The following is a 50,238-nucleotide window of genomic DNA, read 5'->3' on the forward strand; positions in this document are numbered from 1 at the left end:
CGAGAGCTTGATCGACACAGAAGGTGCCGGGGTGCGCTCGGTGAGCTTGGTGCTGGTCAAGCCGACCTGCCGAATGGCCTTGGCATAGTCGTCGAAGTAGCGCTTGGCGTCGGCCCGCGTGCGCGCCGCTTCGCCCAGCATGTCATAGGAGTAGGTGTAGCCCTTGTCGAACAGCGGACGGGAGCGCTTCAGGGCCTCGTCGATGTCGCGACCGAGCACGAACTGCTTGCCCATGATCTTCATCGCCTCGTACATGGCGCGGCGGATCACCGGCTCGCCCATGCGATTGACGAGACGGTTGATGAAGCCCGAAGGCTTGCCGTCGCGAGGCTTGTCGAGGGTGACCACGTGTCCGGTCATCAGCAGCCCCCAGGTGGAGGCATTGACCAGCCAGGAGTCGCTCTGCCCGACATGGGCTTTCCAGTCGGCAGGGCCGAGCTTGTCTTCGATCAGCGCGTCGGCCGTGGCCGTGTCGGGGATGCGCAGCATGGCTTCGGCCAGGCACATCAGCATCAGCCCTTCATGGGTATCGAGGCTGTATTGCTGAAGCAGCTGATCGATCGTATCGACGGCGGTGTCCATATCGCGGACTTCGCGAACGAGCTCGGCGGTTTTGTCGGCGATGCGCCGGAAATCCTCGGGATTGGCGCTGAGTACGTTGACCAGCTCCTTGACGAAGGTTTCTTCGTCCACCACATAGTGTTCGCTGATACGCGAGAACAGGCTGTCGAGATCCTGCTGCCAGGTAGCAGCAGCGAGCATGGTTTCAGCATTGAGCATAGGAGTCCCCCGGGTGTCGCCCGTTCCAGAACGGCAAAACGCCATGTGCGTGGCGCTCTGCCCGAACATGGGTGTGTCTTCCTTGACTGTAGGGCCGGTTGAGCGGGGCTGCTTGCCAAAACCCGGGAAGGATTTACGAATTTCGCGGCAGAATGCCGCAGCGGCATTGAAGTTTAGACTTAAGTCGTATGTTGTAGTCGGTTTGTGGCGTCGAGGGGAGAAGGGCGCTCCAGAACGGCGCGCCGGAGCTGGCTCGGCGGGCAGCCGAAAGCACTACGAAACGCATGCGACAGCGCACTCTGGTGGGCAAAGCCGGTACTCACCGCAATCTGTGACAGTGGCATACGACTCTCCTCGAGTAGCCGGCGGGCGGCTTCCAGGCGCCGTCGGCGCACGTATTGCCACGGCGACAGGCCGGTTTGCTCACGAAAGCAGCTGCTGAAGTGGGCTTCGCTGAGGCAGGCTTGTCCGGCAAGGTCGGCCACGGAGATCGGTGCCGCCAGATGCCGGTCAATGAAACGGTCGAGCTTGGCAAGGTTCAGGCGACGCTTTGCCGGTGGCGGCGTTTCTCCGCCGAGTCTGGCGTGCAGGCAACCGAGAAAGGTCGCGGCCAGGCGGTCGCTCTGTGCCGCACTCAAGCTGTCCTGGCTACTGCTCTGCTCGAGCAGCAGGAAGTCGAGATAGTGCTGCAGCGGCTTGTCCAGGGCGAAGAAGCGCGGCGCGTCGAACAGGCGCGAGAGCTCATGATGATAGCCAGTGAGCGAAGGGGCATCTGCCGGAAGGTCGAGGATGAGCTGGCGGTTCTTGCCCTGGCCGACATAGTAGTGAACGTGATTGGCGGGAACGATGCAGCCGGAAAGGGCAGAGATGGCGCCACCCAGGCCTTCGATTTCGAACTCCGCCCTGCCTTGCAGGCCAATCACGATCTGATGAAAGTCATGTGAATGGTGCTGAGTGGCGGTATCGAGCGGAATCTGGCGTATGACGCTGGACATGAGGGCCTCCCGCATGTGGCTGTCGTGACAGAGCTTACCATATCGATGTTGTGTCAACGCTACGATTCGTTGCGTTGCCTTTCACGCAGCCGCTGATGGGCGGCAAGGTGGTTGCGTAGTGCCGTCAGCTCTGCGTGGCCCGTCTTGTCGAGCAGGGGCTTGCCCTGGGCCACTTGCCAGGGGCGACCGTGCTCCTGCATCAAATGCTGGGCGCGCCGTCTTACGCCGTCGAGATAGTCGTCGTGGCGGATCGGATAGTTGATCACTACGTTCCACTCGGTCTCCCCGACCTGGTTGGCGAGCGCCTTGTCGAACAGCTCCAGCAGATGTTCCGGCTCGGTGCGGTAGCGGGGCGTACGGGAAAAGAGAAGCACCAGCACCATGCCGCCGATGATGAACAAGCAAACGGCAAAGATGAGCAGGAAGAGAGCCATGTTCGAGCCACGCTGATGAGCTGGGACCGGACCTGCGGCGGTGAGGTGTCGGGTGCGCTGCCAAGGCCGGTGGGGATGGCATCGCTCCCTGCCTTTGACATGCAGAATCAAGCGCTTGCAAGGGGGAGCATACGTAGCCGCCGCGTCAGCCGCCAGCGGATGGGTAAAATTGTACCGCCCTGCATGAAAGCATGGCAAACCGCTCGATCGGGCGTAGTGAGGCTATTCGCCGCTGCCGAGGCATTGCGTGTCGGCAATCTCTTACACGTTCGTTTATCCCAGGTTAATGCTGGGCGGGGCGGCGGGCTGGCAAAGTAACTGCATCGGGCAGGGAAAGCCCGTGCAAGGAAGACCGAGACAGGGAAGGCTCACCTGCCATGGAGGCTCGGGCAGGAAGCTCGGGATAGTCGAAGGGATGCGGAAACACAGCCCGGCCTCACGGCCGGGCTTTTTGATGCACAAGGAAACGTTCCGTTTCTTAAGTCTTCTTGATCATGGCGGAAGCTTGGCTATCGTTAACGGTAATGAGGCAGGAAGCCCGAACAGAAAGGAACAGGGATGGCCAGGCAAGACAGGACGTCAGGTAGGCCAAGGAGTTCTGAATTTATCGAAGAAAGCTGCATGTTGGCTCCCAGTATCGGCAGTACTGGGGGCTCGTTCTTTGTGGCTTGCTTCTTCATTTTTTGGCCCTGCGCTCTTCATTATTTTGGCCCTGCGACAGCTATTGCATGGTGACTGGAGTCATTGAGGTGGATTTTTCGCTCTGCTCCTTGTCATGAATGTGCCCATTGGTTCCCGCCGACAGCCTGCTCATAGGCTGATGGCATCTCGCAGGAATTCGGAATGAGGGGTGTCGGACAGGAGAGAGCCAGATGACACAAGGGGTGCATGACAGGAGGTAATGGTGAGCTGGAAAGGAACCAACGTTTGAAGCCCGGCCCAGCGCCGGGTTTTCTTTGGCCATAGGCTGCCTTCAGCGAAGCGGTCTGCCGATCTTCTGTGCTGATCCGATGCGAGGATGAGCGATAACTGTAACGTTTTGAGTACACTTTCATCCAATGCGAAACGAGATGAAAATTATTCTGCAGAGGCTTAACGTGCGTTAATTTCTTTGCCAGTCAACGATGGCACGGTAGACAGCCGCCACCCAGCGTGGCCAAGCAAGACGAACGCCGATTGGCCGTGCACCGGCTTTCTTGGGCTGGATGGCAGTTTCAATCAGGTAAGAAGTGGACATCCTTAACGCTCGAGACGTGCGGCTCGCGGAGGTTGAGGTTGTCTGACATACAAGAGGTGCTATCAGGAAATAGGCCAAATATCACTTGGGATTCGCGAGCGCAGGAGAAGAAAAATGATCAGGCTAACTGGGAAGGCGGGATCGAAATTTTTTGAAGAAAAGGGCCCTGTTGTTGCAATCGTATCGTTTATGACATTCATGTCATGGATGTTGTTCTGGCCGCATGGAGTGAGTGTGAGTAGCGCCATCGGCCAGGAGCCCGAAATAACCAAATATGAAAAAATCAAGAACTCCTATTCCGTGCAAGTTGCGGATCTGTTGCGAATCGATGAAGACATTTTTTCACGCTCCTTGAGCATTCTCGACACGCAGCGATTTTACTGCCTGCTGGCGGAGCACTTCGGCATGGAAGAAAGCCGCTCGCTGCGCCCTTCGTCTTTGCTGCGTTATGAAGCCTTGTGTGAGGTTTTTGCCGATGCCGCGAGCATGGTCGATACCTATGCCGATCGGCTCAACGGGGGAAGCGGTTTTTACCCGGAGCTACATGAGTTCAAGTTTCACTCTCGAGAAAAAGAGCATGTCATTGGGCCTTTCTTGAGCGCGGAGGAGTGCGTCGAGATTGTAGAGCGTTTGCTACGGCTGGGTGAGCATGCTTCGCGCTGCAGTTCCTATGGGGTTTCAGGCAAGCCGATACTTTATGGTGCGCTGCAGTAAGTGCTGCTGCGCCGACTGGTTTGTCTGCTGTCTGTCTTTCCGAGTCCTGACACGACGAATGGTTACTTACCGAAACGGGAGAAGTATTGCCTGCATCCGAGTGAGCCGATGCCGCCATGCGCTGTCTCAGCATGGAGGGCGGACAGCGGTCACGCCTGCTCTAGGGGGTAGCCGTGCTGGACAGGACTTGCCGGCTGCCGGAGTGTTAGTCTAGTAAGGCAATGTTCGGTCTGGAGAAAGGCATGAAGGCATGGCGTCGATCCTGTATAGGCCTGATGGCTGCGGTGTGGCTGGCGGGTTGTGGCGGCGACGGCAATGGCGCGCCGGCGGAGGAGGAGGCCGAGCTCGAACAGCCGACTGACGTTACCGAGCCGGTGGAGGAGCCGGTCGAGGTGGAGCCGCTTGCTGTCGAAATACACGCTTCGGCCACCCTGCGTAGCGATAGACGTTTGATGGTCGAAGGAGAGACCAATCTGCCTGACGAGACGCGACTGCTGATAATAGTGGAGCGCGAATTGAGTGGCGTACGCTGGCAATCGCGTACCATGGTCGAAGGCGGTGGTTTTGCCACAGGGCCCTTCGGCCCCGGTAGCGGTCTGCCGGATGGCGGCTACCTCATTACCGTCAATCTGGTGGAAGCCAGCGTTCAGCCGCCTGCCGTACGCGAGCGAATCGGCGAGCAAGGCGAACACCTGGAAGGAGAGCTGGTCAGAAGCGCCCGGCATGGGCTGGGGCAGGTGGCCAGCTATTCGCGGCGATATCTGATCGGCAGTGAGCCTCGGCGGACTACCGACCAGGTCGACGTTCTAGAAGTGGAGTAAGGGTAGAGTGGCGCCATTCAGGCGCCTTCCATTCGCCAACGCGCCAGTAGCCGCCCCACGATTTTCTCCGAGGCCTCCAGTGGGGTCGGCAAGGCCCCGGCATCGTTCTCGCTACGGCACACCGGCTGGCCGTTTTCACTGAGTTCCAACTGGCCGATATAGAAGCCGCCGGCACCTTCGATCAGATAGTGTCCCGGTCGGTCGCAGTTCTCCGTGGGGCCGAAGGCAGCAAGATCGCCATTCTCGAGATAATCGAAACGCTCGCCTGGTGCGGGGGTGACGAGGTAGCACTCGCCGTCCCAGCTGACGCCATTCAAGATCTCCCGGGACAACGCAATACGATTCGAGCTGGCAGCCTGCCAGGGTGCCGGGGGCTGGCCGCGAAGGTAAAGCGGGGTCGTCACGAGCTGCGTCTCGCCTTCGAGCAGCTGCCCCAGGGTGCAGCCGAGGGCGTCTGCCAGTGCTACCAGTCGCTCATGACCTATCTGTTTGATCGCACCCGACTCCCAGTATGAGATCGTGACATCCGATACGCCGACCTTCCTGGCAAGCGCAGCTTTGTTGAGATTTGCTTGCAATCTTAATTGCTTGATTCTATTGCCCAGTGAGTCCATTTCATCAACCTGAAGACTGAGGAACCAAAGGAATGTGATTGTCAATGATCTGTGTTAAGTGTGCAAATTTGGCGGTTCAACGCTTTGCACACTATTTCTGATCGTGCCGGGAGCGGTGGCGGCGATGATCCTGCCGCGGGACGGCACGGCGATGCTTGACGGAAGCAAGGCGGCCGGTGCGGCTGCCCCCGTCGTTCCAGGTGCGTATAATGCCGCCATGAGTTTTCCCGACTGGATAAGGACGACATGACCGTACGTACTCGTATTGCGCCGTCACCCACCGGTGACCCCCACGTAGGTACCGCTTACATCGCGCTGTTCAACCTCTGTTTTGCGCGACAGCACGGCGGGCAGTTCATCCTGCGCATCGAGGATACGGACCGAGTGCGCTCCACGCTCGAGTCCGAGCGGATGATCCTCGACTCGCTGCGCTGGCTGGGGCTCGAGTGGGACGAGGGGCCCGACGTGGGCGGGCCGCACGGCCCTTACCGGCAGAGCGAGCGCGGCGATATCTATGCCGAATATGCGCGCCAGTTGATCGAGGCTGGACATGCCTTCAAGTGCTACCGCACCAGCGAAGAGCTGGACGAGCTGAGGGAGGCGCGCAAGGCTTCCGGTATGCACCTGGCGCTCAAGCCTGATGATCTGGCTCTGCCGGATGACGAGGTGGCGCGTCGCGAGCGGGAAGGGTGGCCGTACGTGGTGCGCATGAAGGTGCCGAGCAGCGGGACCTGTGTCATCGATGACATGTTACGTGGCACCATCGAAGTCGATTGGGCGCAGGTCGACGCTCAGGTGCTGTTGAAGTCGGATGGCATGCCCACCTACCACCTGGCCAACGTGGTGGATGACCATCTGATGGGCATCACCCATGTGCTGCGCGGCGAGGAGTGGATCAATTCGGCGCCCAAGCACCAACTGCTATATGAGTACTTCGGTTGGGAAATGCCGGTGCTATGCCACATGCCGCTGCTGCGCAACCCCGACAAGTCGAAGCTTTCCAAGCGCAAGAATCCCACCTCCATCAACTACTACAAGCGTATGGGGTTCCTGCCCCAGGCGGTGATCAACTACTTGGGGCGTATGGGCTGGTCGATGCCGGATGAGAGGGAGAAGTTCTCGCTCGACGAGATGATGGCGCATTTCGACATCCAGCGCGTATCGCTCGGTGGGCCGGTGTTCGACCTGGAAAAGCTCACTTGGCTCAACGGGCTCTACATTCGCGAGGACCTCGACGATAGGGCATTTCTCAAGGCGCTCATGGAATGGGCGTTCAACGAAGAGTACGTCGGTCAGATCCTGCCCCAGGTGCGTACCCGGGTGGAGACGCTCTCGCAGGTGGCGCCGTTGGCCGGCCACTTCTTCAGCGGCGTGCCTGATGTGAGGGAGCAGGACTTCGACGGCATCAAGCTGGAGCGCGAGGAGCTCGTCAGGCTGCTGCAGTTCCTCGTCTGGCGCTTCGAGGCGGTGCCGGCCTGGCACAAGGAGGCGCTGCTCGCCGAGGTCAAGCTGCTGGCCGGTCACTTCGGATTCAAGATGAAGGATTTCCTCGCGCCCGTGTTCATCGCCATCACCGGCTCTGCAGCCAGTACCTCGGTGATGGACGCCATGGCCATCCTCGGCTCCGACGTGACCCGGGCGCGGCTGCGTCATGCCATCGAAGTGCTGGGGGGTGTGTCCAAGAAGCAGGCCAAGCGCTTCGAGAAGGAGTACCGCGATCTCGGCTGAGTCGCACGGGCCTTGACAGGCGGCGGGGTAAATCGGTAATATACGCCCCGTCTTCAAGGCACATGTGGGGCCTTAGCTCAGCTGGGAGAGCGCGACACTGGCAGTGTCGAGGTCAGCGGTTCGATCCCGCTAGGCTCCACCAAATCTCTTGTGCCGATACTTGAACGACATTGCGTCCCATTCGTCTAGTGGTCCAGGACACCGCCCTTTCACGGCGGGAACAGGGGTTCGAACCCCCTATGGGACGCCACTTTCCTCCTTCGGACTCCGCTCCGTATCATTCTGCACTAATACGCATTCGCCTGTTTGAGCCATGCAATCGGTTCTCATTTGGGCGGGCTGGTCTGCGTGAAAAGCCCATTGAAGTAGCCGTTTTTTCAGCTTTTCCCACTTGACTTGTCCACTTGCTCAGTGTGCGGCTTGCGCCCCTGTGCGTAAATCCCCGAATTGGCTCCTGTTGAGTGTGCGACTGCAAAAAACGAATGATTTCAATGGGTTATTGTTGGTCAAAAAATAGCCAATCTAACTGCAAGCCCCTTCTCATGCCGATTTGATGGTGTTTTCTTGAGGTTGTGAACAGGGTTATCCACAGAATGTGTGGAAAACGTGCCGGCCTTGCCGATGGCGGGGCGCGCTCCGTGTAAAGTGATGGCTGTCAAGTAGCGGTTAACCCGTTTCTAGTGCTTTCCGCTTAGGGGCGTCGCGAGTAGGCGACGCCCCTAGGCGTGTAAGCTACGTGAGGCGGATCAGTCGCCGTGCCCGCGCAGGCGGCGTAGCAACGAAGAGGTGTCCCAGCGTCCACCTCCCATGACCTGAACGTCGCCATAGAACTGGTCCACGAGTGCGGTGACCGGCAGGCGAGCCTGCAGGCGACGCGCTTGCTCGAGACAGATCCCCAGGTCCTTGCGCATCCAGTCGACCGCAAAGCCGTGCTCGTACTCGTCGGCGATCATGGTCTTGTGGCGGTTCTCCATCTGCCACGAGCCGGCAGCACCCTTGGATATGACGTCGATCACGCGCTGCTGGTCGAGACCGGCTCGTTCGGCAAAATGCAGCCCCTCGGCAAGCCCCTGTACCAGGCCGGCTATGCAGATCTGGTTGACCATCTTGGTCAGCTGGCCGCTGCCGGCCGGTCCCATCAGGGTCACCGCCCTGGCATAGTGGGCGAGGGTGGTCTCGGCGCGAGCGAAATCCGCTTCTGAACCGCCGCACATGATGGTCAGGGCGCCGTTCTCGGCGCCTTGCTGGCCGCCGGATACCGGCGCGTCGATGAAGCCGATGGCGCGCTCGCGGCAGGCGGCGTCGAGTTCCTGGGCGAGATCGGCAGAGGCAGTGGTGTGGTCGACCAGCAGGCTGCCCGCATGCATGCCGGAGAGCGCTCCCCGTTCGCCCACGGTGACCTGCCTGACGTCGTCGTCATTGCCGACACACACCAGCACGAGATCGGCTCCCTGGGCGGCTTCAGCAGGCGTGGCGTGGTGGCTGCCGCCGAACTGCTCGACCCAGGCCTTGGCCTTGCCCTCGCTGCGGTTGTAGACGCGCACGGTGAGCCCCGCGCGGGCCAGGTGGCCGGCCATGGGGTAGCCCATCACGCCCAGGCCGATGAAAGCGACGGTGGAAATCTGTTCATGCATGTGCTGTTCCCTCTCTTTTGGGTGGCAGCCTGGAGCCCAGCGTGGCACGCGTGGCTGCGTATGAAGCGCGAGACGCAGAAAGCCGCCCGAAGGCGGCTTTCCAGTGCATTGCGGCGCAGGCCGCGTCCTGCCGACTTACTTGGCAGGATAGTCGCGCTGCGGGTGGCCGGTGTAGAGCTGACGCGGGCGGCCGATCTTGTAGTCGTTGGACAGCATCTCGTGCCAGTGGGAGATCCAGCCGATGGTGCGTGACACGGCGAAGATCACCGTGAACATGTTGGTCGGGATGCCCATGGCCTTGAGGATGATGCCGGAGTAGAAGTCGACGTTGGGGTAGAGCTTGCGCTCGACGAAGTACTCGTCCTCGAGGGCGATCTGCTCCAGGCGCTTGGCGATCTTGAGCTGCGGGTCGTCGATGCCGAGTTCGGCCAGCACCTCGTCGCAGGTCTCCTTCATGACCTTGGCGCGCGGATCGAAGTTGCGGTACACGCGGTGACCGAAGCCCATCAGCTTGAACGGGTCGTCCTTGTCCTTGGCCTTGTCGATGAAGCGCTGGATGTTCTCTTCGGAGTCGTCGCCGATCTCGTCGAGCATCTTCAGCACCGCCTCGTTGGCACCGCCGTGAGCCGGGCCCCACAGGGCGGCGATGCCGGCGCTGATACAGGCGAACGGGTTGGCGCCGGTGGAGCCGGCCAGGCGCACCGTGGAGGTGGAGGCGTTCTGCTCGTGGTCGGCATGCAGCATGAAGATGCGGTCCATGGCCTTGGCGTAGACCGGGTTGACCTTGTACTCCTCGCACGGGTTGCTGAACATCATGTAGAGGAAGTTCTCTGCATAGCTCAGATCGTTGCGCGGGTAGTTGAACGGCTGGCCGACGTTGTACTTGTAGGACATCGCCGCAATGGTCGGCATCTTGGCAATCAGGCGGATCGCGCTGATGATGCGGTCTTCCTCGACGGTGATGTCCAGGTGGTCGTGGTAGAAGGCGGCCAGACCGCCGACCACGCCGCACAGGATCGACATCGGGTGGGCGTCGCGGCGGAAGCCCTTGAAGAAATTGTTGATCTGGTCGTGGACCATGGTGTGGTTGCGCACCCGCGACTCGAAGTCGGCGTACTGCTCGTCGGTCGGCAGTTCGCCGAACAGCAGGGCGTAGCACACCTCGACGAAGTTGGACTCCTTGGCCAGCTGATCGATCGGGTAACCGCGATGCAGAAGCACGCCCTTGGCGCCATCGATGTAGGTGATGGCCGACTGGCACGAGGAGGTTGCCATGAAGCCGGGGTCGTAGGTGAACAGGCCTTCGGCGCCCAGACCGCGAACATCGACCACGTCAGGGCCCAGGGTTCCTGAGTAGACGGGCAGCTCGATCGCTTTTTCCAGGCCGTCTACCGTCAGTGTCGCTTTCCTGTCAGCCATTCTGGCCTCCTCTCGAAGTCGATATGGAACGTTAACTCATTATTTCGCAAACCCTGTTGGAGTCCTGGCCCGCGAAAAAGGTCAGCCCACTATAGAAGCGTTCCCGGGATTGTCAATTAGGCCAAAGTGACCGCATAGTTGTGCATGAATATTTTTTTGCGATAGCTTTTGTATAGAAAATGGTGCTTTGCATCACGAGAGTGCCCATGGGCTGCCGGTTACGGCTCGATCAGCCTGTCTCTGCTTGCCACCCCTGGCGTGACGAGCTTGAACCATGGTCGAGTTAGCGCGGTGGGTATTTGTCACTAGGGTTTCATGTCCCTATAATCCACACCGCGCGACTGGCAGGTACTCGTTGTCATGCCCGTCCCGGCAGCGGCGAGCCCCCTACCTCAAACCACCGCCCGCTCGAGCCTGGTCCCATCGGTTGAAGAGCGAGCCAAGAGAGTGTGTATAGAGCCGTGAATAGCAAACGACCCGTCAACCTAGACCTCACCACGATACAGTTCCCACTTCCCGCCTTGACGTCGATCGCCCACCGCATCACCGGCGTAATCCTGTTCGTTGGCCTCATCTTCGCGTTCTGGGCCCTCGACAAGTCGCTGTCGTCTCCGGAAGGCTTCCTCGCCGTGCGTGATACCCTGGCCAACAACATCCTGGCCAAGCTGATCGCCTGGGGGCTGCTGTCGGCCCTGGCCTTTCACTTCGTTGCCGGCATCAAGCACATGCTGATGGATGCCGGATATGGCGTGACCCTCGAGGGGGGCGTGAAGAAGGCACAGGCCACCGTGGTCATCAGTGCCGTCCTGATCATTCTGGCGGGAGTCTGGGTATGGTAACCAACATCACCAATCTGGGTCGCAGCGGCCTGTCCGACTGGCTGATCCAGCGGGTCTCGGCCGTCATTCTGGCGCTCTACACGGTTTTCATCGTCGCGTATCTGCTGTTCAACCCCGGGCTCGATTACGTTACCTGGAGCAACCTGTTTGCCCAGACCTGGATGCGGATCTTCTCCCTGCTGGCCTTCATCTCGCTCGCCGCGCACGCCTGGGTGGGGCTGTGGACCGTGACCACCGATTACCTCAAGTCCACGCCCGTTCGCCTCGGTGCCCAGGTCGTCATCATCCTGGCCGTGTTCGTGTTCCTGGTCTGGGGCATTACCGTTCTGTGGGGAGCCTGATTCATGTCTAACATGCGTACCTTGTCCTTCGACGCCATCATCATCGGCGGTGGCGGCTCCGGCTTGCGCGCCGCGCTCGAGCTGGCCAAGTCCGGCAAGAAGACCGCCGTGCTATCCAAGGTCTTCCCGACCCGTTCGCACACCGTGTCCGCCCAGGGCGGCATCACCTGCGCCATCGCCTCGGCCGACCCCAACGACGACTGGCGCTGGCACATGTACGACACCGTCAAGGGCGGCGACTACATCACCGACCAGGACGCCGCCGAGTACATGTGCTCCGAGGGGCCCAAGGCGGTCTTCGAGCTCGAGCACATGGGCCTGCCGTTCTCGCGTTTCGACAACGGCCGCATCTATCAGCGTCCGTTCGGCGGCCAGTCCAAGAACTTCGGTGAAGGCGGCCAGGCGGCACGTACCTGCGCCGCGGCCGACCGTACCGGCCACGCGCTGCTGCACACCCTCTACCAGAACAACCTGAAGAACAACACCACCTTCCTCAACGAGTGGTTCGCGGTCGATCTGGTCAAGAACGCCAACGGCGACGTGGTGGGCTGCATCGCCATGTGCATCGAGACCGGCGAAGTGGTGCACGTCAAGTCCAAGGCCACCGTCATGGCCACCGGTGGTGCCGGTCGCATCTATGCGTCCACCACCAACGCCCTGATCAATACCGGCGACGGCATCGGCATGGCGCTGCGCGCCGGCTTCCCGATGCAGGACATGGAGATGTGGCAGTTCCACCCCACCGGTATCTACGGTGCCGGCGTGCTGGTCACCGAGGGCTGTCGCGGTGAGGGCGGCTATCTGGTCAACAAGGACGGCGAGCGCTTCATGGAGCGCTATGCTCCCAACGCCAAGGACCTGGCCGGCCGCGACGTGGTGGCACGCTCCATGGTCATGGAGATCCTCGAGGGCCGCGGCTGCGGCGAGAAGGGCGATCACGTCTACCTCAAGCTCGACCACCTGGGTGAAGAGGTGCTCAACAAGCGCCTGCCCGGCATCAGCGAGCTGTCCAAGATCTTCGCTCACGCCGATCCGGTCAAGGCGCCGATCCCGGTGGTGCCGACCTGCCACTACATGATGGGCGGTATACCGACCAACGTGCACGGCCAGGCGATCATGCAGGACGCCGACGGCAACGACCGCATCGTCAACGGTCTGTTCGCCTGTGGCGAAGCGGCCTGCGTGTCGGTGCACGGCGCCAACCGCCTGGGCGGCAACTCGCTGCTCGACCTGGTGGTGTTCGGCCGTGCGGCCGGCATGTTCATCGAGAGCGCGCTCAACGAGGGTATCGACTACCTCGACGCCTCCGAGTCCGACGTCGAGGCGGCCATGAAGCGCATGACCCGCTGGAACGAGTCCACCGGCGGCGAGTCCGTGGCAGCGCTCAAGACCGAGCTGCAAAGCATCATGCAGAACTCCTTCGGCGTGTTCCGTCAGGAAGATCACATGCAGGAAGGGGTCAAGAAACTGGCCGATCTGCGCGGCCGTATCGGCGAGGCGCACCTGGTCGACAAGTCCGGTGCCTTCAACACCGCTCGCGTCGAGGCACTCGAGCTCGACAATCTGATGGAAGTGGCCGAGGCTACCGCCATCGCGGCCCTGGAGCGCAAGGAGAGCCGTGGCGCCCACTCGCGCTACGACTATCCGGACCGCGACGACGCCAACTGGCTGAAGCACTCCATGTACTTCCCGGCCGAGAAGCGGGTCGGCAAGCGTGACGTCAACTTCAAGCCGAAGACCGTCGACACCTTCGAGCCGAAAGTCCGTACATATTAAGGGGAGTCACGAGATGCTTCAGGTATCCATTTACCGCTACAACCCGGAAACCGACTCCGCGCCCTACATGCAGGAGTACCAGCTCGACACCCAGGGCCGCGACCTGATGGTGCTCAACGTGCTGGAGATGCTCAAGGCCGAGGACACCACCCTGGCTTTCCGCCGTAGCTGCCGCGAGGGCGTGTGCGGCTCCGACGGCATGAACATGAACGGCAAGAACGGTCTGGCCTGCATCACCTCGCTGTCCGACGTGGTCAAGGACAACAAGCTGGTGCTGCGCCCGCTGCCGGGTCTGCCGGTGGTGCGCGACCTGGTGGTCGACATGGGGCTGTTCTACAAGCAGTACGAGCGCATCCAGCCGTACCTGCAGAACGACACCCCGGCGCCGGCCATCGAGCGCCTGCAGTCGCCCGAGGATCGCGACAAGCTCGACGGCCTCTACGAGTGCATCCTGTGCGCCTGCTGCTCGACCTCCTGTCCGTCGTTCTGGTGGAACCCGGACAAGTTCGTCGGTCCGGCCGGTCTGCTGCAGTCGTACCGTTTCCTGGCCGATTCGCGCGATACCGCGACCCGTGAACGCCTGTCGGAACTCGAAGATCCGTTCAGCGTGTTCCGCTGCCGCGGCATCATGAACTGTGTCGCGGTATGTCCCAAGGGGCTCAATCCGACGCGGGCCATCGGCAAGATCCGTGACATGCTGCTGGCGAATGCCACTTAAATCGTGGCGCGTAGCTTGCTATCATAGCGGCCGCAGTTCGGCCGCGACCTTGTGTCGCGGTCGGTTCGCACAGTAGCGACAGAGCCGGTGCCACAGGTACCGGCTCTTGAGCATGAATTTCAAGGTTTCCGGCCTCGCGGCTGGATCCGCCGGAAGAGAAGACGCCCCACCGGCAGGGCACCAGCCAAGCCGCCGCGGCTGGCCCGTGACGGCGCCGACAACACCCCATCAGTGTAGGGTGACCGAGAGATGCAACAAGGCATAATGGAGTTGATGTGGAACAGCTCCCACGTGAGCGGCAGCAACGTTCACTATGTGGAAGCGCTCTACGAGCAATACCTCGCCGACCCAGGTTCCGTGCCCGACGAGTGGCGAACCTACTTCGATCAGCTGCCGAGCGTCGATGGCAGCGCCACCCATGACGTCCCTCTCAGTCCGGTACGCGACCAGTTCCAGCAGCTGGCCCGCGCCCGCCGGACCACGGCGGTCGCTGCCGACAGCGGCGAGAACAAGAAGCAGGTCAAGGTGTTGCAGCTGATCAACGCCTATCGCTTCCGGGGACACCAGAAAGCCGATATCGACCCGCTCAAGCTGCGTAGCCAGGCGCCGGTTCCCGACCTCGACCTCTCCTTCCACCAGCTTTCTACGGCCGATCTGGACACCGAGTTCCAGACCGGCTCTTTCTTTCTGGGGATGGACAAGGCACCGCTGCGTGAGATCGTCGAGGCGCTGGAGCAGACCTACTGTCGCTCCATCGGCTGCGAGATCATGCATATCGTCGACACCGAGGAGAAACGCTGGCTGCAGCAGCGCTTCGAGTCGGTGCGCTCGGCGCCCAAGTACAGCGACGACGTGCGCAAGCACCTGCTGGAGCGGCTGACCGCAGCAGAGGGCCTGGAGAACTATCTGGCCTCCAAGTATCCCGGCACCAAGCGCTTCGGCCTCGAGGGCGGCGAGTCGTTCATCCCCATGATGGACGAACTGATCCAGCGGGCCGGCGGCTACGGGGTCAAGGAAGTCGTCATCGGCATGGCTCACCGCGGTCGTCTCAACCTGTTGGTCAACATCCTCGGCAAGAACCCTTCCGAGCTGATCGATGAGTTCGACGGCAAGAAGCTGATCGAGCGTGGCTCGGGTGACGTCAAGTACCACCAGGGCTTCAGCTCCAACGTGATGACGCCGGGCGGCGAGGTGCATCTGGCGCTGGCCTTCAACCCCTCGCACCTGGAGATCGTCTCTCCGGTGGTGGAGGGCTCGGTGCGCGCCCGTCAGGACCGCCGCGACGACTACGAAGGCACCAAGGTCCTGCCGATCAACGTGCATGGCGACGCCGCCTTCGCCGGCCAGGGTGTGGTGATGGAGACGTTCCAGATGTCCCAGACCCGTGCCTACAAGACCGGCGGTACGGTCCACATCGTCATCAACAACCAGGTCGGCTTCACCACCTCGCACCCGCAGGACACTCGCTCCACCGAGTACTGCACCGACATCGCCAAGATGGTTCAGGCGCCGATCTTCCACGTCAACGGCGACGACCCGGATGCGGTGCTGCATGCCACCCAGGTGGCGCTCGACTACCGTCAACAGTTCCGCAAGGACGTGGTCATCGATCTGGTCTGTTACCGCCGTCGCGGCCACAACGAGGCCGACGAGCCCTCCGGCACCCAGCCGCTGATGTACCAGAAGATCAAGGATCATCCCTCCTCGCGCACGCTTTATGCCCAGCGCCTGGTGGAACAGGGCGTGCTCAGCGAGGAAGACGCCCAGGCGATGACCGAGACCTATCGTGAGGACCTGATGGCGGGCAACCACGTGGCCAACGCCCTGGTCCAGGAGCCCAATACCACCCTGTTCGTCGACTGGAAGCCCTATCTCGGTCACGAGTGGAGCGGCTACGCCGACACCAGCGTCGAGATGAAGCGTCTGCAGCGTCTGGCCGCGCGCATGTGCGAGATTCCCGACGGTGTCGAAGTGCAGCGCCAGGTGGCCAAGATCTACGAGGACCGCCGCAAGATGCAGGCCGGTGGTCTGGCGCTGAACTGGGGCTTCGCCGAAACCCTGGCCTACGCCACCCTGCTCGACGAGGGGCATCCGGTGCGTATCACCGGTCAGGACGTGGGTCGCGGCACCTTCTCCCACCGCCATGCGGTAGTGCACAACCAGAAGGACGGCAGTACCTACGTGCCGCTGCAGCATCTGGCCGACGGCCAGCCGCGTTTCACCATCCACGACTCCTTCCTCTCCGAGGAGGCGGTGCTGGCGTTCGAGTACGGCTATGCCACGACGGCACCCAACGACCTGGTGATCTGGGAAGCGCAGTTCGGCGACTTCTTCAACGGTGCACAGGTGGTGGTGGACCAGTTCATCTCCTCCGGTGAGACCAAGTGGGGACGGCTGTGCGGCCTGACCATGCTGCTGCCTCACGGCTACGAGGGGCAGGGGCCGGAACACTCTTCGGCGCGCCTCGAGCGCTTCCTGCAGCTGTGCGCCGAGCACAACATGCAGGTGTGCGTGCCCACCACGCCGGCGCAGATCTTCCACCTGCTGCGTCGTCAGGTGATCCGTCCGCTGCGCAAGCCGCTGGTGGTGATGTCGCCCAAGAGCCTGCTGCGCCACAAGGAGGCGATCTCCAGCCTCGACGACCTGGCCAACGGCCACTTCCATATGGTGCTGCCGGACCAGGGCAACCTCGAGGCCCAGCAGGTGACGCGCGTCATCATGTGTGCCGGCAAGGTCTACTACGACCTGGCGGCCTGGCGCGAAGAGAACGGCCGCGACGACACCGCCATCGTGCGTATCGAGCAGCTCTACCCCTTCCCCAAGGAGGAGCTGTTCGAGGCGCTGAAGGCCTACGTCAACCTCGACACCGTAGTGTGGTGTCAGGAAGAGCCGCTCAATCAGGGCGCCTGGTATCCCAGCCAGCACCACATGCGGACGGTGGCCGACATGCTCAAGAACGGCCTGGGCGGCGAGCTCAAGTTCGCCGGGCGTCCGGCATCGGCAGCACCCGCGGCGGGCTACATGTCCGTGCATACCGAACAGCAGCGCCAGTTGGTGGAAGACGCCTTCAACGTCTGAGCAAATCCACCGGGACGTAGAGAACATATAAGGGAAACGACATGGCTACCGATATCAAAGCGCCCACCTTTCCGGAGTCCGTTGCCGAAGGCAGTGTGGCTGCCTGGCACAAGAAGCCGGGGGATAGCGTCGAGCGCGATGAGCTGATCGTCGAGATCGAAACCGACAAGGTGGTGCTCGAAGTGGTGGCACCGGAAGCCGGCACCCTCTCCGAGGTGCTGGTGGAAGAGGGCGACACCGTGCAGTCCGAGCAGGTGCTGGGCAAGATCGGTGCAGGCAGCACCAAGGGCGCTGAGAAGAAGAGCGAGAAGGCCGACGTCAAGGCCGAACCGAAGAGCGAGGCCAAGGCTGCGCCGGCCGCCGGCGGCAAGTCTCATGAGGTGAAGGCGCCGACCTTCCCCGAGTCGATCCAGGAAGGCACCGTGGCCACCTGGCACAAGAAGGTGGGCGAGGCGGTCAAGCGCGACGATGTGCTGGCCGACATCGAGACCGACAAGGTGGTGCTCGAGGTGGTGGCTCCGGCCGATGGTGCCCTGGCTGAGATCAAGGTGGAAGAGGGCAGTCAGGTCGCCTCCGAGGCGGTGCTGGCCATCTTCACCGAGGGCGCGGGCGGTGCCGATACGACAGCAGACACCACCCCGGCCGCTTCCGCCGATGACGGCTCGGGCGACGAGCGGATCGGCGACAAGATCCTGGCTCCGGCGGCACGCAAGATGGTTGCCGAGCACGACCTCGACGTGAGCAAGATCGAGGGCACCGGCAAGGGCGGCCGCATCCTCAAGGAAGACGTGCAGCGCGCCGTTCAGGCCGGCACGGCCAAGAAGAGCGCCGCGCCTGCCGCCGCGCCGAAGCAGGCCGCCACGGCTGCGCCTGCCTTCGAGGGCGAGCGTCCCGAGAAGCGCGTGCCGATGAGCCGTCTGCGTCAGACCATCGCCAAGCGTCTGGTCCAGGCCCAGCAGACCGCTGCCATGCTCACCACCTACAACGAGGTGGACATGGGCGCGGTGATGGATCTGCGTGCGCAGTACAAGGACACCTTCCAGAAGGCACACGACGTCAAGCTCGGCTTCATGGGCTTCTTCGTCAAGGCGGCTTCCGAGGCGCTCAAGCGCTTCCCGGACGTCAACGCCTCCATCGACGGCACCGACATCGTCTACCACGGCTACCAGGACATCGGCGTGGCGGTCTCCACCGACCGCGGTCTGGTGGTGCCGGTGCTGCGCGACACCGACAGCATGAAGATCGCCGACGTCGAGAAGGGTATCGTCGACTTCGGCAAGCGGGCGCGTGACGGCAAGCTCGGCATCGAGGAGATGCAGGGCGGCACCTTCACCATCACCAACGGCGGCATCTTCGGCTCGCTGATGTCGACCCCGATCCTCAACCCGCCGCAGACCGCCATCCTGGGCATGCACAAGATCCAGGAGCGTCCCATGGCCGTCAACGGCAAGGTCGAGATCCGCCCGATGATGTACCTGGCCCTGTCATACGACCACCGTATGATCGACGGCAAGGATGCGGTGCAGTTCCTGGTGACCATCAAGGAGCTGCTCGAGGATCCGGCGCGCCTGCTGCTGGATGTCTGACGGCGCCGAATCAACGGACTCAAACGCGAACCGATCAACAGGAAGAACCACATGGCCGACAAATTTGATGTGATCGTCATCGGTGCGGGCCCCGGGGGCTACGTGGCCGCCATCCGTGCCGCCCAACTGGGGCTGAAGACCGCCTGCGTCGAGAAATGGGTCAACAAGGAAGGCAAGACCGTCCACGGCGGCACCTGCCTCAACGTGGGTTGCATTCCCTCCAAGGCGCTGCTCGAGACATCCCACAAGTTCGTCGAAGCGCGCGATCACTTCGCCGAGATCGGCATCGACCTGGAGCCGCCCAAGGCCAACGTGGCCAAGATGCTGGAGTTCAAGAACTCCGTCATCGCCAAGAATGTGGGCGGCATCAGCGCCCTGTTCAAGGCCAACGGCGTCACCGCCATCGACGGCACCGGCAAGGTCGTTGCCGCCAAGCAGGTCGAAGTCACCGACCATGACGGCGGCAAGACCACCTACGAAGCCGACAACATCGTCATCGCCGCAGGTTCGGTGCCGGTGGAGATCCCGCCGACGCCGCTGCACGAGGACATCGTCGTCACTTCCACCGGTGCGCTGGAGTTCACCGAGGTTCCCAAGCGCCTGGGCGTGATCGGCGCCGGCGTCATCGGCCTCGAGCTGGGTAGCGTGTGGAGCCGCCTGGGCGCCGAGGTGACCGTACTCGAAGCCATGGATACCTTCCTGCCGATGGTCGATACCGCCATCGCCAAGGAGACCCAGAAGCTGCTCAAGAAGCAGGGCCTGGACATCAAGCTCGGCGCACGCGTTACCGGCTCCGAGGTGAAGGGCAACGAGGTCACGGTCAAGTACAGCGACGGCAACGGTGAGCAGGAGCAGACCTTCGACAAGCTGATCGTCTGCGTCGGTCGCCGCCCCTACACCAAGGGCGTGGTCGACGAGAACGTTGGCGTAGGCCTCGATGAGCGCGGTTTCATTCACGTCGACGACCAGTGCCGCACCAGCGTGCCCGGCATCTACGCCATCGGCGACTGCGTGCGCGGCCCGATGCTGGCCCACAAGGCCTCGGAAGAGGGCGTGATGGTGGCCGACATCATCGCCGGCCACAAGGCGGAGATGAACTACGACGCCATTCCCAGCGTGATCTACACCTCGCCGGAAGTGGCCTGGGTCGGCATGAACGAGCAGGAAGCCAAGGCCAAGGGCATCAAGGTCAAGACCGGGTCCTTCCCGTTCTCGGCCAACGGCCGGGCGCTGGCCAACAACGCGCCGGAAGGCATGGCCAAGGTCATTGCCGATGCCGAGACCGACCGTATCCTGGGCATGCACATCGTCAGCCAGCATGCCGGTGAGCTGATTGCCCAAGGGGTGATTGCCATGGAGTTCGGCTCCAGCGCCGAGGATCTGGCGTTGACCTGCTACGCTCACCCGAGCACCTCCGAGGCGATTCACGAGGCGGCGCTGGCAGTGGACGGCCATGCCATCCACATGGCCAACCGCAAGAAGCGCTAGGCGGTCGGAACGGGCAGTACGCAGTAGACGTAACAACGAGCGCCATCCATAGGGATGGCGCGTCGCGCCCGGCCATGTATCGGGCGCGGACGGGGGTAACCCGGCACCGACCGTCGCAGGCGGTGTTTCGCGGTTGCCGTTCGAGTCACATGCAACCAATGGCATGAATCGATGAACCTTCACGAGTATCAAGGCAAGCAGCTGTTTGCCGATTATGGTCTGCCGGTATCCAAGGGCTTCGCAGTCGATACCCCCGAGGAAGCGGCGGAAGCCTGCAGAAAGATCGGTGGTGACATGTGGGTGGTCAAGGCCCAGGTCCACGCCGGTGGCCGCGGCAAGGCCGGCGGTGTCAAGCTGATCAAGAGCCCGGAAGAGGCCAAGGCCTTCGCCGAGCACTGGCTGGGCAAGAACCTGGTGACCTACCAGACCGACGCCAACGGTCAGCCGGTCGCCAAGATCCTGGTCGAGAACTGCACCGACATCGCCAACGAGCTCTACCTGGGCGCTGTGGTCGATCGCACCACTCGTCGCGTGGTGTTCATGGCTTCCACCGAAGGTGGCGTCGAGATCGAGAAGGTCGCCGAGGAAACCCCCGAGAAGATTCTCAAGGCCGAGATCGATCCGCTGGTCGGTGCGCAGCCGTACCAGGCTCGCGAGCTGGCTTTCGCCCTGGGCCTGAAGGGCGACCAGGTCAAGCAGTTCACCAAGATCTTCCTGGGCCTGTCGCGTCTGTTCCACGAGAAGGATCTGGCACTGCTCGAGATCAACCCGCTGGTGATCACCGAGGAAGGCAACCTGCACTGCCTCGACGCCAAGATCAACCTGGACAGCAACTCCCTGTACCGGCATCCGGACCTGCAGGCGATGCGCGATCCCTCTCAGGAAGACGAGCGTGAGGCCGAGGCGGCTGCCTGGGAACTCAACTACGTGGCCCTGGAAGGCAACATCGGCTGTATGGTCAATGGCGCCGGTCTGGCCATGGGCACCATGGACATCATCAAGCTCCATGGCGGTCAGCCTGCCAACTTCCTCGACGTGGGCGGCGGTGCGACCAAGGAGCGCGTGGCGGAGGCCTTCAAGCTGATCCTCTCCGACGACTCCGTCAAGGCCGTACTGGTCAACATCTTCGGCGGCATCGTGCGCTGCGACATGATTGCCGAGGGCATTATCGGTGCCGTCGAGCAGGTCGGCGTCAACGTACCGGTGGTGGTGCGTCTCGAAGGTAACAACGCCGAGCTGGGTGCCGAGAAGCTGGCCTCCAGCGGTCTGAACATCATCGCTGCCACGAGCCTGACCGATGCGGCTCAGCAGGTTGTCAAGGCAGCGGAGGGCAAGTAATGAGCATCCTGATCGACAAGAACACCAAGGTCATCTGCCAGGGCTTCACCGGCGGGCAGGGGACCTTCCACTCCGAGCAGGCGATTGCCTACGGTACCAAGATGGTCGGCGGCGTCACCCCGGGCAAGGGCGGCCAGGAGCACCTGGGCCTGCCGGTGTTCAACACCGTCAAGGAAGCGGTCGAGAAGACCGGCGCCGAGGCCAGCGTGATCTACGTACCGGCCGCCTTCTGCAAGGACTCGATCCTCGAAGCCGCCAATGCCGGCATCAAGCTGATCGTGTGCATCACCGAAGGCATCCCGACCCTCGACATGCTCGACGTCAAGGTCAAGTGCGATGAGCTGGGCGTGCGCCTGATCGGTCCGAACTGCCCGGGTGTGATCACCCCGGGCGAGTGCAAGATCGGCATCATGCCGGGCCATATCCACAAGCCGGGCAAGGTCGGCATCGTGTCGCGTTCCGGCACCCTGACCTACGAAGCGGTCAAGCAGACCACCGACCACGGCTTCGGCCAGTCCACCTGCGTGGGCATCGGCGGCGACCCGATCCCGGGCTCCAACTTCATCGACATCCTGGCGATGTTCGAGAAGGACCCGAAGACCGAGGCCATCGTCATGATCGGCGAGATCGGCGGTACCGCCGAGGAAGAAGCCGCTGCCTACATCAAGGCCAACGTGACCAAGCCGGTGGTGTCCTACATCGCCGGTGTCACCGCGCCCCCGGGCAAGCGCATGGGCCACGCCGGTGCGATCATCTCCGGTGGCAAGGGTACCGCTGACGAGAAGTTCGCCGCGCTGGAAGATGCCGGCGTGCGTACCGTCCGCTCCCTGGCCCAGATCGGCGACGCGCTGAAGGACGTCACCGGCTGGTAAGCCTGGCTTCATCAGCGGTTGGCCACACGGGGCGCCTCATCGAGGCGCCCCTTTTTTCTTTCATCGTCCGCTAGCCGTCAGGCCAGTGCCTCGTCGAAGCGTGGGGCATCCATACCCAGCAGCTGAAGCTCGAGATCGTCGGCTTCCATGGCCTGCGGCAGTTGCTTGTCGTCGCCCTGGGCCCGGTAGGCGAAGCGCCAGGTCTCGCCCGGCGCCAGCTCACGCGAGTCGCCGACCCGATAGGTCTCGCCCTCACGGCTGAAGTCGCCGTTCCATAGCGTGTCCAGCTCGTCGTCCAGCTCGAAACGGAGATCGGGCAGCGCCAGCGTCTCCTGGGTTACGTTCTCGACGAAGATTTCGGCGCTATGGCCGTCACCCCATTCCTCGAGCGTATTGCCGGTCACGACCAGCTCGGCCGAATCGTCGATCAACGGCGGCAGCAGGCCATCGTCACTCGCCAGCACTTCCCGTTCGTCGGGAACGGGCATCGGCTCGGCGTCGAACAGGCTGCGTGAGGCCACGTGCAGCGTGGTGCCGTCACCGAACACGGCATACTGCATGTCGCTGAGGGTATCGTCGGTGCCCTTGTCGTCGCGGATGCGTACCGTGTCGTCGGCGAAGTCGATGCGGTAAGCGTCGAAGTCGCTCGTATAGCGGGCGGTGTTGGTACCGCCGCCGCCGATCAGGACGTCTGCGCCGTCGTTCCAGTCGTCGCCGGGGCCGCTTTGCAGGATGTCGTTGCCGGCGCCGCCGATCAAGGTATCGTCCCCCAGGCCGCCGTTGAGGTAGACCCCATCGTCGCTGCCACGAATCACGTCGTCGCGGCGGGAACCGACGACATAGTCGAAACGGACCTGGTTGGCGTCCGGGTCGGTGGGGGCGCCGAATGCCTCTCCCTCCTCGTTGACCCAAAGGGTCGGTGACAGGCCGTCGCTTTCCGGGTCGCGCAGCGAGCGTTCGACCCGCACCTGATTGCCGTGGTCGCGTCCACCGTGGAAGTTGACGTCGCGATCGGTACGGGCGATCTCGATGTCGTTGTCGACGGAGGAGCGCCAGGAGGCGAACACCAGGCCATGCCGCATGCCGCTGTCCTCCAGGCCGGTGAAGGAGCCGTCGTAGCTTTCGCGCAGCTCGAAAGCATAGCCGTTGCCACCGCTGCCTTTGTTGAGAGCGCCTTCGGCGGAGATGTCGGCAGCGTCGGCATCCATCGAGCGCGAGACATGAAAGGCGGTGGATGGGCCATTCTTGACCTCGATATCGTGGAGCTGCGAACCGGTGGTGCCATCGAGATATACACCTTTGAAGCCCGTCAGCTCGCTCTCGGTATTCTGGAAGCTTGCAGCGTCGGGAGTGCCGATATCGAAATCGATGCCGAAGCCCGACAGGGCAACGTCATCGACGCTGGCCACTCTTTCCACCTGGGTCTTGCCCGCTTCGAAATCGAAATGTACCCCACGGTCCAGGCTGACTCGTCCCTCTTCCACTGCCGTGACCTTGGCCATGCTGGTGCGCAGCTCCGCATGCTCCTGCTTGCGCCACGCGCTGTCGCCTATTTCATCGAGAAAGGCGCTGTCATTGTCCTGCCACAGGCGCAGGGTATCGCCCACTTCCAGCTCGGCGTCGATGGCGATACTCGTCTCACCCTGCCGTGCGGCGGCATCGAGGGTGCCAAGATCAAGGCTGTCGGCGGTGCCGTCCAGCTTGATGGCATGGCCCTGATCCAGGGCGCTGCGGGTGAAGGTCAGGCGGGTGGCGTCGGAGCCGGCTCCGGTGAGGGTGAGGTCGGCACGGTCGATGGTCAGAGGGCCGTCGAGCCTGTAATCACCCGCCGAGAGTTCGATGGTGGCACCGCTCGGCGCGTCATCGATCAGGGTCTGCAGGGCCGCAGCCGTCGTGGAAGGGCCAGCCGTTAACACGGACATGTCGTCTCTCCTCGTGAACGTTGTATCGAGACTCGGCTTCGAGGCTCGGTTTGCGAGGCTTGCGATGTGACGGGCGGCGAGATGCTAAACGCTGAGCGGCGAGAAAAACAGGCGGTCGCCACGTCGAACGGGTGGAAATCGGACCGCCTTGCCGGCTTTGTAACGCTTAATTTCGCCTAGGAAAATTCATCGAGGCACGATGGTTGAGGCGGATGGCTTTGTTGAACGAAGAGAGGCGCTGACAGGGGCGGGCAACATAACAAGACCCGTCGTTACGAAAACCATCATTCCGTAGTCATCGCTTCGCTGCGGCTCTGTTAGGCTGCCCCGCTTCAAGCCTTCATACCGCCGCTCGCGTGCCACGAGTGCGAGCAGGAGTATCTCTGCGGGAGGGATGCAAGCCATGGCCTCCGAGACCGTCGACGATCTTGCGAGAGCGCTGCGCCAGTGCCGGCCGACTCTGCTGTGGGTGCTCGGCTTCAGCCTTTTCGTCAATGCCCTGATGCTGGTGCCGGCGCTCTACATGCTGCAGGTATACGACCGGGTCATTACCACCGGCAGCCGCGAGACGCTGCTGCTGCTTACCCTGGTCGTTCTATTCCTGATGGCGGTCATGGGCTTTCTCGATGTGGTGCGGTCACGCCTGCTGGTGCGTATTGGCAACCGTCTCGATGCTCGGCTGGGGGAACGCTTGCATCGAGCCGTATTCGACCGGCAACTTGCCGGTGAGGGACGTACCTCGGTGCAACCGCTGGACGACCTGCGCACGCTGCGCCAGTTCGTTTCCGGCAATGCGCTCTTCGCCTTCTTCGATGCCCCCTGGGTCCCGCTCTATCTGGCCCTGCTGTTCCTCTTCGACCCCTGGCTCGGCGCTTTCGCCAGCCTGGCAGGGCTGGTGCTGCTCGGCCTGACACTGACCAATGAAAAACTGACCCGGGGGCTCATGCGGGACGCGGGAGAACGCTATCGCGAGGCGCGCGAGCAGGTCGCGGACAGCCTGAACGGTGCCGAAGTCGCCCGCTCGCTGGGCATGTTGCCGACGCTGCGGCAGCGCTGGCTGGCCAGACATCGAGCCGCCCTCGTCTTGCAGTCTCGCGCGAGCGACCGGGCCAGCGGTCTGACCCAGCTCGCCAGGACCCTGCGCCTGACCTTTCAGTCGCTGATTCTCGGCCTGGGGGCGCTGCTGGTACTCGAAGGGCGTATCACGCCGGGTGTCATGATTGCAGCTTCTATCGTTCTGGCCCGCGCCCTGGCGCCCATCGACGGTATGATCGGCGGCTGGCGGGGGTTGGTGAGCGCCCGCGACGCCTATCGGCGGTTGGCGACGCTGCTTGGGGAGATGCCCGCCGAACGGCAGCGCCTGGCGCTGCCCGCCCCCCGAGGGGAGGTGGCGGTCGAGTCGGCCACGTTGCTGGCGCCGGGGTCTGACCGGGCCGTGCTCGAAGACATCGCCTTTCGCGTCGAGCCCGGCGAACACGTCGGCATCGTCGGGCCGAGCGCTGCCGGCAAGAGCAGCCTGGCCCGTCTGCTGGCCGGCGCCCAGGCGCCGGAGCGGGGGACGATACGCCTCGATGGAGCCAGCTTCGAGCAGTGGGATCGCGCCGCCTTGGGCCCCTTCCTGGGCTACCTGCCCCAGGAGATCGAGCTTTTCGACGGCACGGTCAGCGACAACATCGCCCGCTTCGGCGAGCCGTGCCCTGAGCAGGTGGTCGAGGCAGCGCGCAAGGCTGGCGTGCACGACATGATCCTGCGTCTGCCGGCGGGCTATGAGACCCGGCTCGGTCGTTCCGGCCTCATGCTGTCGCGTGGGCAGCGTCAACGGGTGGCCCTGGCCCGGGCGCTGTATGGCGACCCGGTGCTGGTGGTGCTCGACGAGCCCAATGCCAATCTCGACGATGCCGGTGAGCGGGCGCTGATGGCGACGCTGGAACGCCTCAAGGGGGATGGCGCCACCCTGTTCGTGATCACCCATCGGCGCAGCGTACTGGCAAGCGTCGATACGCTGCTGGTGCTCGACGAGGGCCGCCTGCGTCTGCGTGGAGCCCGAGATGAAGTGCTGGCCCGGCTGGAAGCCGCCGCGAGCAGGCGCGAAGCCTCGGCACGACCGTCGAGTCGACCCTCGCCGCCCCGGCGAACGGCGCGCGAGGCGGGGACATGATCTATCCGCAGGAACCGGCGCCATCTGCCGCGACCACGTCGGCACCGCCCGTCGATCCTCGCCCCTGGCAGCGCATCGGCCTGCTGGTGCTGCTGATTGCCTTCGGCGGCTTCGGCGGCTGGGCGGTGGCAGCCAATCTGGCGGTGGGGGTCGTGGCGTCGGGCAAGGTGGCGGCGGCTTCGTCCACGCGCTCGGTGCAGCACTACGAAGGCGGCATCGTCAGCGAGATCCGGGTGGCCGATGGCGATCGCGTCGAGGCGGGCGAGGTCCTGGTGGTGCTCGACGACACCCGGGCGCGTTCGCAGCTTCAGCTGGCACGTAACCAGTACCTGCTCAACCGAGCCAGTGAAGTGCGGCTGTCGGCCGAGCTGGCCGGGAGCGAGACGCTGACATTTCCTGCCGAGCTGCACGACAGCCAGTCGCGCCGTGTGCGCGAAGCGCTGGCGGTGCAGCAGGGGCTGTTCTTCGCCCGTCGGCAGACCCTCGACGGCACCCTGGCTACCCTCGAACAGCAGGCCCATCAGTATCGTGAGCAGCGCGAGGGCCTGGAAGCGCTGATCGAGGTCAGCCGGCAGCGTATCGCCTCGCTGGACGAAGAGGCGGACGACCTGCGCAGCCTGTTCGAGCGTGGCCACGGCGACCGACAGCGTCTGCGCGAGCTGGAGCGTGACCTCCTCGAGCTGGAAGGGGAGACGGCTCAGCAGGAGTCGAATGCCGCGAGCATCGATGCGCAGATCAGCGAGAACCGTCTGCAGCGGCAGATACTGCGTCAGGAGTTCCAGCAGGAGACCGGCGAGCGGCTGCGGGACGTGCAGGCGCAGATCGCCGAGGCCGAGGAGCGCATCACCGCACTCGCGGACGAGGTGCGGCGTACCGCCGTGCGAGCGCCGGTGGCGGGCAGCGTCGTCGACCTGCGCCTGCACAGCAGCGGTGCGGTGATCGATCCGGGCGATGCGGTACTGGACATCGTGCCGGCAGACGAAGGGTTCGTGGTCGAGGCGCGCATTCCGGTCCACGAGATCGACAGCCTGCATCCCGGGCAGACGGCGCGCATCCGCTTCACTGCCTTCGACCAGCGCGCGAGCCATGCCGTCGAAGGTGAGCTCGTTCATCTCTCCGCCGATAGCCTGGTGGACGAGACCACGGGCAGCGAATACTACCTGGCACGCATCGCCGTTGACGATACGCGGCTGCCCGAGGAGATGCGGCTGGTGGCGGGCATGCCGGCCGAGGTGATGATCCATACCGGCGAGCGCAGCTTTGCCAGCTACCTGCTCGAGCCGTTCAGCGACGTCCTGGCCCGGGCCATGCGCGGCTAGCCGTCCGGCTGCGTTGACGTGAGGTGGCGCGCTATCGGCTACGCTGATGGCGAACCAGTCTGGAGAACGACGATGGACAAGGTACCCGCCGCCTATCAGGCGACCCGAGGATCCGTCCTCGACGTCGACACAACGTTCTATTCGCGGCTGACCGATCCGTCGGCGCGGGAGCGCGTCGACTCGCTGGTGGTGCCGATTCGCGAGGGGCGGGCGTGGCAGGTGCCCGCAGGGCACGTGATGCGCCTCACGACCCTGGAGGGGCCGCAGGTCGGCGACCTCAACCTGTGGAACCGGCACAACCCGAGGGAACGCTTCTGGGCCTCGCGCACCCGCCAGCTGCAACGTGCCCACGTTTCCACTTTCGATCGGCTATGGTCGACGCTGCCCTATCTGCGCCCCATGGCCACGATCATCGACGATAGCCTGGCGGGCTATGGCGTGGACGAGCAGGGCGGACGTATACACGACCTGCTGGGAACCCGCTGCGACCCCTACGTCAATCGCCTGCTCACCGGCGAGGACTTCGATCATCACTGCCACTCCAACCTGGTGCGCGCCGTGCTGCCGCATGGCCTCACCGAGTTCGACGTGCACGACGTGCTCAACGTGTTCCAGTGCACCGGCCTCAACGAGGACGACCAGTATTTCATGAAAGCCTGTCCGGCACGGGAGGGCGACTACCTCGAGCTATTCGCCGAGATCGACCTGCTGTGCGCGCTCTCCTGTTGTCCGGGGGGCGATCTCTCGGTGGAGCTGTGGGGGCCGGATGCCGGCGATCCGCTGTTGACCTGTCACCCCATCGGGGTCGAGGTGTTCTCTCTCGCGCCTGAACTGCTGGCCGGTTGGCAGCCACCGGTGCCCTCGCCATACGCCGGCGGGCATGGCCTCACGGGGCCCAGCGTCGACTGGACGGCAGAGAAGCGGAGGCGTGCTGAACGCTGAGGGCGCTGTGCAGAAAGCTGAAGGCTCTTTTCGCAGCGCGCTGAGGGCTCTTTTTTGCAGTAAAGCTGCAGGCTCAGTCGGCGACGCAGCTGCGATCTCGCCCGCTACGCTTGGCCTGGAGCAGGGCCTGGTCGGCGCGTAGCAGCGTATGATTGAGCAGATCCTCGCCGTCGCGGTATTCGCTCAGCCCGGCGCTGGCGGTAATCGAGAGCCGGCTGTCACCCACCTGGACCGACTGCTCGGCCAGGCGCTGGCGCAAGCGATCGACGATGGTACTGGCCTCGGAGAGACCGGTGTCGGCCAGCAGCAGCAGGAACTCCTCGCCGCCCCAGCGTGCGCACAGGTCATAGTCGCGCAGCTCCTGACGGATGGTCTGGGCGATGGATACCAGCACCTGGTCGCCGGCTTCGTGCCCGTGCCGATCGTTGATGTGCTTGAAGTGATCGATATCGAGCATCACCAGGGTGTAACGCTTGCGCTCGTCCAGTTTGGGCAGCCGTTCGTCGATCAAGCGCCGATTGGGTAGCCCGGTGAGGGGATCGTGGGTCGAGGCCTCACGCAGGGCGCTGTTGCGTTCGTGCATCAATTGCTGGTAGCCATCGGAAATACGCGACAGCTTCTCCTGCCGGCGCAGCGATTTCTGATAACGATGCTGAGCCTTGCGTTCGTCCTCACGCACGTAGCGCTGGTAGCCATCGGCGATCGTCACCAGTCGTTCCAGCCGCTGCTTCTCGGCGCGGTGAAAAGCATGCAGGCGCGCCAGGGCCGGGCGCAGCGGGTTGTCGGCATGCGCAGGATCGTCCAGCAGGGCGTCGACCTGCGCCATCAGCTCGGTTTCCTCGCGTGTCATTCCAGGGCCTGCGCAGGGGCAATGGTAAACGCGAAGGTGCAGTCCTCGCGGAACTCCTCGGCGAGTTCGGCAATGCGCTCATTCCGCGGGTCATAGCGCCAGGTGACGCGCACGTCGCGTCCGTTGCCATGCGCTTCCTCGAGTAGATCGAAGATATCCATCATGGCCTTGACCGAGCTGGTGTTGAGATAGACCAGCGCAAGCTCCAGCGTCAGTGGGCGTGACTCGTCGTGGAGGAAGCGCTTGACCCAGTCGATCACCTGATCGAACAGTTCGAAGGAGTTCTCCGGATAGGAGTCGCCTTGCATGGAGAGTAGGCCAGCCTGCCAGTCGCTGATGATGGTGGGTGTGGACTGGGTGCCGGGAATATTGAGGTCGTTGGTCATTACAAACACTCGGCTGATCAGATCACGGCGGTGAGGCTGAAGAAGCCTCTTCCGTCGGGCAGTGGCTCGAGAGAGGCCCGCATCGGCTCGCTCGACTTGCGTGCAATGTCCAGCAGTCCCAGGCCGGCGCCGGAGCTTTCGTTGCCTCGAGGCATGCGCAGCTGTTTCTTGTAGGCCTGTTTCAGTTCCTGCTTGTCGAGTTTGGCAAGCGACTCGATGGTGCGGAGCAGCGCTTCGCCGTCGCTGTATTCCACCAGGTTGCCGGCGGAAACCAGGTAGTGGCCCTGGGCATCCTTGGCCACCGCCACCGTGGCCGAAGCGGTCTCCTCATCGTAGCCAAGACGCATGGCATAGTGCCGTATGTTCTGGGTCATTTCGATGTAAGCGGCGAAGACGTCCATGGCGTCCGTCGGGGTGGCTTGCTGGGAGTTCAGGTAATTGCGCAGGGCGTTGCCGATCTCTTCGATCAGGCTACGCGAAATCGGGCCATTGAAGCACAGCATGATGCGCTGCTCGAGATAGCTTTTGCGCATGCTCAACAGGTTCATCACACATTCTCCTGTGATGTGGCGCCTGCCATGGCAGGGAGCGGAGTGGTTGGGTCGCTGCCGGGCGGGCGGTCCTGCTCGGTGAAGCGGAAACTCATCAGGGTGATGTCGTCGCGCTGTGGAAGATCGCCCTGGTAGTCGCGCAGCGCCTGCTCGAAGGCCGCCATCTGTTCCGGCAGGGGGCGCTGGGCGTACTGCCTGAGCAGTGCCTCGAAGCGCGAGTTGCCGAAGCCGAAGCCTTCGCTGCCGCCGGCCTGGTCGAAGAACCCGTCGGTGCACAGCGAATAGGTCCAGCCAGGGCTAAGTTCGGCGCTCTGGTTGCGGTATTCGATCCGGCGCTTGTGGCCCAGCGGCCGACGGTCGCCCTGAAGATGCGTCAGTGCCGTGCCGTTGCTGGCGTAGAGGCCGATCTTGGCCCCGGCGAAGGTAACCACGCGCGAATCCAGATCCACCCAGGCCAGACCGATATCCATGTTGGTGGCAACGGATGTCGGCAGCTCGTCGGCACGCAGCACTTCACGGCTCTGGCGATCGGTCTCGTTGAGGATGGCTGCCGGATCCTCGTGCCCGAGCTTGAGGATGGCATGGTCGAGAATGGCCCTGGCCAGCATGGTCATGAGCGAACCGGGAACGCCATGACCGGCGCAGTCCACCACACCGAACAGGTAGCCGCCCCGGCCGGGGCGGAAAAGGTAGAAGTCGCCGCCTACCGTGTCCCGCGGCCGCCACAGTACGCCGTGATGATGCTCGAGATGCAGAGCCAACTGGCGGTCGGGCAGAATGGCGCGCTGGATGAAGCTGGCGTAGTCGATGGAGTCGTTGAGCTTCTTCTGGGTGGCGGCCATCTCGGCATTGGCCAGCTCGAGGGCGCGGGTACGCTCCCGCACTTTTTCTTCCAGCTCACGGGTGTGGCGCTGTACCTGGTTGGCCATGTGCGAAAAGGCCTGGGACAGCTCGCCGATCTCGTCGTGGCGCGAGGTCGGTAATGGCGAGTCGTAGTTGCCGGAGGCAATGGCCTGAGCCGACTGCTTGAAGCGGTTGAGCGGCGCCAGGATCAATTTCTCCGTGGCCAGGGCGATGACCGTGAGCAGAACGCCGAGGATCAATGCGGCGGCAATCAGCAGCGGCCAGAGCCAGCGCTGGTCGAGGATGTTGGCCACGCTCATGTCCAGAGCGGTGATCAGATACCAGTCCAGCTCGGGGATGTAGCCCACCGAGAGCAGGCGTTCGCGTCCTTCGAGGGTGGCCCATAGGGTCTGGACGTCATCGGGAGCGGCATTGGCAGCCAGCATGGCTGCGGCAAGCAGGTTGCGCTGCTCGTCGCTGCCGAGCAGGGCGTGGATGGTACGTTCCTCGGCGACCTCGCCCGCTCCCGAGCCCAGGGCAATGCGTTCGAGGGAAGGGTGTGCCTGCAGCGCGCCCTGGCGGTCGACGATCATGGGGGTCAGGCCCTCGGCCTCGTCGCGGATGAAGGCGTTGAGGAAGTCGCCGAGCTCGAAACCGGTGCCGGCCAGGCCCAGCAAGGTATCGCCCTCGCGCACCTGGACGTTGAGCCAGACCTTGGTCACGTCGAGCTCATGGTCGACGTTGACATTGAGATTGTAAGGTTCCTTGCTCCGAGTGATCTGGAAGTACCAGGCATCGTTGGGCTGGGTGGCGTCCAGACGGTAGCGCGGTGCAGGCGTAGTGCTCACGATGTCCGCAGCGCCGATGTAGTAGTAGTCGCCACTGGCGTCGGCGATCACGAAGTAGGAGCGGTCGGCAAAGTCCTGGCGAAACCCTTCGGCCTCCTCGAAGAAACGCGCCTGTAGCTGCGGGTTACGTTCATCGTTCAGCCACTGGCGCATCGCCAGGTTGTCGGCGAAGCGCTGGGCCAGGGCCAGCTCACGCGATATCGGCGCGTGAATTTTCTGCATATGCAGGAGGGTGTAGTTCTCGGCATAGGCGTTGGCGAAGTGACGACGTACGTCGTCGACCGCCTTCCAGCCCAGCAGGGCGGCGGGGATCAACGCGAGAAGACAGGCGAGCAGCAAGGTCGCGATCGACTTGCCACGCAGCCCCCATCGAGCGGTCATGGTGTTGAGATCCCTGCGGTGACGAGACTGATGAAAGTCAGCCTCAAGGTGCGATGTTTTTCAGCTAAAAATGCCACAAAGCGGGCCGCAAAGCGATAGGTAGGGACCAAAGACGAAGAACGCCCGACCTGTGCGGCCGGGCGTTGTTGGTGGCTCTATGCTCGAGCGACCTACTCAGCGGGACGTGCCACCAGCGAACGGGTCTCCTCGCGCGCTTCGATCAGTGCCACGCGAATCACGTCGCCGAGCTTGTAGCGCTCCTCGCCCTCGACCTGGATGCGCCCTTCTTTCTCGTCGATGGCCACCTTGTCGCGGTCGCTGTGTAGCATCGGGGCGGGCACGAAGGCGGTGGCGCCGTTGGCGGTGAGACGCACGCGCATGCCGCCGCGGGTGATGCCGAAGATCTCCGCCTCGAAGGCCTGTTGCTCCTTGGCCGCAGGGGTCAGGTAGCGCACGTAGAGCCAGTCCTTGACGTCGCGTTCGGCCATGCGGTTGAGTTTGCGACGCTCGGTGAGCTGCTCGGTCAATGCCTGGGTCGCCTCGGCCGGGGCCTGCTCGCCCTTGAGCACGCGCTTGATCAGCCGGTGGTTGACCATGTCGCCGTACTTGCGGATCGGCGAGGTCCAGGTGGCGTAGGCGTTCAGCCCGAGGCCGAAATGCGGGCCGGGACGGGCCGACATGCTGGTGAAGCCCTGGAAGCGGCGCAGGCGGGCATCGAGCCAGGCGTCGTCGCGGCTCTCCAGCGCGCGCTTGAGCTCCTTGTAGCGCGGCAGCTCGGAGAGCGCCTCGAGTTCGATCTCGATCTGCTGGGCGGTGAGGAACTCATGGGCGGCCTGGGTCTTCTCGGGATCGAAGGCGCGATGCACGTTGAAAATGCCGTGACCGACATGCTCGGCGAGATAGTCGGCACAGCAGGCGTTGGCCGCGATCATCGACTCCTCGATCATGCGGTTGGCGATACGCCGCTGCTCGATGCGTACGTCGAGCACGTTGCCGGCGGGGTCCAGGTCGAACACGTAGTCGGGACGATCCTTGAACACCAGCGCATGCTCGGTGCGCCAGGCGCTGCGCGCCTCTGTCATGTCACGCAGGGCCTGCAGCTGACCGGCGATCTCCTCGGCCGGAGCCCATTCGCCCTGGCCTTCGAGCCAGTCGGAGATGCGGTCGTACACCAGCTTGGCCCGGGAGCGCACGCGGGCGGCAAAGAAGCGATAGTCGCCGAGGCTGCCGTCGGCTTCCACTTCCAGCGTGCACGCCAGCACCGGGCGCTCTTCGCCTTCGCGCAGCGAGCAGAGGTCGTCGGCCAGTTGCTCGGGCAGCATGGTGACGTTCTGACCCGGCAGGTAGACGGTGAAGGCGCGAGTGCGTGCCTCCAGGTCGGCGGCATGGCCCTCCTCGACGTAGGCGGTGGGGTCGGCAATGGCCACCGTCAGACGCCAGCCGCCGCCTTCGCGCGGTTCGATGCGCAGCGCATCGTCCATGTCGCGGGTCTTCTCGCTGTCGATGGTGAAGAAGGGCTCGGCGGTGAGATCTTCGCGCTCGAGGCCCTCGTCGCGCAGCGGCCAGTCGTTGCCGGCTTCGGGGCACTCCTGCTCCAGCGCATGACGCGCCAGGGTCACCCGCCATGGCACGGCCGGGTCGTCGGCCTTGGCCACCAGCTCGTCGATCTGGGTGAAGAAGGCGCGATCGTCGGGTTTGAGCGGATGGCGCACCAGGCGCGCCACGACCCAGTCGGCGTCGCCGATGCTGGCCTCGTCGAGGCTGTTCTTGATACGCGCCTTGAGGGCGGTGTTGATCGACGGGTGGTCGGGCACCACGGCCAGGCGGCCATCGCGCTTCTGCACTCGGGCGATGAAACGGCTCAGGCCCGCTTCGAGGAGCGTGTCGGGCTCGACGGAAGTCTTGTCGCCATTCTCGTGAATCACGGCCTGGACGCGGTCGCCATGCAGCACCTGCTTCATGGCAGGCGGCGGCACGAAGTAGGACTGGCCGTCGTCGGTTTCGAGGAAGCCGAAGCCCTTGTCGGTGGCCTTGATGACCCCCTCGGCGCGCGGCGTGGTCTCACGAATCTGTTGCTTGAGCTGGGCGAGCAGCGGGTTGTTCTGCAGCATGATCACGAACGTGTGGCGGGATAGGAGGGCCACTATACGGATTCCAGCAGCCGGCGCCAAACGTTGCCGGGCCGGCCACGGCAAAACAATCGGTTGCCGCAGCGCTGCGAGGGGCAGGGCAGAAGTGCCGCGTGCGCTGGGCAAGCCTTGCCGGCTGCGTTAGGCTGCCTAGCCTGTATCGGGTATTCGAAGGAATGGACCCCATGACACCGCACCTGATCGTCTCCGACCTCGACGGCACCCTGCTCGACGCCAACCACGACCTGCACCCCGAGACCGTCGAGACCCTGCGCCTGCTGGCCGGGCAGGGGCACCATCTGGCCTTCGCCTCGGGGCGCCACTTCCGCGACATGCTGGCTTTTCGCGAGCGGCTGGGCGTGCCGCTCCACGTGATTAGCACCAACGGTGCCTACCTGCATGGGCCGGAAGGCAACCTGCTGGCCTCGCGCCATCTCGAGGCGGAACTGGCCCGTGAGCTGATCGCCCTGGAGCGCCACGACAGCGTGCGCCTCAACCTCTATCTGGAACACGAGTGGCTGATCGACGCCCCCGAGCCGCGCCTGCTGGCCTACCATGCCCACACCGGCTTCGGCTATCGCGTGGTCGAGCCGGCGAGCCTGGACGGCGAAGGGGTGGGCAAGGTGCTCTACATCGGCGAGCCCGAGCGGCTGGCCGGGCTCGAGGCCCAGGTGCGCACAAGCCACGGGGAGCGCCTGCACGTCACCTATTCCACGGTCAATTCGCTGGAGATCATGGCCGGCGGCGTCAACAAGGGCACGGCGCTCGAGGCGCTGCTGGCCACGCTCGACATCGATAGCGAGCACTGCCTGGCCTTCGGCGACAACCTCAACGATACCGAGATGCTCAGTCTCGCCGGCGAAGCCCACGTGATGGCCAATGCCCATCCCGCGCTGTTCGAGCGGGTACCCGTGGCTCGCCGCATCGGTCATCACGCCGAAAGCGCCGTGGCCCGACACCTGCAGGAGCGCTTTTCCCTCTAGGATGGCGTGAGCGTTGCGACGTTGGTCTAGGCCCCCTTGCCGTGCCGCGCGTGCATGCCCATCATCGAATGCCATAACGACAACGATTCACGGCGTTGCCTGCTCCAGGCATCGCCCCTGCCATCGGAAGACGATGACCACAACGCCCGCCACTCTGATCGTGGTCGACGACGACCCCGAAATCCGCGAACTGCTGGTCGACTACCTCGGACGTCACGGCTACCGCGCCCTGGCCGCCGAGGATGCCGAGGCGCTGCACTGCCTGTTGACGAGCGAAACCCCCGACCTGCTGATCGTCGACATCATGCTGCCCGGCGACGACGGCTTCACCATCTGCCGCGACATTCGCCGCGACAGCGACGTGCCGATCATCATGCTCACCGCCAGCGCCGACGAGACCGACCGTATTCTCGGTCTGGAGCTGGGCGCCGACGACTACCTGGGCAAGCCGTTCAACCCGCGCGAACTGCTGGCACGCATCAAGGCGGTGCTGCGGCGCGCCCGCGGCGGTTCGCCGGCCGATCCGTCCCGTGCGCGGCTGGTGGCCTTCGGTGCCTGGCGGCTCGACCGCATGACCCGCGAACTGATTGATGAGCGCGACGAGCGCACGCCGCTTTCGGGGGCCGATTTCCAACTGCTGCAGGTGTTTCTCGAGCGCCCCGAGCAGGTGCTCTCGCGGGAAGCGCTGTATGAGCTGACCCGCGGGCGTCCTGCACCGCCGCTGGATCGCTCCATCGACGTGCATGTCTGTCGGCTGCGTCAGCGCCTGGGCGAGGATGCCCATTATCACCAGATGATCCGTACCGTACGCGGTGCGGGCTACGTCTTCACTGCCCGGGTCGAAGCGCTGACGTGAACGAGGGGGCGCGCCGCCATTGGCAGCGCCGCCTGGCGCGCCTGCTGCCGCGTACCCTGCGCGGACGCTTCGTGCTGATCATGCTGGTCGGCGTGCTCAGTGCCCAGCTGGCCAGCTACGTCGTGTGGACCTCCCAGGTGCGTTCCAGCCAGCTCGAGCAGCTCGACGAGCTGTCGCGCAACGTCGCCTTCAGCGTGGCTTCGACCATGCGTTTCTTCCGTTCGCTGCCCTTCGAGTATCGTCATATCGTGCTCGATCAGCTGCGCAACATGGGCGGCACCCGCTTCTTCGTCAGCGTCAACGAGCGGCGCATCCCGGTCGAGGACATCGGCACAGGGCCGGAAAAACGCCTGGTGGTGGACAACTTCCGCGAGATCCTCACCGCCGAGCTGAACATCGACGACGTGCTGGTGGAGTTCTCCCGCGCCGAGACCCTGCGCGTCTACAACAACGAGGTGCTGCTGCATGACCTGCCGCCGCGCTGGGGCCAGCACAGCCTGCTGATGGAGCCGCTGTCGCCGCCGATCCTGGTGGTGCAGATGGAGCTCGGCCCCGATACCTGGCTCTACGTGGCCACGCTGCTGCCGGTGCCCGACCTGTTCAACGAACATGGCTGGCTGTCGGGCGAGCGGCTGCTGGCGAGCCTGATGGTACTGCTCACGGTGATCGGCCTGGCCCTGCTCGGGATTCGCAGCGTGACCCGACCGCTGGCACGGCTGTCGCGAGCGGCGCGCCAGCTTGGCGACGATCTCGATGCGCCGCCGCTGCGGGAGAGTGGGCCGCGGGAGGTCGCCGCCACGGCGGCGGCGTTCAACCGCATGCAGGAGCGCATTCGCGACCAGGTCGACGAGCGCGAGCGTCTGTTCTCGGCGATCTCCCACGATCTCAAGACTCCCATCACCCGGCTGCGCCTGCGGGCCGAGATGCTCGACGATCCGATACAGCGCGAGCGCTTCTGTGCCTCGCTCGACGAGCTCGATCTGCTGGTCAAGGGGGCGCTGGCCTCGGTGAAGGGCTTCGACCTGCACGAGGAGATGGCGGAGGTAGAGCCTGGCGCACTGCTGGCCGAGCTGGCCGACGAGCTGACGTTGCAGGGCGGAGTGGTGACGCTTCAGGGGCATGCCGCTGCGCTGCCGGCGAAGCCGCTGGCGTTCAAGCGCTGCCTGGCGAATCTGCTGGAGAACGCGGTGTTCTACGGCCGGCGTGCCGAGGTGACGCTGGTCGATTCGCCGCAGCGCCTGACGATCGTCATCCACGATCACGGGCCGGGCATCCCCGAGGCCCAGCACGAGCGGGTATTCGCTCCCTTCGTGCGTCTCGAACCCTCACGCAGTCGCAACACCGGCGGTAGCGGTCTGGGGTTGGGCATCGCCCGGCACATCGCCCGCGCCATGGGCGGCGACATCGCGCTGGCCAACCATCCCGAGGGCGGGCTGGTGGTGACGCTCACGCTGCCGCGTCCGCAGGATGTTACGCCGCTGTAATAGGGCTGCAATGCTTTGCAGGACTAGGTAACCCCGCTCACACCCGCTCTCGGTTAACGTTACTGGCATGCCGGCCATGTCCGGTTTCAACAGCAGTCAATAACAACAGCAGGAGCATGCCGATGACCCTTCTCGCGAATCCCTTCCGCAAGACGGCCCTGGCGCTGGCCACCGCCGCAGCGGCGTCACTGACGTTCAGCGTTCAGGCCGCCGAGGTGGAGGTCCTTCACTGGTGGACTTCGGGCGGCGAGGCCCGTGCGGCCAACGTACTCAAGGAGCTGATGGAAGCCGAGGGCTACGGTTGGGAAGACTTTGCCGTGGCCGGTGGCGGCGGCGAAACGGCCATGACCGTGCTCAAGTCACGGGCCATGTCCGGCAACCCGCCGTCGGCCGCCCAGATCAAGGGACCGGAGATTCAGGAGTGGGGTGAGCTGGGTCTGCTCGGCGAGCTCGACGAGGTGGCCGAGACCGAAGGCTGGGACGAGCTGCTGCCGCCTACGGTGGCCGACGTCATGCGTCACAACGGCAGCTATGTGGCGGTGCCGGTCAACGTGCACCGGGTCAACTGGCTGTGGGCCAACCCCCAAGTGCTCGCCGCCGCCGGCGTGGAGATGCCCACCACTCTCGACGAACTGTTCGCGGCCGGTGAGGCGATCCGCGAGGCGGGCTACATTCCGCTGGCCCACGGCGGCCAGGCCTGGCAGGACGCCACCGTGTTCGAGAGCGTGCTGCTGGCAAGCGGCGGCACCGAGTTCTACCAGCAGGCGCTGGTCGAGCTCGACCCCGAGGCGCTGGGCAGCGAGCGGATGATCGAGGCGCTGGAGACCTTCAAGCGTCTGCGCGAGCTGATGGACGCCGACATGTCGGGTCGCGACTGGAACATCGCCACCTCCATGGTGATCGAGGGCAGCGCCGGCATGCAACTGATGGGCGACTGGGCCAAGGGCGAGTTCACCGCTGCCGGTCTCACCGCCGGCGAGGAGTATCTCTGCGCCGCGGCGCCGGGCACTCAGGACGCCTTCACCTTCAACATCGACAGCCTGGCCATGTTCCGCGTCGAGGGCGAGGAGCGCGAAGCGCAGCAGGCCCTGGCACGGCTGGTGCTGGAACCGACCTTCCAGGAGGCCTTCAATCTGGCCAAGGGCTCGATCCCCGCCCGGCCCGATCTCGACATGAGCGAGTTCGATCAGTGTGCCCAGCAGTCGATGGACGACTTCCAGCGCACCGCCGAGGAGGGCGGCCTGGTACCCAGCATGGCCCACGGCATGGCGGTACGTGCCGACGTCCAGGGCGCCATCTTCGACGTGGTGACCAACTACTTCAACTCGCGTGACATGGCCGCCGAAGAAGCCGCTCGTCGGATGGTCAACGCCGCCCAGGCCGCGCTCTGACCGTAGCCAACCGATAGGGCGAACCTGCAATCCAGGTTCGCCCTGGTGGTACGCCGCTCAAGCCCGAGGTCTCCCGCTATGTCCCTGTCAAGTTCGGCGGCACGCCCGACCGCCGGTTCCACTGCCCGACGCAGCCACTCAGGCCTGCTCCAGGCCTGGCTGCCCAAGCTGGTGTTGGCACCCTCTGCCGCCATCTCGCTGTTCTTCGTCTATGGCTTCATGCTGTGGACCTTCGTTCTCTCGCTGACCAACTCGCGCATGCTGCCCAGCTACGAGTTCGTCGGTTTCGCCCAGTACGCGCGGCTGATGGCCAACGACCGCTGGTGGGTGGCTTCCACCAACCTGGTGGTGTTCGGCGGTCTGTTCGTGGCCATCTGCCTGGCATTGGGCCTCGTGCTCGCCATCCTGCTCGACCAGCGCATTCGGCAGGAGGGCGCGCTGCGTACGATCTATCTCTATCCCATGGCGCTGTCGTTCATCGTCACCGGCGTGGTGTGGAAGTGGCTGCTCAACCCCGGTCTCGGCATCCAGGCCATGGTGCGCAGCTGGGGCTTCGAGAATTTCCGCTTCGACTGGCTGGTCGACCCGGACATGGCCGTCTACACCCTGGTGATCGCCGCGGTGTGGCAGGCTTCCGGCTTCGTCATGGCGCTGTTTCTCGCCGGGCTGCGCGGCATCGACGACAGCATTCTCAAGGCCGCCCAGCTCGATGGCGCCAGCCTGCCGCGCATCTACTGGCGGGTGGTGATTCCCTGCCTGCGTCCGGTGGTGTTCAGCGCGGTGATGATCCTTTCGCACATCGCCATCAAGAGCTTCGACCTGGTGGTGGCGCTCACCGGCGGCGGGCCCGGCTACGCCTCCGATCTGCCGGCCACCTTCATGTACGCCCACGCCTTCACCCGGGCGCAGATCGGTCTGGGCTCGGCCAGCGCCATGCTGATGCTGGGTGGCGTGCTGGCGATCCTGATTCCCTATCTCTACTCGGAGTTGAGGAGCCGCCGTCATGGATAACGTGATTCGCCGCCGTACGCTGGGCGCACGGCTCGGTCGGGCCATGCTCTACGCCGTGCTGCTGCTGGCCGCGCTGTTCTATCTGCTGCCGCTGGCGGTGATGCTGATCACCTCGGTCAAGCCGTTGGCCGAAATCACCCCCGGCACGCTGCTCTCGCTGCCCCGGGAGCCGACCCTGGTGCCCTGGGTCAAGGCCTGGGGCGAGGCCTGTACCGGCATGCGCTGCGAGGGCATCGGGGTCTACTTCTTCAACTCGATTGCCATCGTGGTGCCCGCGGTCTTGATCTCCACCGCCATCGGCGCGCTCAACGGCTACGCCCTGACCAAGTGGCGCTTCAAGGGCTCGGAGCTGCTCTTCGCGCTGATGCTGTTCGGCTGCTTCATCCCGTTTCAGGTGGTGCTGCTGCCCATGGCGCAGACGCTGGGCTGGCTGGGGCTGTCGAGTTCGCGGGCGGGGCTGATCCTGGTCCACGTGATCTTCGGCATCGCCTTCACCACGCTGTTCTTCCGCAATTTCTACGTGGCGGTACCCACCGAGCTGGTATCGGCGGCCAAGCTCGACGGCGCCGGCTTCTTCCGCATCTTCTGGCGCATCCTGCTGCCCGTATCGGCGCCGATCATCGTGGTCTCGGTGATCTGGCAGTTCACTCAGATCTGGAACGATTTCCTGTTCGGCGTGGCCTTCTCGGCCCACAACACCCAGCCGGTCACGGTGGCGCTCAACAATCTGGTCAACACCTCCACCGGGGCACGCGAATACAACGTCGACATGGCGGCGGCAATGATTGCCGCGCTGCCCACGCTGATCGTCTACGTGCTGGCGGGAAAATATTTCGTCCGTGGGCTTACGGCAGGCTCGGTCAAGGGCTGAGACCCTCTGTACCACCGAATAACAAGAGGTTTTCGACATGGCAGCGCTTGAAATCAACAACGTATGCAAGGACTTCGGCAGCGAGCAGGTACTCAAGGACGTCAGTCTGGCAATCGACTCGGGGGAGTTTCTGATCCTGGTGGGGCCCTCGGGCTGCGGCAAGTCGACGCTGATGAACGCCATTGCCGGGCTCGAGCCGGTCACCTCCGGCGAAATCCGCATCGCCGGCGAGAGCGTAACCTGGCAGACCCCGGCGGAGCGCGACATCGCCATGGTGTTCCAGTCCTATGCGCTCTACCCGAGCATGACCGTGCGTCAGAACATCAGCTTCGGCCTGGAGATGCGCAAGGTGCCCAAGGCCGAGCGCGAGGCGGCGGTGGAGCGGGTCGCCGACCTGTTGCAGATCGGGCATCTGCTCGAGCGCAAGCCCTCGCAGCTCTCCGGCGGCCAGCGCCAGCGAGTCGCCATGGGCCGCGCACTGGCGCGCGAGCCCAAGGTCTATCTGTTCGACGAGCCGCTCTCCAACCTGGATGCCAAGCTGCGCGTGGACATGCGCACCGAGATCAAGAAGCTGCACCAGCGCCTGGGCACCACCATCGTTTACGTCACCCACGACCAGATCGAGGCGATGACGTTGGCCGACTGCATCGCAGTGATGCGCGACGGTCGCATCCTCCAGCTCGGCTCGCCCGACGAGGTCTACAACGATCCTGTCGACCTGTTCGTCGCCGGCTTCATGGGCTCGCCGTCGATGAACTTCATCAGCGCCACGCTGGTGGGCGGGAGCGGGGCGTACCGGCTGCGCGTGGAGACGCCGGGAGAAGAGACGCTGGAGCTGCCCTGGCCGCAGGAGCGTGAAACCCCGGCGCTGGGCGAAAAGGTCGGCGAGCGCGTGATCCTGGGGCTGCGCCCCGAGCACTTCACCGAGGACGACGCGCGGCTCGGCGAGTACGCCGAGGGGGTGGCACTCACGCCGCGCATCACGGTGGTGGAACCCACCGGGGCGGACATCCTGCTGCAGCTGAAGCTGGGTGACGGCGAGGCCACGGCCCGGGTCGGGCCCAAGTGTCGGGTGAAGGCGGGCGAGCGGCTCACGCTGCGTATCGACATGGGGCGGGCGGTCATGTTCGACCGCGAGACGGAGAAGCGCCTGGCCTGAGCCGCCTGTTCCGTTAAAGACACAGGTCGCCTGCCCATGCAGGCGACCTGTGTGCATGCCGACGTTACGGCTTCAGCGTACGGTGATCACCGTGCACTCGGCCACATGGCTGACCTTGTGCGACACGCTGCCCACCACCAGCCCGCGCAGGTCGCTCAGGCCGCGACTGCCCATGACGATGGCTTCGACGCCGCGCCGCCGCGCCTCGCTGACGATGGTACGTGCCGGATCGCCCTGGCCGACGACGGTCTCTACCTGGGACACGCCATTGGCACGCGCGGCTTCGGCTGCCTTTTCGACGACCTGCCGGCCGATGTCTTCCCGCTCCGTGCGGGAGGCCTCGATGGCGATGGCACCGATGCCCCAGACCAGCGTCGTCTCGTGGGAGAGCTCCTCGGGGATATGCAGGAGATGTAGTGTGGCGTCGGCCTGATTGGCCAATTGGCAGGCGACGTCGAGCGCTTTCTTGGCGCCCTCGGAGCCATCGACGGGAACCAGGATCGATTTGAACATGGTGGTTTCCTTATGTTGTTGAGCTGTCCATATTCAAGAGCCTAGACCCTTGAGCAGAGAGTGTCATGATCCGGGTCAAGGGAGGGTCGGATCCCGGCATCACTCCTGCTTTTCCAGCCGTCTCAATTGCTGCCACAGCTCGCTGCGCAGATCGGCCATGCGCGGCGCCTCACTCTCGCCGAACACCAGTGGGCGGGTCAGGCGCTGGGTGCGCAGGCCGAGGCGGGCGGTGAGCAGCCCCACGCCCATGCCCTGGCCGGCGCGTGCCGAGAGGCGCCCGGCCAGGTTCAGCGAGAGCAGCTCCACCCCCGCATCGCTGGCCATCTCGGTGGCGCCGGCGAAGGCCATGTTGTAGAGCACGTTGCGCAGCAGGCGCAGGCGGCTGGCATAACCCAGCTCCAGCCCGTAGAGACGGCACAGGCGATCGATCATCGCCAGGTTGCGCCACGCCACCAGAAACATGTCTACCAGCGTCAGTGGGCTGACCGCCACCATCACCGCCGTTTCGCCTGACATGCGCGAGATCAGGCGCCGGGCCTGGCGGTCGCGGGGCGCGAGCAGATGGTGGGCCAGCAGCTGTTGAATTTCCGCGCCGCCGTGATGCGGCTCCCGGGCAGCAAGGAAGGCCTGCCAGTGGGGATGATCGTCGTCGAGCCCGAGCTGCTGCTTGAGCACCTTGGCCAGGCTCAGCGCTTCCGCCGCGTCGGCCTCGGGCAGCCGGGCCAGGCGGCTGCGCAGGGCGTCGTGGCGTTTCAGCCGACGCAGCCGCCATGCCTCACGCAGCAGCGCTCCGGCACCCAGGGCGATGGCACCAAGCCCCAGCAGATGCCAGCCGCCGCTGAGCCAGTCGCCGCCGAGTAGGGCCTCCGGCAGGCGCAAGGCCAGTTCGACGCTGCCCAGCACGATGCCGCCGCCGAGCAGCGTCAGCAGCCCCCAGCGGCGCTTGCGCGGGCGTCCGAGGCTGGCCTCCAGGTCGCGCTCGGCGCGGCTGACGGGAGCCTCTTCTTCCAACGGCCGGGAGGGTAGATGGCTGTCGAAGTCGAGCCGCGGCCGCGGTATCTCCGGGCCCGGCGTGGCCGGCTCGTCGAGCGTGAAACGGCGAGCCGGACGCGGGTCGTCTCCCGGCGGCTCGTGACGACGATCGCTCATTGCAGCTTGTCTCCGATCAACCAGTCCAGGGCGGCATCGAGCCGGATGTGGGGCAGGGCGCCGCCCTCCCGCGGGGCGGGGCGAAAGGCGCGGAAGTCGAACCCTTGGCGAGCCCAGAACCCGGGCTCGGGCAGCTTCGCCGGCACCTCGCCGGGAAACACCAGCACCTCTTCTCCCGCCAGGGTAGTACCGCGCAGCGCCGGGCTGCGCTCGTTCCTGTGGCTCACCTCGTGCGCTTCGGTGGCCCGTATCGCCGCCAATGACAGCGCCTTGACCGGCACGTTGGCGTAGCGCAGGTCCTGCAGCGGTTCGGCCAGCAGGGCCTCGAGCAGGGTGGTCAGGTTGGCATGCTGCTCCGGGGTGACGTGATCGGCCTTGGTGGCGGCGATGGCCAGCCTGTCGATACGCGGCGAGAACAGCCGCGAGAGCAGGCTGCGCTTGCCGTAATCGAAGCTCTGCATCAGCGTGGCGAGTGCCTGGGAGAGATCCTCGAAGCGCTCCGGGCCGGCATTCAGCGCGCCGAGCACGTCCACCAGCACGATCTGACGGTCGAAGCGGCGGAAGTGGTCGCGATAGAAGGGGCGCACGATATGCTGCTGATAGTGGCGAAAACGGGCGGCGAGGGTGGCGTAGACGCTCTCCGGGGGCAGTTTGGCCAGCGCTGAATCGTCGGCATCTGCCAGTGCCGGCAACGGAAAGAACTGCAGCACCGGGGCGCCTTCCAGGTCGCCCGGCAGCAGGAAGCGGCCCGGCTGCAGGTTGGCGAAGCCCGCCTCGCGGGCCGCCTGCAGGCTGTGGGCGTAGAGTGCGGCCACCTCGGCCAGTTCGGCCTCGTTGGCCTCGGCGGCCGGGTCGAGCCCGGCGGCGACGCGCTCCCATTCGGCCAGCAGGGCGCGGCGCTGCTCGCCGGCGCCGGCCAGCATGGCGCGGCTCCAGCTCAGATAGTCGTGACCCAGCAGCGGCAGGTCGAGCAACCACTCACCGGGGTAGTCGAACAGATCGAGATTGAGCTCGGCGGTGTCGGCGCGCAGCAGGCCCCGGCGTGCCGGTCGATAGCGGATCGACAGGCGCAGTTCGCTGATACCGCGGGTGGGCTCGGGCCAGCGCGGCGGCTCGGCATCCAGCGCCGCCATGGCCTGGTCGTAGGGAAAGCGCGGCACGCCCAGGTCGGGTTGACTGACCCGGCGGGCCCCCAGCAGACGCCCCTCACGGGCAGCCGGCATCAGATCGAGCCGTGCCTCGAGACCGGCATGACGCAGCTGATTGACCAGCGAAGTGAGAAAGGCGGTCTTGCCCGAACGCGAAAGCCCGGTGACCGCCAGCCGCAGCTGGCGGTCGCGGCCACGTTCGATCAGGTTGGTCAGCTCCCGGGTGAGCGACTGGCGCATTGGCGAGGAATCCCTTCACAGCAGTGTCAGCCGCTAATGTGAGGGTCTTGGCGGCGTCTGGCAAGGCGTTGCCAGCCGAGCAGCGCGATGGGAACCAGCGACAGCGGCATCAGCAGGGCGTTGAGCAGCGCCCAGCCGAGCTGGTTGACCAGCGGCCCGGCCAGCAGCGCGGTGACGGCCACGGTGGAGAACACCAGGAACTCATTGGCAGCCTGGGTACGGGCCTTCTCCACCGGCCGGTACGTCTCGGTGAGCAGCCCGGTGGCGGGCAGGAAGGTGAAGTTCCAGCCCAGCCCGAGCAGGATCAAGGCGAAGTGGAAGCCCGCCACGCCGGCTTCGACCTGGGCGGCCAGGCCGCTTGCCGCCAGCAGCACGCAGCCGGCGACGATCATGCGCGGTGCGCCGAAGCGTGCGGTCAGATGCCCGGTGAAGGACGAGGGCAGGAACATCGCCAGCACGTGCCACTGGATCGTGGTGGCGACGTGGTCGAAGTGGTGGCCGGCCCCGGCCATGGCCAGCGGCGTGGCGGTCATCGCCAGGTTCATCACGCCGTAACCGATCAGCGCCGAGAGCACCGCCACCACGAACACCGGCTGGCGCAGGATTTCGCCGAGCGGCCGCGGCTGGCCGTCGCCATGGGTTTGCTCGGCCGGTGGCAGCCGGGTCGCCAGAAGCACCAGCAGGGCCACCAGGTAGAGCACACCCAGACCGATGAAGCTGCCGAGGAAAGGCGTGACGGCCGCTTCGCGACTGATGCGGGCCAGCCACGGGCCGAAGAAGGCGGCCAGCACGCCGCCACCCATCACCAGGCCGATGGCCCGGTCGCGCAGGGCCAGCGGTGCGGCTTCCACCGCGGCGAAGCGATACAGCTGACCGAAGCCGATGCCGATGCCGATCAGCCAGGTGCCCAGCATGAACAGCGTAAAGGTCTCGGTTACCAGGGCCTGGGCGGCCACGACCACGCCGGCCAGTCCCAGCAGGTTGCCGAGCAGGAAGCCGCGCTTGCGCCCCAGTCGCGCCATGATCAGCGAGGCGGGAATGGTGGCGCACATCAGCCCCAGCCACTGGGTGGCGACCGGCGCCGTGGACCAGGCCGGGTCGGGGGCGAGGCGTGCGCCGATCAGCGGCGAAACCGCGATCAGCAGAATGTTGCCACTCACCAGCAGGGCCTGGCACAGCGACAGCAGCATGACGTTGAAGGGCATGGTGGCCTCCTGGGGGCGCTCATCCATCGTTCGAGAGTCGAGGTGTGGTGGCTGTCGCTGTCGCAACCAGGCCCTTGGGGCCGAAGCGCTGGTAGTAGAGGCTGGGCGAAATGCCGTAATGGCGCTGGAACAGGCGTCTCAGCTGCTCCGCGCCGCCCAGTCGCCACTGCCGTGCCAGTGGTTCCAGCGGCGGCGACCGCTCGCTGGCCACCAGCGCCAGGCGGGCCTGCTCCAGGCGCAGTCGGGTCAGGTAGGCGCCGGGCGTGGTGGCGAGCTGCTGGCGGAACAGCCGCGACAGGTGGCGCGGCGTGACCCCGATCGACTCGGCCATGCCTTCCAGGCAGTGGGGCGCGCCGGGGTCGGCGTGGAGGCGGTCGAGCAGTTTGCGCAGCGCCCCTTGGGCGCGGTTCTGACTGCGCAACACCTCACTGAACTGCGACTGCCCGCCGGGGCGGCGCAGAAACAGCACCAGCTCGCGGGCGACCTGGCCGGCCAGAGTGCTGCCATGGTCCGCTTCGAGCAACGACAGGGCCAGATCGATGCCGGCGGTGACCCCGGCGCTGGTGAAGCGCCCGGCCGACTCGACGTAGAGGGCATCGGGCACCACGCGAATCTTGGGGTACTCGCTGGCCAGCTCGGTACAGTGCCGCCAGTGGGTGGTGGCCTGGTGGCCGTCCAGCAAGCCGGCATCGGCGAGTAGAAAGGCGCCGGTACAGATCGAGCCCAGCCGGCGAACCTGGCGTGCCTGATCGCGCAAGGCGGCGAGCAGTGCCGGGCGCTGTCGCTGGGTGACGATACCGCGACCGCCGGCCACGAGCAGCGTATCCAGCGGGCCGAGCGAGGCAAGATCGCTCCAGGCCGTGTCGGCCAGCAGCGGCAGGCCGCCGTTGGTTGCCACGCTGCCCGGCGCATCGGCGGCCAGATGCAAGCGATAGAGTTCACGGCCGCTCAGATCGTTGGCCGAGGCGAAGACCTGCCAGGGGCCGCTGACATCGAGCAGTTGGCACCCGGGATAGGCGAGGATGACGACGGTATGCGGCATGGCAACGCTCATGGCGAGATGTCTTGCCAGTTTCCGCCGACGGCTGGATGTCTGCAATGACGGATATCCCACCGATTAAGACATCCGGCCGGCTGCTTTACTGGACCAGCAGTCCTTGGATCCAGATCGGCGTGGTGGCGACGAGGAAGCCGAGCCCGGCCAGGGTATAACCGGGCCAGCGCGTTTGCTGAAGCTTTCCCCGGCGCTGTGCCAGGGTCAGCCCGGCCAGACAGATCACCAGGCCGATGAGATTGAAGATGAAGGTGAACATGCCGAGCATGGGCGTCATGGTGTCTCCCGAAGTGAACGGAGGGTGAAATAAACGCAGCCCGGGCCCATGATATCAAGAGCATGAAACCTGAGGACACGACATGAGCGAGAGCCTGCCCGGCCGCGACGCGGTGATTGCCTTCTGGTTCGAGGAGCTCGAACCTGCCCAGTGGTTTCGCAAGGACGAAACGCTCGACGGCACGATACGCGAGCGCTTCAGCGTGCTGCACGGCGCGGCGGCGGCCGGTGAGCTGTGGCACTGGCGCGAGTCGCCGCAGGGGCGGCTGGCCGAGATCCTGGTACTCGATCAGTTTTCGCGCAATCTATACCGGAACGACCCTCGGTCCTTCGCCCAGGACGCCATGGCGCTGGTGCTGGCTCAGGAGGCCGTGGCTCAAGGGCTGGACGGCGAGCTCGACGTGACGTGGCGCAGCTTTCTCTATATGCCCTACATGCACAGCGAGTCGCTCAAGGTGCACGACGAGGCACTGCGCCTGTTCGACCAGCCGGGGCTGGAGGACAACCTGCGTTTCGAGCACCTGCACCGTGACATTTTGCTGCGTTTCGGCCGCTACCCGCACCGCAATGCCATTCTCGGCCGTGAGTCGAGCGCCGCTGAGCTGGCGTTTCTCGAACAGCCCGGCTCGTCGTTCTGAGCTACGCTTTGCAGGGAAGCCGCGCTCAGGCACCATTATCAGCCCCTCTGGGGACAGGACCGACCAAAAGGAGAGGAGAGACGACATGGGACTTATCGCCTGGCTGATCATCGGCGGGCTGGCGGGTTGGATCGCCGGCAACATCATGCGCGGTGGCGGATTCGGCATCCTGCCCAACATCGGCGTGGGGATCGTGGGAGCCGTGATCGGTGGCTTCCTGTTTCGTCTGCTGGGGCTTCAGGCCGGCGGCTTCATTGGCTCGCTGGTCACGGCGACTGTCGGCGCCGTAGTACTGCTGTGGATCATCTCCAAGGTACGGCAGGCCTAGCCTCGATGCGGTGAAACGACTCGGCCCGGGCAGCTGCCCGGGCCGAGTCGTCTGGAGCCTGCTGCTAGAAGGTGTAGCTCACGCCGATGACGGCCACCGGATAGACCGGCCATCTCTTCGCTTCATCCTCGAGCCGCTGCTCCTCCCGGCGCAGCTCCTGACGCAGCAGCCCCGAGCCCGGCAGGTTCGTATCCTCATAACCGACGGACGTTCTCAGCGACACCTCGGGGTCGGTGGGAATCACGCCGGCCTCGGCGAACACGCCGAAGCCGTTGCGGTGCGACTGGCGCCAGCCCACCCCGGCATAGGGCTGCACGCCGTCGGCGAGGGTCATGGTGCCATTCAGGGTGCCGATCTCGTCGGCCGAAAAGCTCCGGCCGTCGATGTTGAGGTCATGGCGCGGGCGGCCCACGATGTCGGCATCGATATCCGACAGCATGAGACCGGCGCTGAGGAAGAAACCGCCGGCAAAGGGGTAATAGTCCAGCGTCAGCTTGCTGGCCGCCAGGTTGACGTCGCCGTCGTAGTCGACGTCGCTGGTGCTGTAGTCGGTGTTCCACTCCAGTCCGCCGGTGTAGCGCGCCGAGACCCCTAGACGATCGGTGAAACGCCACGCCACGTCGGCGCCCACGCCGGTGGTGCCGGCAACCGCCCCCAGCGTTATTCGGTTGCTGTCCTGAGCCTGGGCCTGGGTCATACCGAGCAGGCACAGAGTGGCGATCACGCCGGTGGCCATCATCCTTTGCATCGATTCAATCCTCGTTCCTGCCATCGTTCGCGGTACTGGCCGCCTCGTTCAGTTACCCAGTATCGGCCGGAGCGGGAGACGGCTTGAAGCGATTAATGTTTTCTTTTGGTAACTATTCAGCACCGGTTGGCTGAGTCGGGGCTTCTTGCTGCATGAAGGCTGGCACCTCCCCCGCAAACAGTTGCTCCAGTGCGGTATGCGCCGCTACCCCTTGCTTGACGGCGGTCGAGAGAAAGCTACGCATGCGGCAGAAGATCTCAGCACCCTCCCAGGAGCGGAAACAGCCCGAGATTTTCTGCTGGACCTTGGTCATTCGCAGATCGCGTTCCCCCTGGTTGTTGGTGAAGGGAGCGGCAGGGTCGTCGAGGAAGCGCAACACGTCGTCCTCGTACGCCTGGAGGCGTTCCAGGAGGTTGCGCGACTTGGTGCGCTTGGCCCGGCCT

The 50,238-nt window shown here is 64.6% G+C and carries 44 protein-coding genes and 2 tRNA genes (1 of these 46 running past the window's edge); 26 read left to right on the forward strand and 20 right to left on the reverse strand.

All coding sequences use genetic code 11. The annotated features are described in order from the left end of the window. From putA to C4S71_RS15090, 3 genes are all read right to left on the reverse strand, one after another. On the reverse strand, positions 1-780 hold the start of the coding sequence (gene putA / locus C4S71_RS15080) for a bifunctional proline dehydrogenase/L-glutamate gamma-semialdehyde dehydrogenase PutA (protein ID WP_103969680.1). Its footprint begins 2,412 nt before the window's first position; 780 of the gene's 3,192 nt are visible here — the first part of the coding sequence; its start codon is at positions 778-780; the stop codon falls past the left edge of the window. A 179-nt stretch (positions 781-959) separates the two neighbouring features. After that, positions 960-1,775 carry an AraC family transcriptional regulator gene (locus tag C4S71_RS15085; RefSeq protein WP_103969681.1) on the reverse strand — a complete coding sequence of 272 codons (816 nt, stop codon included), beginning with the start codon at positions 1,773-1,775 and terminating at the stop codon, positions 960-962. Positions 1,776-1,834: 59 nt separating this feature from the next. Then, a complete protein-coding gene (locus tag C4S71_RS15090) occupies positions 1,835-2,209 on the reverse strand; it encodes a hypothetical protein (RefSeq protein ID WP_103969682.1) in 375 nt (124 codons plus the stop codon). A 1,351-nt stretch (positions 2,210-3,560) separates the two neighbouring features. Between C4S71_RS15090 and C4S71_RS15095 the strand changes: the two genes are divergently transcribed. Then, complete coding sequence (locus C4S71_RS15095; protein WP_103969683.1) at positions 3,561-4,160, forward strand: hypothetical protein; 600 nt, start codon at positions 3,561-3,563, stop codon at positions 4,158-4,160. Between the two features lie 242 nt (positions 4,161-4,402). Next, complete coding sequence (locus C4S71_RS15100; protein ID WP_103969701.1) at positions 4,403-4,981, forward strand: hypothetical protein; 579 nt, start codon at positions 4,403-4,405, stop codon at positions 4,979-4,981. Between the two features lie 17 nt (positions 4,982-4,998). Here C4S71_RS15100 and C4S71_RS22755 read toward each other — a convergent pair whose 3' ends face one another. Then, complete coding sequence (locus C4S71_RS22755) at positions 4,999-5,640, reverse strand: helix-turn-helix domain-containing protein (RefSeq protein ID WP_371832046.1); 642 nt, start codon at positions 5,638-5,640, stop codon at positions 4,999-5,001. Between the two features lie 201 nt (positions 5,641-5,841). On the opposite strand from C4S71_RS22755, the gene gltX reads away from it, so the two are divergent. From gltX to C4S71_RS15120, 3 genes are all read left to right on the forward strand, one after another. Then, positions 5,842-7,323, forward strand: coding sequence for a glutamate--tRNA ligase (gene gltX / locus C4S71_RS15110; protein ID WP_086510764.1), 1,482 nt, complete (start codon positions 5,842-5,844; stop codon positions 7,321-7,323). A gap of 66 nt (positions 7,324-7,389) precedes the next feature. Further along, positions 7,390-7,465 (forward strand) — tRNA-Ala (locus C4S71_RS15115). 32 nt (positions 7,466-7,497) lie between these two features. Then, positions 7,498-7,573: transfer RNA gene (locus tag C4S71_RS15120), tRNA-Glu, on the forward strand. A gap of 496 nt (positions 7,574-8,069) precedes the next feature. On the opposite strand, the gene C4S71_RS15125 is transcribed toward C4S71_RS15120, so the two are convergent. Together C4S71_RS15125 and gltA are read right to left on the reverse strand one after the other, a co-directional pair. Beyond that, complete coding sequence (locus C4S71_RS15125; protein ID WP_200825303.1) at positions 8,070-8,957, reverse strand: NAD(P)-dependent oxidoreductase; 888 nt, start codon at positions 8,955-8,957, stop codon at positions 8,070-8,072. 135 nt (positions 8,958-9,092) lie between these two features. Further along, a complete protein-coding gene (gene gltA, locus C4S71_RS15130; protein ID WP_086510765.1) occupies positions 9,093-10,376 on the reverse strand; it encodes a citrate synthase in 1,284 nt (427 codons plus the stop codon). Positions 10,377-10,837: 461 nt separating this feature from the next. On the opposite strand from gltA, the gene sdhC reads away from it, so the two are divergent. The 9 genes from sdhC (at position 10,838) to sucD (ending at position 22,412) form a co-directional block, all read left to right on the forward strand. Beyond that, on the forward strand, positions 10,838-11,215 hold the full coding sequence (gene sdhC, locus C4S71_RS15135) for a succinate dehydrogenase, cytochrome b556 subunit (RefSeq protein WP_026038040.1): 378 nt from the start codon (positions 10,838-10,840) through the stop codon (positions 11,213-11,215). Continuing rightward, positions 11,209-11,556 carry a succinate dehydrogenase, hydrophobic membrane anchor protein gene (gene sdhD / locus C4S71_RS15140; RefSeq protein ID WP_010627752.1) on the forward strand — a complete coding sequence of 116 codons (348 nt, stop codon included), beginning with the start codon at positions 11,209-11,211 and terminating at the stop codon, positions 11,554-11,556. The genes sdhC and sdhD overlap by 7 nt, the downstream gene beginning before the upstream one ends. A 3-nt stretch (positions 11,557-11,559) precedes the next feature. Then, positions 11,560-13,332 carry a succinate dehydrogenase flavoprotein subunit gene (gene sdhA, locus C4S71_RS15145; RefSeq protein ID WP_086510766.1) on the forward strand — a complete coding sequence of 591 codons (1,773 nt, stop codon included), beginning with the start codon at positions 11,560-11,562 and terminating at the stop codon, positions 13,330-13,332. Between the two features lie 13 nt (positions 13,333-13,345). Further along, positions 13,346-14,050 (forward strand): succinate dehydrogenase iron-sulfur subunit, encoded by a 705-nt coding sequence (locus C4S71_RS15150; protein ID WP_010627754.1) that lies wholly within the window; start codon positions 13,346-13,348, stop codon positions 14,048-14,050. A 249-nt stretch (positions 14,051-14,299) separates the two neighbouring features. Beyond that, positions 14,300-17,128: a 2-oxoglutarate dehydrogenase E1 component gene (locus tag C4S71_RS15155; protein ID WP_103969684.1), complete on the forward strand. Its 2,829-nt coding sequence runs from the start codon at positions 14,300-14,302 to the stop codon at positions 17,126-17,128. A gap of 41 nt (positions 17,129-17,169) precedes the next feature. Beyond that, positions 17,170-18,714 carry a 2-oxoglutarate dehydrogenase complex dihydrolipoyllysine-residue succinyltransferase gene (gene odhB / locus C4S71_RS15160; RefSeq protein ID WP_103969685.1) on the forward strand — a complete coding sequence of 515 codons (1,545 nt, stop codon included), beginning with the start codon at positions 17,170-17,172 and terminating at the stop codon, positions 18,712-18,714. Positions 18,715-18,765: 51 nt separating this feature from the next. After that, positions 18,766-20,202 carry a dihydrolipoyl dehydrogenase gene (gene lpdA, locus C4S71_RS15165; RefSeq protein WP_086510769.1) on the forward strand — a complete coding sequence of 479 codons (1,437 nt, stop codon included), beginning with the start codon at positions 18,766-18,768 and terminating at the stop codon, positions 20,200-20,202. Positions 20,203-20,373: 171 nt separating this feature from the next. After that, positions 20,374-21,540, forward strand: a complete 1,167-nt coding sequence (gene sucC, locus C4S71_RS15170) for an ADP-forming succinate--CoA ligase subunit beta (RefSeq protein WP_010627758.1) — start codon at positions 20,374-20,376, stop codon at positions 21,538-21,540. Next, on the forward strand, positions 21,540-22,412 hold the full coding sequence (gene sucD / locus C4S71_RS15175) for a succinate--CoA ligase subunit alpha (RefSeq protein WP_086510770.1): 873 nt from the start codon (positions 21,540-21,542) through the stop codon (positions 22,410-22,412). The genes sucC and sucD overlap by 1 nt, the downstream gene beginning before the upstream one ends. A 77-nt stretch (positions 22,413-22,489) precedes the next feature. Here the strand turns inward: sucD and C4S71_RS15180 are convergent, their stop codons facing one another. Next, positions 22,490-24,334 (reverse strand): calcium-binding protein, encoded by a 1,845-nt coding sequence (locus C4S71_RS15180; RefSeq protein ID WP_103969686.1) that lies wholly within the window; start codon positions 24,332-24,334, stop codon positions 22,490-22,492. A 403-nt stretch (positions 24,335-24,737) separates the two neighbouring features. Here C4S71_RS15180 and C4S71_RS15185 point away from each other — a divergent pair, with 403 nt between their 5' ends. From C4S71_RS15185 to C4S71_RS15195, 3 genes are all read left to right on the forward strand, one after another. Beyond that, the gene (locus C4S71_RS15185) at positions 24,738-26,492 is read left to right on the forward strand and encodes a type I secretion system permease/ATPase (RefSeq protein WP_103969703.1); all 1,755 of its coding nucleotides are present in this window, start codon (positions 24,738-24,740) and stop codon (positions 26,490-26,492) included. Further along, positions 26,489-27,811: an HlyD family type I secretion periplasmic adaptor subunit gene (locus C4S71_RS15190; RefSeq protein ID WP_103969687.1), complete on the forward strand. Its 1,323-nt coding sequence runs from the start codon at positions 26,489-26,491 to the stop codon at positions 27,809-27,811. Before C4S71_RS15185 ends, C4S71_RS15190 begins: the two co-directional genes overlap by 4 nt. Before the next feature lie 72 nt (positions 27,812-27,883). Beyond that, positions 27,884-28,753, forward strand: a complete 870-nt coding sequence (locus C4S71_RS15195; protein ID WP_086510773.1) for an urea carboxylase-associated family protein — start codon at positions 27,884-27,886, stop codon at positions 28,751-28,753. Between the two features lie 73 nt (positions 28,754-28,826). On the opposite strand, the gene siaD is transcribed toward C4S71_RS15195, so the two are convergent. The 5 genes from siaD to C4S71_RS15220 all read right to left on the reverse strand — a co-directional run bounded on the left by siaD (position 28,827) and on the right by C4S71_RS15220 (position 34,723). Continuing rightward, complete coding sequence (gene siaD / locus C4S71_RS15200) at positions 28,827-29,603, reverse strand: biofilm regulation diguanylate cyclase SiaD (protein ID WP_086510774.1); 777 nt, start codon at positions 29,601-29,603, stop codon at positions 28,827-28,829. Then, entirely contained in the window at positions 29,600-29,989 is a 390-nt protein-coding gene (gene siaC, locus C4S71_RS15205) for a biofilm regulation phosphoprotein SiaC (protein WP_103969688.1), read from the reverse strand. Before siaC ends, siaD begins: the two co-directional genes overlap by 4 nt. Positions 29,990-30,006: 17 nt before the next feature. Then, positions 30,007-30,537: a biofilm regulation protein kinase SiaB gene (siaB, locus tag C4S71_RS15210; protein WP_103969689.1), complete on the reverse strand. Its 531-nt coding sequence runs from the start codon at positions 30,535-30,537 to the stop codon at positions 30,007-30,009. Further along, positions 30,537-32,612 (reverse strand): biofilm regulation protein phosphatase SiaA, encoded by a 2,076-nt coding sequence (gene siaA / locus C4S71_RS15215; RefSeq protein WP_103969690.1) that lies wholly within the window; start codon positions 32,610-32,612, stop codon positions 30,537-30,539. The genes siaB and siaA overlap by 1 nt, the downstream gene beginning before the upstream one ends. Positions 32,613-32,782: 170 nt before the next feature. Then, the gene (locus C4S71_RS15220; protein WP_103969704.1) at positions 32,783-34,723 is read right to left on the reverse strand and encodes an exoribonuclease II; all 1,941 of its coding nucleotides are present in this window, start codon (positions 34,721-34,723) and stop codon (positions 32,783-32,785) included. A 203-nt stretch (positions 34,724-34,926) separates the two neighbouring features. Between C4S71_RS15220 and C4S71_RS15225 the strand changes: the two genes are divergently transcribed. From C4S71_RS15225 to C4S71_RS15255, 7 genes are all read left to right on the forward strand, one after another. Continuing rightward, positions 34,927-35,724 carry a Cof-type HAD-IIB family hydrolase gene (locus C4S71_RS15225; RefSeq protein ID WP_086510778.1) on the forward strand — a complete coding sequence of 266 codons (798 nt, stop codon included), beginning with the start codon at positions 34,927-34,929 and terminating at the stop codon, positions 35,722-35,724. Between the two features lie 133 nt (positions 35,725-35,857). Beyond that, positions 35,858-36,580, forward strand: a complete 723-nt coding sequence (locus C4S71_RS15230) for a response regulator (RefSeq protein ID WP_103969691.1) — start codon at positions 35,858-35,860, stop codon at positions 36,578-36,580. Then, complete coding sequence (locus C4S71_RS15235; RefSeq protein WP_103969692.1) at positions 36,577-38,064, forward strand: ATP-binding protein; 1,488 nt, start codon at positions 36,577-36,579, stop codon at positions 38,062-38,064. Before C4S71_RS15230 ends, C4S71_RS15235 begins: the two co-directional genes overlap by 4 nt. Positions 38,065-38,186: 122 nt before the next feature. Then, complete coding sequence (locus tag C4S71_RS15240; protein ID WP_103969693.1) at positions 38,187-39,455, forward strand: ABC transporter substrate-binding protein; 1,269 nt, start codon at positions 38,187-38,189, stop codon at positions 39,453-39,455. A 78-nt stretch (positions 39,456-39,533) separates the two neighbouring features. Further along, the gene (locus C4S71_RS15245; protein ID WP_086510782.1) at positions 39,534-40,466 is read left to right on the forward strand and encodes a carbohydrate ABC transporter permease; all 933 of its coding nucleotides are present in this window, start codon (positions 39,534-39,536) and stop codon (positions 40,464-40,466) included. Further along, on the forward strand, positions 40,459-41,337 hold the full coding sequence (locus C4S71_RS15250; protein WP_103969694.1) for a carbohydrate ABC transporter permease: 879 nt from the start codon (positions 40,459-40,461) through the stop codon (positions 41,335-41,337). The genes C4S71_RS15245 and C4S71_RS15250 overlap by 8 nt, the downstream gene beginning before the upstream one ends. 37 nt (positions 41,338-41,374) lie before the next feature. Continuing rightward, complete coding sequence (locus C4S71_RS15255) at positions 41,375-42,496, forward strand: ABC transporter ATP-binding protein (protein ID WP_086510784.1); 1,122 nt, start codon at positions 41,375-41,377, stop codon at positions 42,494-42,496. A gap of 72 nt (positions 42,497-42,568) precedes the next feature. Here C4S71_RS15255 and C4S71_RS15260 read toward each other — a convergent pair whose 3' ends face one another. The 6 genes from C4S71_RS15260 to C4S71_RS15285 form a co-directional block, all read right to left on the reverse strand. Continuing rightward, a complete protein-coding gene (locus C4S71_RS15260) occupies positions 42,569-43,009 on the reverse strand; it encodes a universal stress protein (protein ID WP_103969695.1) in 441 nt (146 codons plus the stop codon). 99 nt (positions 43,010-43,108) lie between these two features. After that, positions 43,109-44,158 (reverse strand): YcjF family protein, encoded by a 1,050-nt coding sequence (locus tag C4S71_RS15265; protein WP_086510786.1) that lies wholly within the window; start codon positions 44,156-44,158, stop codon positions 43,109-43,111. Then, positions 44,155-45,546, reverse strand: a complete 1,392-nt coding sequence (locus C4S71_RS15270) for a YcjX family GTP-binding protein (protein WP_086510787.1) — start codon at positions 45,544-45,546, stop codon at positions 44,155-44,157. The genes C4S71_RS15265 and C4S71_RS15270 overlap by 4 nt, the downstream gene beginning before the upstream one ends. Positions 45,547-45,572: 26 nt before the next feature. After that, a complete protein-coding gene (locus C4S71_RS15275; RefSeq protein ID WP_103969696.1) occupies positions 45,573-46,751 on the reverse strand; it encodes an MFS transporter in 1,179 nt (392 codons plus the stop codon). A gap of 19 nt (positions 46,752-46,770) precedes the next feature. Further along, positions 46,771-47,805, reverse strand: a complete 1,035-nt coding sequence (locus C4S71_RS15280) for a GlxA family transcriptional regulator (protein WP_235014509.1) — start codon at positions 47,803-47,805, stop codon at positions 46,771-46,773. A gap of 85 nt (positions 47,806-47,890) precedes the next feature. Beyond that, a complete protein-coding gene (locus tag C4S71_RS15285) occupies positions 47,891-48,082 on the reverse strand; it encodes a hypothetical protein (protein WP_086510790.1) in 192 nt (63 codons plus the stop codon). An 82-nt stretch (positions 48,083-48,164) separates the two neighbouring features. On the opposite strand from C4S71_RS15285, the gene C4S71_RS15290 reads away from it, so the two are divergent. Then, positions 48,165-48,719: a DUF924 family protein gene (locus C4S71_RS15290; protein ID WP_086510791.1), complete on the forward strand. Its 555-nt coding sequence runs from the start codon at positions 48,165-48,167 to the stop codon at positions 48,717-48,719. A gap of 85 nt (positions 48,720-48,804) precedes the next feature. Continuing rightward, positions 48,805-49,047, forward strand: coding sequence for a GlsB/YeaQ/YmgE family stress response membrane protein (locus C4S71_RS15295; RefSeq protein WP_086510792.1), 243 nt, complete (start codon positions 48,805-48,807; stop codon positions 49,045-49,047). 64 nt (positions 49,048-49,111) lie between these two features. On the opposite strand, the gene C4S71_RS15300 is transcribed toward C4S71_RS15295, so the two are convergent. Together C4S71_RS15300 and C4S71_RS15305 are read right to left on the reverse strand one after the other, a co-directional pair. Further along, complete coding sequence (locus C4S71_RS15300; protein WP_234245557.1) at positions 49,112-49,795, reverse strand: hypothetical protein; 684 nt, start codon at positions 49,793-49,795, stop codon at positions 49,112-49,114. Positions 49,796-49,907: 112 nt separating this feature from the next. Beyond that, a partial coding sequence (locus C4S71_RS15305) for an IS66 family transposase (RefSeq protein ID WP_146064612.1) occupies positions 49,908-50,238 on the reverse strand: 331 nt, incomplete at its 5' end.

This window comes from Billgrantia desiderata (genome assembly GCF_900108215.1).
GTDB classification, from domain to species: Bacteria; Pseudomonadota; Gammaproteobacteria; order Pseudomonadales; family Halomonadaceae; genus Halomonas; species Halomonas desiderata.

What these genes read in the sequence shown, in the direction of transcription:
- odhB (WP_103969685.1), top strand. Translation starts at nt 17,170, where the DNA reads ATGGCTACCGATATCAAAGCGCCCACCTTTCCGGAGTCCGTTGCCGAA.
- C4S71_RS15255 (WP_086510784.1), top strand. Translation starts at nt 41,375, where the DNA reads ATGGCAGCGCTTGAAATCAACAACGTATGCAAGGACTTCGGCAGCGAG.
- sdhD (WP_010627752.1), top strand. Translation starts at nt 11,209, where the DNA reads ATGGTAACCAACATCACCAATCTGGGTCGCAGCGGCCTGTCCGACTGG.
- C4S71_RS15245 (WP_086510782.1), top strand. Translation starts at nt 39,534, where the DNA reads ATGTCCCTGTCAAGTTCGGCGGCACGCCCGACCGCCGGTTCCACTGCC.
- siaC (WP_103969688.1), bottom strand. Translation starts at nt 29,989, where the DNA reads ATGACCAACGACCTCAATATTCCCGGCACCCAGTCCACACCCACCATC.
- C4S71_RS15250 (WP_103969694.1), top strand. Translation starts at nt 40,459, where the DNA reads ATGGATAACGTGATTCGCCGCCGTACGCTGGGCGCACGGCTCGGTCGG.
- siaD (WP_086510774.1), bottom strand. Translation starts at nt 29,603, where the DNA reads ATGACACGCGAGGAAACCGAGCTGATGGCGCAGGTCGACGCCCTGCTG.
- C4S71_RS15100 (WP_103969701.1), top strand. Translation starts at nt 4,403, where the DNA reads ATGAAGGCATGGCGTCGATCCTGTATAGGCCTGATGGCTGCGGTGTGG.
- C4S71_RS15190 (WP_103969687.1), top strand. Translation starts at nt 26,489, where the DNA reads ATGATCTATCCGCAGGAACCGGCGCCATCTGCCGCGACCACGTCGGCA.
- C4S71_RS15225 (WP_086510778.1), top strand. Translation starts at nt 34,927, where the DNA reads ATGACACCGCACCTGATCGTCTCCGACCTCGACGGCACCCTGCTCGAC.
- sucC (WP_010627758.1), top strand. Translation starts at nt 20,374, where the DNA reads ATGAACCTTCACGAGTATCAAGGCAAGCAGCTGTTTGCCGATTATGGT.
- C4S71_RS15125 (WP_200825303.1), bottom strand. Translation starts at nt 8,957, where the DNA reads ATGCATGAACAGATTTCCACCGTCGCTTTCATCGGCCTGGGCGTGATG.
- C4S71_RS15280 (WP_235014509.1), bottom strand. Translation starts at nt 47,805, where the DNA reads ATGAGCGTTGCCATGCCGCATACCGTCGTCATCCTCGCCTATCCCGGG.
- C4S71_RS15195 (WP_086510773.1), top strand. Translation starts at nt 27,884, where the DNA reads ATGGACAAGGTACCCGCCGCCTATCAGGCGACCCGAGGATCCGTCCTC.
- C4S71_RS15180 (WP_103969686.1), bottom strand. Translation starts at nt 24,334, where the DNA reads ATGTCCGTGTTAACGGCTGGCCCTTCCACGACGGCTGCGGCCCTGCAG.
- C4S71_RS15230 (WP_103969691.1), top strand. Translation starts at nt 35,858, where the DNA reads ATGACCACAACGCCCGCCACTCTGATCGTGGTCGACGACGACCCCGAA.
- C4S71_RS15095 (WP_103969683.1), top strand. Translation starts at nt 3,561, where the DNA reads ATGATCAGGCTAACTGGGAAGGCGGGATCGAAATTTTTTGAAGAAAAG.
- C4S71_RS15090 (WP_103969682.1), bottom strand. Translation starts at nt 2,209, where the DNA reads ATGGCTCTCTTCCTGCTCATCTTTGCCGTTTGCTTGTTCATCATCGGC.
- C4S71_RS15275 (WP_103969696.1), bottom strand. Translation starts at nt 46,751, where the DNA reads ATGCCCTTCAACGTCATGCTGCTGTCGCTGTGCCAGGCCCTGCTGGTG.
- gltA (WP_086510765.1), bottom strand. Translation starts at nt 10,376, where the DNA reads ATGGCTGACAGGAAAGCGACACTGACGGTAGACGGCCTGGAAAAAGCG.
- sdhA (WP_086510766.1), top strand. Translation starts at nt 11,560, where the DNA reads ATGTCTAACATGCGTACCTTGTCCTTCGACGCCATCATCATCGGCGGT.
- C4S71_RS15300 (WP_234245557.1), bottom strand. Translation starts at nt 49,795, where the DNA reads ATGCAAAGGATGATGGCCACCGGCGTGATCGCCACTCTGTGCCTGCTC.
- C4S71_RS15085 (WP_103969681.1), bottom strand. Translation starts at nt 1,775, where the DNA reads ATGTCCAGCGTCATACGCCAGATTCCGCTCGATACCGCCACTCAGCAC.
- C4S71_RS15270 (WP_086510787.1), bottom strand. Translation starts at nt 45,546, where the DNA reads ATGCGCCAGTCGCTCACCCGGGAGCTGACCAACCTGATCGAACGTGGC.
- C4S71_RS15290 (WP_086510791.1), top strand. Translation starts at nt 48,165, where the DNA reads ATGAGCGAGAGCCTGCCCGGCCGCGACGCGGTGATTGCCTTCTGGTTC.
- siaB (WP_103969689.1), bottom strand. Translation starts at nt 30,537, where the DNA reads ATGAACCTGTTGAGCATGCGCAAAAGCTATCTCGAGCAGCGCATCATG.
- siaA (WP_103969690.1), bottom strand. Translation starts at nt 32,612, where the DNA reads ATGACCGCTCGATGGGGGCTGCGTGGCAAGTCGATCGCGACCTTGCTG.
- C4S71_RS15220 (WP_103969704.1), bottom strand. Translation starts at nt 34,723, where the DNA reads ATGCTGCAGAACAACCCGCTGCTCGCCCAGCTCAAGCAACAGATTCGT.
- C4S71_RS15295 (WP_086510792.1), top strand. Translation starts at nt 48,805, where the DNA reads ATGGGACTTATCGCCTGGCTGATCATCGGCGGGCTGGCGGGTTGGATC.
- lpdA (WP_086510769.1), top strand. Translation starts at nt 18,766, where the DNA reads ATGGCCGACAAATTTGATGTGATCGTCATCGGTGCGGGCCCCGGGGGC.
- C4S71_RS15260 (WP_103969695.1), bottom strand. Translation starts at nt 43,009, where the DNA reads ATGTTCAAATCGATCCTGGTTCCCGTCGATGGCTCCGAGGGCGCCAAG.
- C4S71_RS15150 (WP_010627754.1), top strand. Translation starts at nt 13,346, where the DNA reads ATGCTTCAGGTATCCATTTACCGCTACAACCCGGAAACCGACTCCGCG.
- C4S71_RS15265 (WP_086510786.1), bottom strand. Translation starts at nt 44,158, where the DNA reads ATGAGCGATCGTCGTCACGAGCCGCCGGGAGACGACCCGCGTCCGGCT.
- sucD (WP_086510770.1), top strand. Translation starts at nt 21,540, where the DNA reads ATGAGCATCCTGATCGACAAGAACACCAAGGTCATCTGCCAGGGCTTC.
- C4S71_RS15285 (WP_086510790.1), bottom strand. Translation starts at nt 48,082, where the DNA reads ATGACGCCCATGCTCGGCATGTTCACCTTCATCTTCAATCTCATCGGC.
- gltX (WP_086510764.1), top strand. Translation starts at nt 5,842, where the DNA reads ATGACCGTACGTACTCGTATTGCGCCGTCACCCACCGGTGACCCCCAC.
- C4S71_RS15240 (WP_103969693.1), top strand. Translation starts at nt 38,187, where the DNA reads ATGACCCTTCTCGCGAATCCCTTCCGCAAGACGGCCCTGGCGCTGGCC.
- C4S71_RS15185 (WP_103969703.1), top strand. Translation starts at nt 24,738, where the DNA reads ATGGCCTCCGAGACCGTCGACGATCTTGCGAGAGCGCTGCGCCAGTGC.
- C4S71_RS15155 (WP_103969684.1), top strand. Translation starts at nt 14,300, where the DNA reads ATGCAACAAGGCATAATGGAGTTGATGTGGAACAGCTCCCACGTGAGC.